We start from the raw sequence: 57,671 nt of genomic DNA, 5'->3' as shown, positions 1-57,671 counted from the left end.
CACTTTTCTTTGATCAAATTGATATCGGTTCCAACAAAAAAAGCTTCTTCATACCCTTATAAGATGAAGAAGCTTTTTTATTTAACCAAATAAACCAAATTAAATTAATCTGAACCGTGCTTGATCATTTGCTCTAGATGCACTTGCCAAGCTTCAGGTCGACCTAACCAAATCGTGCTATCTAAACGCTGGATTTGGCGATTTGCATGACTCAATATAAATGTCGGGAAACCACCGCCACCGATACGGTTAAGTAATGCATGACTCTTGCCAAAGTGCTGCTGGATTGCCAGTCCAGCTTGCACTTGCATTGCTGCCTTGAACAGATGAATGTCTAAACCCATTTCTATGGCGATATCATCCAACACAGAGAAATCGGCAATACGTCGACCTTCCAGATAATGTGCTTGCTGCAAACGATGCAACATGTCTAAACCACGCTCGGCAATCGACTCAGCTGCGAGTATCGCAATCGTCGGTGGTTCTGAGTCCAGTATTGCAGTCATATCATTCAACAAAATTTCATGGTAGGCATCACCAAAAGTTTGTCCACTGAGTTGTGCGATACGGAGATCATTGGGTTTAACATATTCACGCCACGCTGGTGTGATCATTTTACGACGACCATTGGCAGCGGTCATCATGCCTCCACCGTGTAACTCAATTTTCAAACCTGGTACTTGACGTGCCGCTTCGACCAAAGGTGCAACGGCATAACACCAACCACATAAAGGGTCGAAAATATAATGTAATGTCGCAACAGCATCATTGGCTTTGGTTTGGGTATTGATTAAGGCCATTGTAATTCCCCTTTCACCACTTTAGCGCCTAACTCCAAATATGAACGATCTGCCAGATCTGGATAATGCTTCAACATGGCAGCAATCAGTGCATCAGCCGTCTCAGATGTATTCACTTCTTTTTCATAAAGCTCTAAATACGCTTGCATAAAGGCCACAGATTGAATCGTATAAGGTGGCTCACCATCATTACTCAGTTGGTAGTGGCCTGGTATAACCAGCTCAGGGTTTAAAGATTGAATATGTTCTAAGGTTTTCAACCAGTTTTGACGAGAACTTAATGTTGCTGTGTCCGCCATCCACACATGTTGATTCGCTTGTACAGGAATCCCCCCAACAACCGCTTTCAATGAATCGATCCATACCAAACTACGCGCTGGGGTTGCACCATCTAAACCAATAATTTGTAATGTATGACCTTCTAGCTCAAAGCGATCACCGTCGAGCACCTCAGGTACTAGAATCGCTTTCGGTACATTGTCCTTAAGTTGTGGTCCCCAGTATGCAAGTTTGATTTCTTTGGTTGCCTCAATTGCAGCAACTGTAGGGGCAGAAGCAATAATTTTAGCCTCTGGAAAGGCTGTATGCAGTGTATCTAGACCGAAATAATAGTCTGGATCGCTATGACTAATATAGATGGTCGTTAATTTACGTCCACCCGCTTTAATCTTTTCAACCAACGCTTCTGCATCATTTCGCTGGAACTGAGCATCAATCAATACAGCCTCGCGCTCACCAGAAATGAGGACTGAAGATACTGGAAAAATAGATGCAGGGCCCGGATTAAAAACATCGATAGAAAGAGAATGAGTCATGATGAATTACTCCTTTTAAACGTAAAATTGGAATAAAACCAATATATGCTCATTTAATCGCGCTAAAAACCGTTTGAAATGAGCTTATTTGTTGCATAAAATGAACAAATAGGACTTATCTCATGGATCACTCAATGGATCGTGTTACTGCCTGCTTCGTATTTATTGCTATTGTGGAACGTGGCAGTATGACTGCAGCAGCAGAATCATTAGATCTCTCACGTGCCATGGTGACCCGTTATCTCTCCGTAATGGAACAATGGGCAGGTGCGCGTCTGCTCCATCGCACAACCAGACGCTTGAGCCTTACTCCTGCGGGCGAGGCAACCCTGCTGCGCTGTCGTCAATTATTAGACATTGCCAATGAAATCCCTTCAGCAGTGGGTGATTTAAATGAACAGCCAAGCGGTTTATTACGAGTAAGCTGTTCCCAATCTTTGGCACAAGATGTGCTCACTCCTGCGATTACAGACTTTTTGCTTCGTTATCCGAAGACCTCAGTGGATCTACATATCAATGACCGCATCGTTAATTTGGTTCAAGAGCGCATCGACCTTGCCATTCGTGTAACCAACGAGCTTGATCCTAACCTCATTGCACGTCCACTCGGAAAATGTGCCTCAGTGGTATGCGCTGCCCCAGCTTACTTAGCAAAGCATGGGATTCCACGCACACCTGAGGATTTAGCGCTACACAATTGCATGCCCTACACACATTTCAACAAAAGCTTATGGCAATTCAATGGTCCAGAAGGTGTTACAGAAGTTCTGGTCGGTGGCAATCTGAGTGCCAACGAATCTAACGTCCTCTTAAGTGCCACCTTACAAGGCACAGGTATCGCGATGTTACCCGCTTATGCAGCTCGACCCGGGATTGATGATGGACGTCTTGTGCTACTCTTAGCTGAATGGCAACCACAAACACTCGGGATTTATGGTGTCTACAATACACGCCGCCAAATGTCGGCCGCATTACGTGCCTTACTCGACCTCTTGGTTGAGCGCTTTGCAGATCCGCATTATTGGACTTCAACCTAGGCGGCATCCTGACTAAAATAAACGTTTCATGCGAATTTCACAGACCTGTTCAGCCTGTTATCGCCCACAGTCAGAAACGCTTAAAACCAGTAAAAGTCGAAATTTTTCGGTTCTGAGGACTTAGATTTTTATCGATCAGAAGCATAAAAAATTGATTGAAACTTCAATTATAAAAATTTACAACTGTAAAATAATGATTGAATCTGTAATTAGAAATCCGAAATAATAGCAAGACATCATGGCAACAAGGGGGCTTGAACATGAACAATTTGCAAAAACTGATTTCTTTTTTCTTTCTTTTTACCTTAAGTCATTTTGCTTTTGCTCAAGATATTAGCGGGATTTGGCAAAGTGTGGACGATGTAACCGGTGCACCCAAAGGACAAGTTGAAATCACACAAGAAGCGGATGGTTCCTATACAGGTAAAATTATCAAAATTACCCCACGTACTGGCTATACACCCAAAGAACTTTGCACAGGCTGCCCTGCACCTTATACCAACAAACCGATTTTAGGTTTGAATGCCATCACCAAGCTAAAACATAAAAAAGACCTTACCTATACGGGCGGGAAAATCCTTGATCCCAATAGTGGCCGTGTCTATAGCCTGACGGCAAAACTGAGTTCTAATGGACAACGTTTGCACTTACGTGGTTATGTTGGTGTCTCAGTATTGGGCCGCAGTCAAATCTGGATTCGGGTCAACTAAATACAATAAAAATACTCATAAAAAAGCCCTGTATCACACAGGGCTTTTTTATGGCTAGAACACTGCAGCTGTTAACGAGACTGCAACTTCGAGTAATCTAACAAGACATTTGCGGCTTCATTAATGAAGGTCTCTTCTTCAGGCAATGGCGGACGTAAGTGTGCTTTCATTTTGGCACGCGACTCTACCAAGGCATCGATCGAAGCTTGGTAGCTTTCCCAATTTGCATAAGGTGCTAAACCTGTCGCACTACGACGCTGGTTTTCGGCATTTAGGGTTTGTTTCTCAAGATCAATCAACTCGGCACGACGTTGATCAATATCGAGCACCACTTTCTTCTGATCTGAAGTTTTCTTGGCAATTGCTTTACGTGCTTCTAAATATTTAAATTGAGAATCAGCTGCAACACGTTGCTCAGACAACTGGGACAATTTTGCCACATAAGGTTGAACAGAGCCTTCTCGCTTAAATGGTGCAGTTGGAATGGTATCCCACTTCAAGGCATTCTTCGCTTTACGCTCCCCAAACTCTTCATTATAGATATCAACCAACTTGATATCTGGGATCACACCTTTATTTTGGGTACTGCCACCGGTAATACGATAGAACTTACGCTGAGTTAACGTCGCCTGACCATAAGCCAAAGAGTCTAATTGAACCTGTGCTGTTCCTTTACCAGTCGTAGTACTGCCAATGATAATCCCGCGCTCATAATCCTGAATCGCAGCAGAGTAAATCTCACTTGCAGATGCTGAGGCCAAATTCACTAAAACGGCCATTGGACCTGCATAGATCTGCTCCCCCCCATCAGTATCTTCAAATACATTGACGTTACCGTTACCATCACGGATTTGCACCACAGGACCAGACTTAATCACCTGACCGAGCATACGCGCCACTTCTTCTAAAGAACCACCTGGATCATTACGTAAGTCGACAAGAATACCTTCAACTTTTTGTGCTTTGAGTGACTCTAGAGCCTTCGCAGTATCTTCAGAGACTGAACGATATTCAGTACCCGCACGACGAGAGCGATAGTCAAAATAGAACGATGGGATTTCAATCACACCAAAGAGATGCTTTTTACCATCACGGGTAATTTCAACGGTACGTGAACGCACACCCGCATCTTCTTCTTGAATAATGTCACGGGTTAAGGTCACATTACGTGCTTGACTCATCGAAGCACCAGCACCCAGTAAACGTACCACCACTTTGGTACCGCGCTTACCACGAATCAATCCCACGATTTCTGAGCTTGGCCAGCCAATCACATCGACCATTTTCTCGCCATCTTGAGCCACACCAATAATGCGATCACCTGATTTTACCTGACCCGATTTACTGGCTGGACCACCCTCAACGATGGTTTCAATTTTGGTGTAATCTTCATTACCACGTTCAGGACGAATCGAAACCCCAATTCCTTCCAATTGCAAAGTGGTCTGGCGGTTCAGCTCCATCGCATCAATCGGTGGATAGTAGTTACTGTGTGGATCATAGGTTGCTAACATGGCATTTAAGGTTTTATCCAGCACATCATCGCTTTTAACACGGCCAATACGTTCTAACTGACGGGTATAACGTTTCGTCAAGGTTTGAACAGGGGTTAAGTCCTCAGGCCCAGTTAAATCCTGACCATTCGCCAGTGATGGGTCTGCTTTCAGCGCTTTTTGCTTGGCCTGCTCTTCTTCTTTACTAATGGTTAAATTGATCAGCTGTGACACCAACATTCTTTGCCAATGCTGTTGTTGCTCAGCTGTAGTTTTAAAATACGGCGCTTTTTCACGGTCCGTATCGAGATAGACATCTTTTTGATTCAGGTTCTGCGGCTTTTTCAACTCAGCCAACATAAACTCATAGAATTGTTTCAAACGATCACGATATTGCGCATGAATCAGAAAAGGTCCCGTTAAATTACCCGCTTTTAATGAACTACCAAATGTTGACCCATATTTTTTTTGATAGTCTTCTACTTCGCTGCTTAAAAATAATGAATGATCTGGATCAAGACTATCCAAATACATATTCAAAATACGGTTTGAAGTGGTTGCGTCGAGGCGCATATTTAAATAATGCTGACGATCAACCAATGTGGCTAACTGACGTGCAACCAAGGCCTGTTCTTGTGATGGCTTGATTACCGTTGAAACGACAGGTGCCTCAGTCGCCGCAAATGCCTCATTCATGGTATGAGAGAAAAATAAACCACCAGTCGCGATTGCAACTGCACACGCTATCATTTGAAGTTTCATAAAATTTTGGTACTTCCTTGGATATGGCAATTATTACATGTGGACGTGATTAAAATGAACATATTTCATCCAAGCACTTCACAACATGTAAAACTCATCGGTCACCCTAAATAAATGACCAACAAGCACTTATCATCAATATCATGTAGTTTTATCATATTCTGTACTGACAAAATGTAGCAAATCATTGCACAATTTAGCTATCGTTTTTTTCATCAAATTTTTTATCAAAAATCAAACGGAATCCTTATGATCGGCGCGTTGATGCTGGATATTGCTGGCACAGAACTTACTCAAGAAGATATTGAACTATTACGAGCTCCGCAAGTCGGTGGCATGATTTTATTTGCACGAAATATTGAATCCCCTCAACAAGTCCGTGCCTTAACCGACCATATGCGTCAAATCCGTCCAGAGATTTTGATTGCCGTTGATCAGGAAGGTGGTCGCGTCCAACGCTTAAGACAAGGCTTTACGCTACTTCCAGCAATGGGCCGATTGGGTGAGCGCTATCTCAGCAATCCACAACAAGCAATTGAACTGGCTGAACAATGTGGCTGGTTAATGGCGACTGAAGTCCTCGCGGTCGGTATTGATTTTAGCTTCGCCCCTGTTTTGGACCTGAATGACGTGAGTGATGTGATTGGTGATCGTGGTTTTGCCAAAAACATGCAAGACATCGTGCCGCTGGCTGATGCCTTTATGCGCGGTATGAAACAAGCAGGCATGGCCACTACGGGCAAACACTTCCCTGGTCATGGTTCAGTCAAAGCTGACTCGCACGTTGCCGCTGCAATTGACAGTCGCTCATACCAAGAAATCTACGACAAAGACATGCAGAGCTTTATCAAGTTGATGCCTCAACTAGATGCATTGATGCCTGCTCATGTGATCTATGATCAAGTTGATCCAAATCCAGCAGGCTTCTCTCCGTTCTGGCTACAAGAAATCTTACGCCAACAGCTTAAATTCGACGGCGTACTCTTCTCAGATGACTTGAGTATGCAAGCGGCCTGTGTCGCTGGCGGTGCCGATGCTCGTATTCAAGCGGCTTTAAATGCGGGTTGTGATATGGGCTTAGTTTGTAATGACCGTGCGGCTGCATGTACTGCATTGGATGGAATCCAGACGCTGGCGTTACCAAATCAGCAACGTTTAGAGCGTATGCGCGGCAAAATTCCAAATATCCAAATCGGTACGACATTGACCTTAGACGATGAAAACTGGCACAGCGTCAGAAAAGTCATTGAAGAGTTTAAAAATTCATTCTAACTTTACTTAGATTTCTTCATCGTTTTATTAACATAATGGAATCTTGCCGAGTGCTCATCTGATTGAAGGATTTTGCCTTCGGCTCGACTTACTTTTCAGGGATGAAAAGTAAGCAAAAATCCTTTGTTAGGCTGAGGGTACATCCTTGTAACCCCAGCCCAACGGCGGCATCCATGCCGCCCCACGATAGTAAATAACAAACCTAAAATCGGATTTGGTAGAAAAATCTCAACTCAAAAAAGCGATTAATTTTATATATCTCAATTAGGAAAAATAGAGTCTAGGACAGATGACACAACAACTTTCGAAACACCGCCACATTTCATTTACCGCACACTACACTGGCTATATCTGGTATCAAATGGGGATTTCACATCCAGCACTGGCAACCGCCAAAGGAAAAACTTTAGCCGCCTTAGTTCATCCAATTGAAAGTTGGGCTGAAAAATATGTCGGTGGTAGCATGCGCACCACGCTCAAACAACGTCACAGCATGCTCGACAACCAGTTAAAAGAATTGATTGAGCAGCATCCTGAGCTACAAGTGCTTGAAATTGCTTGTGGTCTATCGCCACGTGGTTGGTGGTTTAGACAACATTATCCCAATATCACTTACCGTGAACTAGATTTACCTGACATGGCCGCCACCAAACAGGCAGCACTACAACAAATTGAAAATAATGTAGATGAAGTTCTATCTGTCGACTTATTTACCGAAGCCTTTGCTGCTGCATTTGAGGTATTTGATCCTCAACGTCCATTGGTGATTATCAGTGAAGGGCTGATCAATTACTTTGAAAAACCAATGTTACAGCAGCTCATCCAAGCCATTGCCAACTATGGTCAGGGTTTTAAAGCATTGCACTATTTAACTGACATCTATCCGGAACCAACCCAAAACAAATTAGCAACGATTATCTGGAACAGCAGCCGTTTACTCAAATGGATGTCTCGCAGTGCGTTTAGCTTTCATTTTCAAACCCCTGCCGAAATCGAACAATTTTTCCAAGAAGCAGGCTTTAATCAAGTTGACGTCCTGCAACCAAAGCAATTTTTTGAACACGCAGTCCTCGAAAATACGCAGCAACATTTAGGTGACTTGGTCTGGATGATCCAAGCGACCAATAAATAACTCGACCAAAAAGAAAAGTGGCAAATTGCCACTTTTTTTAATTCTTGAATACCCGTTATTCAGTTGGCTGTTGACGTTGAATAAAACGAGTCAAACGCTCTGCGATATCAAAATTACCATGTTTAAATAAGATGCGCAGTCCTTGCTCAGTTGCATCAAAGATTAAACATTCAATTTTAAACTCACCTTCTTCATCTGCTAAATGCAGTGCTAAATCACGCGGATGTTGATTGATAAAATCAAGCTGTTCAAGATTATGCAGTTTTAAATACACGCCAAAGAAAGTGATATCAACAATCTTCACATCCACTTCTGTCTCAAGATGGCGATGCGACAATTTACTTTCAGGCTGTAATACTGAAATACGTTCTTCACCACGGCGCTCAATCTGCTGCATTTGTTCACGGCTCATTGGGATAATGCCATCTAAATTGTCGATGGATTCTCCTTTTAAGAAGGTGGTAAACAAATTCATGGTTTCTTTACGGCGCTGGAGTTGCGGCACGTGATCTGCGTTGGCAATTAAAGCGAATTGCATATCCTGACACTGCAGTGCAAAATCTGCATTTTCATGCGGTAAAGTAAAGCTGTCATACTGCCCTGCTGCAACCAATGTTTTACATTGGGGTACAGGGACATCACTTAAACGTAATAAACGATTGCAGTTGATTTCATAACGCTCACGTTCAGTTGCACTAAACTCCGCCATCTGTCTAAAAAACAAACGCTTTGCTGTTGGCGACATCCTGGTTTTATCGAGTTTAGCGTGATTCACCAAATAAAGAATCACGGCTTGGCCAAACTCTTCCATGCGGTTTTCACGCATTAAGTGCAGCGACTCTTCTAGCAGCATGCGCCAGCTTTTACGGGTCTTCTGCATCACCCCCATCAACACCATACGATCAATCAATTCAGGGCGTTGATCTGCAAATGACGAGGCCACGACAGAACCCAATGACATGCCCATCACAGAAACTTTATCAATGCCAACAATATCCAGCCATTGACCAAGCATTTTAGATAAATCAGGTAGTTCCAGAATTCCAGCAGACTCACCTGTATCAACATTGCGAATTTGTTGATTCGCTCCCATTGAAGGTAAATCGATTAAAATAACGGGTCCACTCTCAAAGAGTTGCTCAACACAATACTTATAAGAGTTAAAATTTTGAAATGCGCCCCCGACAATTACAATTGGCGTGTTGTAGATCGTTTTCGGATCTGCAATTGCCATATATTCAATTTTCCAACCATCAATCCACGTAGTACGTGCTGGCTGCTTAAAACTGTTTTTATTGTAAATGTCGAAAAAACCAAAGCCTGTGTAGGTATGATTTATATCCGAGTCCATTTGGATAATGGAATTCATGTCCTTCCTCCATCCTTGTTTATTTTTTTGTTGCAAGAATCTCATTTTCAGCGATTTCTACTTGCAAGTTAACAAATTTATAAAATTTGTATTACATTTATCCTATACTTTTTCATTCTATACATATGCACGTTTTATACGCAATCATTTCCTTAACCACTTATCTTGTTTAGAACATTAATCTTTTGCAAAATATGTAATCTCAGCTTTAGATTCAATATCTTCGTCGCACTAAAATAAAAACTTTTGCGCCAATTAACGCTTCATAATTTTTTGAATTGTCAGTTCAGCCTATTCATTGTTCAGCCGTTGACTGTTACTATCTTTATAAATACATGCAAATCTCAAACTGCTATGCAAGATTCTATTCAAAATTATATGCAACAGGTCGGTGCTCAAGCACGTCAAGCCTCTCGTATATTAACGAGCGCGTCGACACATTTGAAAAACCATGCCTTATCTGCAATCTATACGGCTTTAGAAAATAATCAAGCCCAAATTTTAGCAGCCAATCAAATTGATATGGACAATGGTCGTCAGCGTCAACTCGACAGTGCTTTGCTTGATCGTTTAGAACTTACCCCTGCGCGTTTCAAAGGCATGCTGCAAGGCTTAAAAGATGTGATTGCCTTAATTGATCCTATTGGAGAAATTACCGATTTAGCCTATCGCCCTTCAGGCATTCAGCTTGGAAAAATGCGTGTGCCTTTGGGTGTAATTGGTATGATCTATGAATCAAGACCCAATGTGACCCTTGAAGCAGCGTCATTGGCTTTGAAATCTGGCAACGCGATTATTTTACGTGGTGGATCAGAAGCACTTGAATCCAATAAAGCCATTGCAACTGCAATTCAACATGGCCTACAAATCTCGGGTTTACCTGAACATTCCGTACAAGTGATTGACACCCCTGATCGTGCCGCAGTGGGTCATCTGATCACCATGACTGAATTTGTGGATGTGATTGTGCCGCGTGGTGGTAAAAGTCTGATTGAACGTATCAGTAATGAAGCACGTATTCCGGTGATTAAACACTTAGATGGCAACTGCCATGTGTTTGTTGAAGCACAAGCGGACTTACAAAAAGCCTTACCAATCGCCCTGAATGCCAAAACGCATCGTTATGGCGTCTGTAATGCCATGGAAACCTTATTGGTCGATGAAACCATTGCAGAAGAGTTCTTACCACGGATTGCTGAACTTTATGCTGAAAAACAGGTTGAATTACGTGGTTGTGCTGAAACTCAACGTATCTTAGGCGTATCTGTAAAAACAGCCACAGAGGAAGATTGGTATACCGAATATCTTGGTCCTATTCTTGCAATCAAAGTGGTCACTGGTATGGATGAAGCGATTGAGCATATCAATAAGTATGGTTCACACCATACCGATGCGATTATTACTGAAAACTTTAGTCTAGCCCGTGAATTCTTAGCACGTGTGGATTCAAGTTCAGTCATAATCAATGCTTCAACCCGTTTCGCTGATGGTTTTGAATATGGTCTAGGTGCAGAAATCGGCATTTCAACCGATAAAATCCATGCCCGTGGTCCAGTTGGTCTCGAAGGTTTAACCTCACAAAAATGGATCGTTTTTGGTGACGGTCAAATCCGCCAATAACAAAATCGAGTATTTGTACACAGAAACACGATAAAGGCCATTCAATTGATCTTTATCGTGTTTTTATATATTTGCATACAAAAATAATGATAAAACCAACAGATCAATCAAAAGAACCGAGCATTTCCAAACTATACTCAATAGGTTGATTTATAAACGGGTTGTATAGGCTAAAGTCTATCTTCGCCAAGACGACATCCCATGTTAAAACATTGCGCTTGATTCCACTGCCTCATGCGTTGCAGCAAAATCAAGATGTTCATCATAAAATTTAAAATCTGTTAGGTGTTCAAACGTGGCTATATCTGTATTAGTAATTAACTGTGGTTCATCATCAATCAAATACGCACTCATTTCTGAACGTCGTGAAGATCGTATTTATGGTTTGGCAGAAAATCTGGGCGCGGCAGATGCCCGTATCAAAGGCGTCACGCTTGGGGGCGAACCACTGGAACTTTCAATTCCTTATGCAGATCATGCCAAAGCGCTTGAAACCTTATTGGCTCGTTTAGCCAACTATAACCCGCAAGCGATTGGGCATCGTGTGGTTCATGGCGGGAACATCACCAAAGCAGAACTGCTTACACCTGAACTGGTTGAACGCATTGAAGCAGCGACCCCCCTTGCACCGCTTCACAATCCAGCACATCTGATTGGAATTGAAGCCACCATGCGTTTATTCCCACAGTTGCCACAAGTGGCTGTATTCGATACCGCTTTCCACCAAACCATGCCTGAACGCGCCTATCGCTATGCCCTACCGCAATATTTGTATACCGAACATCAAGTGCGTCGCTATGGTTTCCACGGCACCAGCCATGCTTATGTGACTGAACGCGCCAGCGAACTGGCAGGCCATAAAAATGAAGGGGGCTGGCTCAGTGCCCATTTAGGCAATGGTAGTTCGACCTGTGCTGTCTGGAATGGTCATAGTGTCGATACCTCGATGGGTATGACCCCGCTTGAAGGTGTGGTGATGGGTACACGTAGCGGCGATGTTGATCCAAGTTTACATCTGTTCCTTGCCAGCAATTTGGGCTGGGATATCCAAAAAATTGACAGCATGTTGAATAAAGAGAGTGGCTTATTGGGCTTATCTGGTTTATCCAATGATATGCGCACCTTGGTAGAAGCCTCTGAAAATGGTCACGAAGGCGCAACCCTAGCCATTGAAGTGTTCTGCTATCGCTTAGCCAAATCTTTATCGGCTTTAAGTTGCGGCCTGCCGCGTCTAGATGGTCTAGTCTTTACAGGTGGTATTGGTGAAAACTCAGCTTATGTCCGTGAAAAGACTTTAGGCTATTTAGCCCACTTTGGTTTACAGTTTAGTCAAGAGAAAAATAATGCATTACCGCGTGGCACAGAAGGTCGTATCGACAATGGTACAGGTCCACAAATTTGGGTGATTCCGACTGATGAAGAAGGTCGTATTGCCAAAGAAACACGCCAAGTACTTGAACACACGATTTAATCAAAATATTAGACAATTTTAAGGTCACTATGAATACGATTTTACTCATCCCCACAGGTGAAGGTGTTGGCTTAACTTCAGCCTGCTTAGGTATGATCTATGCACTAGATTGTAAAGGGATTAATGCGGGTTTCTTAAAACCTTATTCTCAAATAGCAGACACCACGGTTGACCGTACCACGACACTCTATCGTCATTTATTTCAGCATAAATCTGCCGAGCCAATCACCTATGAAAGACTGACTCAACTGATTGCCTTGGGTGAAACAGATGAATTGCTTGAAGAAGCTGTTGCGCTACACCGTCAAATTTCAGCTGATCATGATGTGATTATCGTTGAAGGTTTAGTGCCGAATGGACAAGATCATTTTGTCAGTGAAATCAATGCCGCACTCGCACAAGCACTGGATGCGCAAGTGGTATTGGTCAGCACCGCAGATTTAGCTGATCCACGTAAAACAGCGGAAAGAGTCGATGCGCACTTACGTCAATTCGGTGGCGCAGCGTCGGCACGCACGACAGGTGTGTTGTTTATGCGGACCAAAGGCTTACCTGAGGGCACGGCCGAAATTCCGGTCACACTTGATCCAAGTCTGCGTCTAGATCAACACATCGATGCTTTTGCCTTAGAGTTACAACGTTATAACCGCTTTATGGGCACCGATGAACTCCCGATTATTGGATTGGTGCCATTCAGCAATACCCTCAGTGTGCCTCGTAGTTTAGATATCGCTTCGATCATCAATGGTACATGGTTGCATCAAGGTGAGGCTAAACAACGTCGTATTCTACATACCAGTTTAATTGCCTCCAATATCGAATCAGAACTGCATAAATTTGTTGCGGGTGAACTGATTATTAGCGCATCACAACGAACTGATGCGATCTTGGCTGCCAGTCTTGCCAGCAGCAATGGTACGCCACTCGCGGGTCTGGTGTTAACCGAGCAAGCTGCGCCTGCAAGCAATGTACTCGAATTTTGCCAAAGTGCGATCAAACAGGGGTTACCAATTTTACATACCCCACTTGATACTTTAGAAACGGCACAACTGCTGCATCGCTTTGGTAATGAGATTCCCATTGATGATACTGAGCGTGCCGAACAGGTGACCCGTTTCGTGTCCAGTCATCTAGATAGTAATTGGCTGGATCAACATACTCAAAACAACTTACACCCTCGCCTGTCACCATCTGCTTTCCGTTACGAGCTGGTACAGAAATCCATTGCTGCGAAAAAATGCATTGTCCTGCCTGAAGGTGATGAGCCACGCACAGTACAAGCGGCTGTCATCTGTCAAACCCGTGGCATTGCGCAGTGTATTTTATTGGCAAAGCCTGAATCGGTTGCCGAAGTAGCTAAAGCACGCGGTATTCAGTTACCCGAAGATTTACAGATCATTGACCCAGATACGATTCGTGATCAATACATCGAACCGATGGTAGAACTGCGTAAAGGTAAGCTCGACGCACTACAAGCCAAAGCACAGCTGCAAGATACCGTGGTGCTTGGCACCATGATGTTGGCACTCGATCAAGTCGATGGTTTGGTGTCTGGCGCGATTCATACCACGGCCAACACCGTACGCCCTGCATTCCAGCTAATTAAGACCGCACCGAATTACTCACTGGTCTCATCCATTTTCTTTATGTTGTTGCCTGATGAAGTCTATGTCTATGGTGACTGTGCGATTAACCCAGATCCGAATGCAGAACAACTTGCTGAGATTGCGATTCAATCAGCAGATTCAGCTAAGGCCTTTGGTCTCGATCCACGCATTGCCATGATCAGCTATTCTACTGGCACATCTGGCACAGGCGCTGATGTTGAGAAAGTGGCTGAGGCAACTAAAATTGCACAGCAACGCCGTCCTGATTTATTGATTGACGGTCCATTGCAATACGACGCCGCTTCGGTTGAAAGTGTTGGTCGCCAAAAAGCACCAGACTCGCAAGTGGCAGGACGTGCCAATGTATTTATTTTCCCTGATCTGAACACAGGTAATACCACCTATAAAGCGGTACAACGTGCTGCCAATGTGGTGAGTGTTGGTCCAATGCTACAAGGTTTAAACAAGCCTGTGAATGACTTGTCTCGTGGCGCATTGGTTGATGATATTGTGTTTACCATTGCTTTAACTGCGATTCAGGCCAAACAACAAGATTAAATTCACGATTCGATTGAAATTGAAAAAGCCCTTTCAATGTAAAGGGCTTTTTTATTAGCGATATTGAGCTAACCAGACCGTATGTCCCGTACATTCAATATCTTCAGCAATCGTTTTAATCAGTGTAAATCCATGATCTTGCAGCAAAGTCTGATATTCCTCCGCTGAAAGACTGGCATGGTACAGTGGCTCTCCACATAACGAACCAATCGCCTCGCCCTGTTCAGGCCCACTGCTAAACATTAAAGCTGTACCTGATTGTGCATATTCGGCAAAACGTTTAAACATGTTTCGTTGATCATCTTGGGTTAAGTGGAAGAAACTATCCCACGCAATAATCCCTTGAAACTTTTGTTCAGGAAGGTACTCCCGAAAATCTTGCTGTACCCAAACATGTTCAGGGAAAGACTGCCGTGCCATTTCAATCATGTATTCCGAAGTATCTACCCCTGTTATATGATGTCCTTGGGCAATAAAATAAGCAGCAATAGGTTGAGCAGAGCCACAACCTAAATCCAAAATACTTGCCGAGCTTGGGAGCAAGGCTAGAAAACGATCGAGCCAAACTTTCTCAGATAGTACCTTGCCTCGTAGTTCGATCCATTCACCAGCATGCTGCTGATAGAGTTCAATAATATGCAGTGCTAGATGTTCCTGTACCATGTCATTGCCTATTATGCGTCATTGCTTTTTTAAAGCCATTGAGCAAAATCTTAACAGGATTCTGGCTTATTTAATGCCTGAACTTTCTTGGTTTGCGGCCCTTTTACAAAGAAAATCGCATTACCACATAAGATCAAAATCACCCCAATCACCGCATTCATTTGCCAGTGATAGCCTTCCCATACAGTCGAAATCACCAATGCGACCAAAGGAAATAACAAGGTACTATAAGCTGCCTTACCTGCACCAATCCGTCCGACCAGATAGAAATAGGCAGTGAAACCAATCACTGAACCAAAGATCGCGAGATACAGTAAAGCACTGATTGCACTGAATTGCATACTCGGGAAAAACTGATCCTGTCTAAACCATGAGATCAAGGCCATTAGCAATGAGCCATACAACATCCCGTAGGCATTGGTGGTAAAAATATCCAAGCCATGTTTTTGATGGCGCGTACTGATCATATTGCCCAAAGAGAAACCATAAGTCCCTAAAATACAGAGTCCAATACCAATCAATGTATTGCGATTTAAAGTGGTGCCCACCACGTCATGCCAGAACAAGGCAATAATCCCCAGCACACCAAGTAAAGCGGCAGGATAAAACCGTGAAGAAACCTGCTGAGAGAAAAATAATCGGGCATTGATGGTATTGAAAATCACCGCCATGGAAAAAATCACGGCCTCTAAACCACTACTGATATATTGCACCGCATAATAAAAACAGACAAAGTTAAAGCCAAAAATACAGCAGGCCTGTAACATACAAAACAGATGATCTTTGCCTGCCAGTTTCTGCAACTTTCGGCTCAAAGCAACGAAAGCAAATAACACCATTGCAGAAATAAAAAAACGCCAGAACACTGCAACACTGGCTGATATCCCACTTTGTTGTTGTAGACTGATCGCAATCCATGTGGTGCCCCAGATCACCACAACCAAAGCATATAACAGCGCATTCATATCATTAGAACCAAACTCAACAATAACTGTTATATTTTGCAGGGTTGGGGCAGTTGATTACTTGCACCATCTTGCGGTGATTGTCATGGATTTGCGTTTTTCTAAATTTTTTGACCAGATGACAAAACTGGCTGAAAGTTCTACACTAAATGGGATCATATTTGGCACTGCGTATAGAAGATGAAATATCAGATTCTAGATCAATTACAGCAATATAAAGCGCAATTGCTCGACTCGGTAGAACTGGGTTCGGGTATGCAGTTGGCCATGTGGCAAAATAACCAAGACCGTGTCAGTGTCTGTAGCAATCACCACACTTTGAGTATGTATATTCAGGGCGGTTATGAAAGCTATCAAAAAACCCAACAAGGCTGGCACAATGGCGGTGGTCCTGACCGTATGTGCCTGATGCCACAAGATTTCGAGTCGACTTGGGACCTACGTGACCCACTCACCTTTGTACATCTTTACTATACTGAACAGCACTTACAACGTGTGGCAGAACAAGTCTGGGATCGTGAACCGAGTCAGATCATTTTAAATCCACAAATTTTTGTGGCTGACCCACAAATTTCGATGATTTATCGGCACTTTTTACTCAATGGCGCATGGCAAGATCGTGAAAACCATTTGCAGATGAGTACCGCAACAACGCTGTTACTCAATCATCTGATCAAAAATTATAGTCATGCACAATGGCAAGCACCTGAAGTCAAAGGGGGGCTGTCTCCTTATCTGCTTAAGCAGCTATTAGAATGGATTGATCAAAATCTCCATTTGAGTTTGACCTTGTCCGATCTGGCTCAGCAAGCGCAACTCAGCGAGTATCATTTTGCGCATATGTTTAAACAATCGATGCAGATGCCACCGCATCAATATGTGATGCAACGCCGTCTTGAGCGTGCTCATCAAGCACTGGAACAGACCACAGCGAATCTGACAGAGATTGCTGTGCAATATGGTTTTAGCTCCAGCAGCCATTTTAGCCATCGCTTTAAGAAACAGTTTGGCTATAGTCCATCTCAACTGAGAAAAAACTAAAATCCACAGCGCATCTTTTGTTGCTGTAATTTGGATCGAAGGATCAGCTTAGACCTTTCGCTAAATCTAAGCTAAAACTCCCACATTCATTGCTTTTTGTCATATAATTTAGCCCGCCAGCTAATCGCCCGCTCAAGAGAAATTTGATATGACAACGATCATCAAACAAGATGACTTGATTACATCAATCAAGGATGCCCTGCAGTTTATTTCTTACTATCACCCACAAGACTTCATCCAAGCGATGAGCCGTGCTTATGATCGTGAAGAAAACAAAGCTGCAAAAGATGCTATTGCCCAAATCCTGATCAACTCACGTATGTGTGCTGAAGGTCACCGACCAATCTGTCAGGATACAGGGATCGTTAACGTTTTCCTTGAAGTCGGCTTAGATGTTAAATTTGATTTAACCATGAGCTTGGATGATGCAGTCAACGAAGGTGTACGCCAAGGTTATCTAGAGAACTCAAACGTACTCCGTGCTTCTGTTTTAGCAGATCCAGCTTTTGGTCGTAAAAATACCAAAGACAATACCCCTGCCGTGATTCACTACAAACTCGTACCGGGTAATAAAGTTGATATTACCGTTGCAGCGAAGGGTGGCGGTTCAGAAAATAAATCTAAACTTGCGATGCTCAATCCATCTGATTCAATCGTGGATTGGGTACTTAAAACTGTTCCAACTATGGGTGCAGGCTGGTGTCCACCGGGTATGCTCGGTATTGGTATCGGTGGTACTGCTGAAAAAGCCATGATGCTTGCAAAAGAAGCACTTATGGAAGAAATCAACATGGACGAATTACTTCGTCGTGGCCCACAAAGCAAAATGGAAGAACTCCGTATCGAGATCTTCGAGAAAGTGAATGCATTGGGTATTGGCGCACAAGGTCTTGGTGGTTTAACCACAGTTCTTGATATTAAAATCAAGGATTACCCATGTCATGCGGCAGGTAAGCCAGTCGGTATGATTCCAAACTGCGCTGCGACTCGTCACGCCCACTTCCAATTAGATGGTACTGGTGTTGCACATATTCAAGCACCAAAACTTGAAGACTACCCTGCTGTAACGTGGGATTCGTCTCAATCGAAGCGTGTCAACCTTGATACCATTACTCAAGAAGAAATGAATGCTTGGAAGCCAGGCGATACATTATTATTAAACGGTACAATTTATACAGGTCGTGATGCTGCACATAAGCGCATGGTCGACATGTTAAATAATGGTGAAGAACTTCCAGTCGATCTAAAAGGTAAATTTATTTACTACGTGGGTCCAGTCGATCCAGTTGGCGATGAAGTGGTTGGTCCTGCTGGCCCAACAACAGCAACCCGTATGGATAAGTTCACTCGTCAAGTGTTAGAAGCAACTGGCTTATTCGGCATGATTGGTAAAGCGGATCGTGGTCCTGCTGCAATTGAAGCGATCAAAGACAATCAAGCAACTTATTTAATGGCTGTTGGTGGTGCTGCTTACCTCGTGTCTAAAGCAGTTCGTGAAGCGGAAGTCGTTGCCTTTGCAGACTTAGGTATGGAAGCAATCTACAAATTCGTGGTTGAAGATATGCCTGTCTCTGTTGCAGTTGATGTGAATGGTACTTCGATTCATGCAACAGCACCAAAAATCTGGCAAGCGAAAATCGGTAAGATTCCAGTGGTAGATGCCGCTGCGTCATAATATTCATACAATTCAAATAGCCGAATCATCGTATTCGGCTATTTTTTTGCCTGTGGCTTCTGCTAAATTAGAAAAAAGATGAGAATAATAAGGCGGTCTATAGATGAATAAATACATGTTCAACATGGTGATTGGACTATGCCTTCTCGGTAGCATACAAAGTACTTGTGCGTCTCCTGCTCAGAGCCAATCGGTCAAGGAGCTGATTAAACTCAGTGATCTTGAACATGTGTTAAATACCTCACTTGATGAGATGCAACCGACACTTGATCTTGAGGCCGAAAATATCCTATTGCGGGTACTCGGAAAAGAAAAATTAACCACGACTCAAGAGCATCTCGCCGTTTTAGAACTGAGCCAACTACTCAAAGAAACCAGCGCCAAAGTATTTGCCCGTCCTGAAACGTTACAGACGATTGAGAAAATTTATGCCGATGCACTGAGTGAAGAAGAAGTACAGGCTTATTTAAGGTTTTTAAAAACACCTGAAGGTCAATCCATCAATCAAAAAACCATGCAGATTAGCACCAATGTTTTTCAATATATGAATAATCTCAGTCAAAAAACCTTAAATGACCCTGAACAAAGTTCGAAACTGCAACAGCAGTTCCTCACCATCATTCAACCTTTAATTCAAGAGGAATAAACTGCTCTTTTTTGATTATCCTTCTTACCAAGTCAAAGGATTCCAGAGTTTAAATGGCTTGACCAAATGCACTTCTGACTTTTCATCATATTTGGCAGGTTTTAATTCTTGAGGTTTTGAACGAACCTTGCCCGATACATCTTGAGCGACAAAGTTATAACTGGAAGATTTTAGCCGTGTGAATGCGATTTCCTGATGCGCCACCTTGTCAGGCGTAATCATAAATGGGCCTGTATGCTCACTACGTGAAATTTTATTTTCTTCATCATATTTAATAAAGTAGGTTTGTGCAGCATCGACGGTAAAATCTAAATATTTAGGTTTCTGGAAGTGTAATCCCGCCAAAGGACGACTCACACTCAGGCGATAGGTACCCGCAGGAAGCTCTAACCAATAATAGTGATTATGCAATAAACTCGGAATACGATGCCCATTGATAAATAAATTGGCCGCCGCAATTTCTTGACGATTCCAACGCGTATCTGGACGATATAAATAGACCACCGCAGCTTGTTCATTTTGCGGTTTAATAGGTGCGTAATATTGGCCTAATTTTTGATTAACCCAACCACCTACGCTAAAGCCACCCACGTGATATTGATCTAATAGACCTGGTTCTTTTGCTGTATCAACTGGGGGTAGTGTTGCAGTCAGTGCGGTTGGTTTTTCTTCAACTGTCTTATGACTTTGACAGCCAGCCAACACCCCTGCACAACATAATGACAATATTAAATAACGCATGACATCCCTCAAGGCGTTTTCTTGGATTTATTTTTAACCGCGCAAAACTATGCACATTTTTTCAATTTTTTAAGATTAACACCTCAACGCCTAATTGCAAATAAAAAAAGCATGAAAAGCCAAGCCTTTCATGCTTTTTTAGATGAATGAGAATTAGGCTGATTTAGAATCAATCACCTTCAAATCCTTCTTTTCTGCTACTTCTGGCGTACCCACTTGCGGTAAACGCTCTGCTTTGAATGTTGGTTTAGCCGTACCATTAATGACAGCTTCATCCACAATCACGGTTCCCACATCCGTACGACTTGGTAAGTCATACATGGTTTCCAGTAACACATTTTCCAGAATAGAACGCAGACCACGCGCGCCGGTATTACGCTCAAGTGCTTTCTTCGCCACGGCACGTAATGCAGATTCATCAAAGACCAGATCTACATTTTCCATGGTGAAGAGATATTGGTATTGGCGTGTTAATGCATTTTTAGGTTCTGTCAGAATCTGCATCAACGCTTCTTCATCCAGCTCTTCTAAAGTTGCAATCACCGGCAAACGGCCGATAAATTCAGGAATTAAACCGAATTTAACCAAGTCCGTTGCTTCGACCTGACGGAACAATTCAGAGACTTTTTTACTGTCGTCTTTATTTTTCACATCTGCAGTGAAACCAATCCCGCCTTTCTCTTGACGCTGTTGGACAATTTTTTCCAGACCAGAGAATGCACCACCACAAATGAACAGGATATTGGCTGTATCAATTTGGATGAACTCTTGCTGCGGGTGCTTACGACCACCTTGTGGTGGGATAGACGCAACCGTACCTTCAATCATTTTCAATAATGCTTGTTGTACGCCTTCGCCTGACACATCACGGGTAATCGATGGATTTTCAGATTTACGCGTAATCTTATCAATCTCATCAATGTAGATAATGCCTTTTTGTGCTTTCTCTACATCATAATCCGCTTTTTGCAATAATTTTTGCACGATGTTTTCAACATCTTCACCCACATAACCTGCTTCGGTTAAAGTGGTTGCATCTGCCATCGCAAAAGGCACATCAAGCAAACGCGCAAGTGTTTGCGCCAATAATGTTTTACCTGAACCTGTCGGTCCAATCAGCAAAATATTACTTTTCGCAATTTCAATCTCTTGATGTCCATGAGTCGACTGACCCACTTTCAAACGTTTATAATGGTTATATACTGCAACCGATAAGGTTTTCTTTGCAACATCTTGCCCAATCACATATTGGTCTAAGGCAGCACGTATTTCATGTGGTTTCGGCAAGGCTTTGGTTGCCCAATCCCCTGCTTCAACTTGTTGACTGGTTTGAACCAAGTCCAAGCAGACATCTACACACTCATTACAAATATATGCGTCCTCACCTGCAATCAGCTTTCCAACTTCAGATTGCGTTTTACCACAAAATGAACAATGTTTTTGTCCTTGAGGATGTTCGGACATATTTACTCCACAACTTAAATCTTAAACTTAGGTCCTAAAAAATCAGGGACGTTTGCTTAGCACTTCATCGACTAAACCATATTCTTTGGCTGCTTGTGCTGTCATGAAATTATCACGATCTGTATCACGTGCAACGGTCTCGTAATCTTGGCCACTATGTTCAGCCATTAAACGATTTAAACGCTCTTTAATGAACAGAATTTCACGTGCGTGAATTTCAATATCAGAGGCCTGACCACGGAAGCCGCCTAAAGGTTGGTGGATCATGACACGTGCATTTTCAAGACAGTAACGTTTGCCTTTTGCACCTGCATTCAATAGGAACGCGCCCATTGATGCCGCTTGCCCCATACAGTAAGTCACAACATCGGGTTTAATAAACTGCATGGTGTCATAAATCGCCATACCTGCAGTGACTGAACCACCCGGTGAGTTAATATAAAGGTGAATATCTTTTTCTGGATTTTCTGCTTCTAAGAATAACATCTGCGCAACGATTAAGTTCGCCATGTTATCTTCAACTTCACCCGTTAAAAAAATAACACGTTCACGTAATAGACGTGAATAAATATCGAATGAACGCTCACCACGAGATGATTGTTCAACGACAACAGGAACTAAAGCATTTTCAATTGTTGGAACATACATACGTTTACTTATTCCTAAATTATTGTGACTCGATCTATGCCAACAATATGAGGGATAATCAATGAAATTGCAAAAGGTTCAATCTGAAATATTCGATTATTTAGACTAAAATCTGGCAATTTCGAATTAAATTAACACTTTCATAACAGAGGCTTTGCAGCACTTTCCGCGATGTTTTGGCTTATCACAAAATGCATCAATAAAAGTAAAGCAAAGCCTAAAAGAAAAAGGCGCATTAAGCGCCTTTTTCTTGAATCAACTTTTCAAAAGATTAGCCACGACGAGCTTGTTGTTCTTTTAATAAGTCTTCATAGCTGATCGCTACATCACTTACTTTAGCCGCAGCTAAGATGTGATCAACCACTTGGTCTTCCAACACAACTGCTTCGATTTGAGCACGTTGCTGCTTGTCATTTTTGAAGTATTCAACCACTTCTGTTGGATCTTCATAAGAAGAAGCCATGTCATCGATGTAAGCATCAACACGTGCTTGGTCAACTTCAAGTTTAGCATCAGCCAATACTTTACTTACCAATACGCCAAGCTTCACTGATTTTTCAGCTTGTTCTTTGAACAATTCATCTGGAAGCATGCTGCTGTCAAATGCGCCTGCACCTTGAGCACCAAACTGTTGAGTGAACTGTTGGATCATTTGTTGACGTTGACGGTCAATTTCTTGAGCAACCATTGAAGCAGGAACTTCGATTTCGTTTGCAGCAACAAGTGCATCAAATGCAGCTTGTTTAACTTGGTTACGAAGACCGTTACGAACTTCACGTTCCATATTTTTACGAACGTCAGCTTTTAACTTATCTAAGCCTTCTTCTTCAGTTAAACCAAAGATTTTTAAGAATTCAGCATCGATTTCTGGGAGTTTTGCTTTTTCAACTTGCTTCACAGTGATTTTGAATTGAGCCGCTTTACCCGCTAAGTTTTCAGCTTGGTAATCTTCAGGGAAAGTCACATCAATCACTTTCTCTTCGCCAGCTTTCATACCAACGATACCATCTTCAAAACCTGGGATCATACGACCTGAACCAAGTACGAGTTTAAAGTCTTCAGCAGCGCCGCCTTCAAACTTCTCACCATCAACAGTCCCTTCGAAGTCGAAAGTCACTTGCATGTCTTTCTTCGCCATGCCTTTGGTCACAGCCCAAGTTTGACGTTGTTTTTGTAAGTTTTCGATCATAACATCAACGTCTTTGTCGTTGATTTCTGATGATTTACGCTCAACTTCCAAGTCAGCAAAAGCTTTCACTTCTACTTCTGGATAAACTTCTACAGTTGCTTCAAAAACTAAAGCATCATCTTTGTTTTCAACTTTCTCAATGTTCGGCATACCGACCGCATTGATTTTTTCTTGTTGAATTGCTTCAAATACGCTGTCACGAATGATGTCATTCACAACTTCTTGATAAATGCCCGCACCATATTCACGGCGAACAACATTCAAAGGCACTTTACCTGGACGGAAGCCGTTGATCTTCACAGTTTTGGCAGTGCGTTGTAAGCGAGCTTCAAACTGCTCGTTAACACGGCTCGTCGGTACAGAAACATTTAAACGACGGGCAACGCCCGAAACCGCTTCAGTCGTTACTTGCATGGCTTCCTCGATATTAGTTAGTAATAACAATTTTTAAAGTGCCACATTATATGACAACTTTCTGGATATACAAAATCGGATGCTAAAAAAGCAAATATATTTCTCATTTTAGCCAAAAACATAGATTTCTTAAAATAACCTTAAATCAAATGTTATCTTTTGTTGTTAATGATAAGTATTATCACTATACTTTACGCTGTTTTTGCGCATTTATTGTTTTTTCTCGTCCAGCTTTGGAACTCTAGTTATGAGTAAATTTAATTTGCATCCCCTCTCATTTGCACTCCTTGGGGCAATGACCACATCCGCTTTCGCAGATACAACGGCAGCATCTGAAAATACCAATACCCACCAACTTGCTACCATTGTGGTATCTGCTGCTGGCTTTGAGCAAGACATTAAAAATGCACCCGCTTCGATTAGCGTGGTGACAAAAGAAGATATTGAAAAGAAAAATGCAACCAGCATTGCTGATCTACTTGCAGATGTTCCAGGCATTGATATCCGAGACGGTATTGGGAAAACCTCTGGTTTGAATATTAAAATGCGTGGCTTAGGCAGTGAATATAGCCTGATTCTGATTGATGGCCGTCGCCAAACCACCTCTTCAGATGTCACCCCAAATGGTTTTGGTGAATCTGCAAATGGTTTCTTACCTCCACTCGCGTCAATCGAAAGAATTGAAGTGATTCGTGGACCAATGGCAACGCGCTATGGTTCAGAAGCGATGGGGGGTGTAATTAACATTATTACCAAGAAAATCAGCAACGAATGGAATGGCAATGTCACCGTCAGTGGCAATGTCATGGAACATGGCGGTGAAGCGGATTCATGGAAAACCAGTGTCGTGGTCAATGGTCCGATTATTCAAGACAAGCTAGGCGTACAGCTACGTGGTTCTTACTTAGATCGTCAAAAATCTGAACGAATTCCCGGTACCTCTGGTCGTGATCCACGCCCAAGCGAAGCTGATATCTACGATGTCGGTGGAAAACTATCCTTTAAATTAAATGAGCAAAATAATTTCTGGGTGGATGGTTTTCACTCCAGCCAAACCTATAAAAATGACGATAACCGCTTAGGAACATTGGATACGCCTGCACGTGCCAATGGCTATAAAGATGAATTAGAGTTTAAACGCGATCAAATCGCCGTCGGTCATAATGGTGATTATAGCTTTGGTCAATGGAACTCTTATGTCAGCCAAACTAAAACAGAGACTGTTGGGCGTACTATTCCGCGTAATACATTCCCGGGTAATGCTTCAGCTGGTCAGGATCGTACTTTAAAAAATACGGATTTCGTCGCCGACTCACATGTGGTGATGCCAATTGCAGATCATAAACTCACAGTTGGTGCTGAATATAAAGAAGCAAAAATTGCAGATGATATTGCAGGCATTGGCGCGACATTCAAAAAAGATTCTTTTTCTATCTATGCGGAAGATGAATGGCGCATTCTCGACAGCCTCGGCTTTACCCTTGGTGGTCGCTATGAAGATCACTCGGGTTTCGGTAGTCAGTTTAGCCCACGTGCATACCTCGTTTGGAATGCAAATGACGAACTTACATTTAAAGGTGGCGTGAGCACAGGTTATAAAGCGCCTTCAGCCAAAGCACTGCATAATGGTATTGTTAGTATTAGTGGACAAGGTACCACCTTTGGTATTGGCTCTCCTGACTTAAAACCTGAAGAATCAACCAACTATGAACTTGGCTTCAATTATAACAATGGCAATTTAGACCTGACCACCACAGCATTTTTTAATAAAATTAAGAACCTAATTATCAGTGATGGACCAGAATTACCCAACTGTTCTTCAGCAACTAATCCAAATCAGCCAGGTTGTGTGAGTTATGGTTCACATATTACTCAAGATACTTTTTCACAAAGTATCAATGCAGATGAAGCTGAAACCAAAGGTGTTGAACTCAGTTTGAAATATAGCATTCTTCCTGAATGGGATATCAAAGCTGCATATACTTATATGGAAACCGAAATTACCAAAGGTAAGAATAAAGGTTCATATCTAAGTAATGTCCCTAAAAATGCCTTTAATATGACCTCAACTTGGCATATCAATGATGCCTTTGATCTATGGTTGCAACATGAATATAAATCAGAGCGTAAACGCTACGATACAGAACAAACCACAGGTGATGCCGCGCTGATTTATAATGCGACCAACAACAAATTAAAGGGTTATAACTTATTCAACCTAGGTGCAAGCTATAGTGTCAATGATCAACTGCGCTTCAATGGTGCAGTGAATAACCTACTCGACAAAGATTTCACCAGCAATGGTTCTTATATTGATGCCAATGGAAACCCAGCTTCTTATTATGACTATATGGTGATTGGCTCTGGAATGTCAGGCACTTACCTTGCAGGTCGTAACTTCTGGTTATCTGTGTCATATGACTTCTAAGTGTTAACCAACAACCAACCTAACAAGTATAAAAAACCTGCCTTAATGCAGGTTTTTTATTCACCCCAATCACGCTATTCTTAGCAGTAAACACTTTGGTAATTATCTAGTACCCTAAAAATTTAATCTAGCTCTCCAAAGCATCCGAGCGTCAAGAATAGAAATTTTGGGTAATATTCTCCTTATTTTCTCTAGCAATACTTTTTTCTCTTTACCTATTCAAAATAACGAACTGATATTCAAAAGTTAAATGAAGAAACTGCAACATCTAAATTAAAAGTCAAACCTTAAAAAACAATCGTTTTTTTAGATTAAATAAAAAAATCAACAAATTAACAACATTATTGAACAATTAAGGATGAAAAATTATTTAAGTTTCCATTGTAATAATTAGAAACAATTGAAAAAAACAATCCCAAACAAATGAATATAGAAATGACAATGATTATCCTTTGCATAAATTTTTACACTGTTAGGCGTGCCCCATGTCTTTTATTAAATCACGGAAGAAACTCGTTTCTTCTGCAATTGCATCTTCACTCTCAGTAATTGCAGTACCAGCGATTGCACAAGATCAGGCAGTTCAGCTTCCAACAATTCATGCTCAAGCTGAAAAAGAACAAAGTTTGAAAGTCGATAAATCTGCAAATACTAAATTTGTTGCTCCTCTACTTGATACTCCAAAATCAGTTTCTGTGATTTCTAAACAACTGATTGAAGACACTCAGGTTACGACCTTAAGTGATGCATTACGTACCATTCCAGGTATTACACTCGGTGCAGGTGAAGGCGGTAACCCAAACGGTGACCGCCCATTTATTCGTGGTTATAACTCTGAAAGCTCAATGTATGTTGACGGTGTTCGTAGTTCAACATCTCAAAACCGCGAAATGTTTGCAGTTGAACAAGTAGAAGTAACCAAAGGTTCTGCGTCTGCCTTAGGTGGTGCAGGTACATCAGGCGGTAGCATCAACATGATTTCTAAAGTCGCTAAAAAAGGTGATGCTTTAGAAGGTTCGATTTCTGGTGGTACAGACAACTATGCCCGAATTACTTTAGACGGGAATAAAGATTTTGGTAATGGTGTTGCAGGCCGTGTTGTAGTCATGGGCCACCAAAATGAAAAAGCTGGGCAACATGAGGGTGCCGAGTATAAGCGTGCGGGTATTGCTCCAAGTATCAGCTTTGGTCTAGATTCTGCGACACGTGGTACCTTAAGTTATTACTACTTAAAAACTAATGATGAACCAGATTCTGGTGTTCCATATCAATATGATACGACCAAAAAAGCAACTGCTAGTAAACCTGTAGATGTTAAGCAAGGTATCTATTACGGTTGGAAAGATCGTGACTTCCAAAAACAAGAAAATCAGATCGGTACCATCAAGTTAGAACATGATTTAACCGAAAATTTAACCCTAAGTAATACAGCCGTCTATAGCAAATCTAAAAATGATTATTTATGGACTCAACCAGATGATAGTCAAGGTAATATTGTAAATGGTCAAGTTTGGCGCCGAGTCAATACCAATTTAACCAATACAGATACCTTTACAGATCAGTTGGCATTAACGGGTAAGTTCAACACAGGTTCACTTAAGCACAGCTTTAATACGGGTGTTGAATATTCTAAACAAGATTCAGATCGTGGAACCAACATTGTTACCGATCCAAACACTGCAAAAATTGGGGGAAGCGGTGCAAATAATGCTTGTTCGTTAAGCAGTTCCAATGGTTGGTGTACCGATCTAAACAACCCTCATGCAGGTGATGCATGGTTAGGTAATATCAAAGCAAATCCTAATGTCACAAATATCACCTCAAAAACGCAATCAGTGTATGTTCTAGACAATATCACCCTTACCCCACAATGGTTACTTGACCTTGGGGTACGTTGGGACAAATTTGAAACTGATATGAAGTACAACAAGGATTCAGGTTCAATCAAAGCTGGAACAAAGTACGATTCAAGTCATGATTTCTTCAATTATCAAGCTGGCCTTACATTCAAACCAGCTGAAAACGGTGCGATTTATATCAGCTATGCAACCTCTGCAAACCCTGTCGGTGTTGATGCGGGTGACGGTTCAGAAGGTATTAGCGTACCTGGCCGAAACACAACGGATGAACAGTCTCGTGCGATCAACAACCTAAAACCTGAAGAAGTTAAAACATATGAAATCGGCACTAAATGGGATTTATTGAATGATAAATTGAATTTAACTGCTGCTATTTTCCGTACTGAAAAAGAGAATACACGTGCCTTAGATACGGATGGTTTCACCAGAAACATTGGTGAAACACGTGTTGATGGTATTGAGCTTGGTGCGAATGGTTATATCACAGATAAATGGGCGGTATCGGCTGGTTATACCTATTTAGATAGTGAAATCGTAGATGCTGGCTTCGTTAAGGACAGCAGTGGTAAATATGTAGCAAGTCCAAATAATGGTAACCAAGTTCAAAACGTTGCGAAAAACTCAGCAACGCTTTGGACAACCTATAAAGTTTTACCACAGCTGACTTTAGGCGCTGGTGCAGTAGCGATGGATAAAGTCTATGGTGATGCAGCGAATACCAAATGGGTTCCAGGCTATGTTCGTTACGATGCAATGGCTCGTTATAACGTTGATAAAAATGTTGACCTACAACTAAACATTAATAATTTATCGGATAAACGTTATTTCACGAAAGCCTATGCATCGCACTATGCAACTGAAGCGGAAGGACGCAGTGCAGTATTGTCTGTCAACTTCAAATACTAACCCTCAATAAAACCCATAGTTTAATTATGGATTTTATTGCAAAAATAGCCTCATAATGAGGCTATTTTTTATCATTCATTGTTTCCACAAAGGTAGCTATCGTGATCCACCATATTCCAAATGTATTAAGCAAAGAACAAGTTCAGTACTTTCGCGAAGAAATGGATAAAATCGAATGGACCAACGGCAAAGTTACGGCAGGTACCCTCTCCGCTACAGTGAAAAATAATCAGCAACTGCCTGAAGATCACCCTTTAACCCACCATCTCAGTAACATCATTTTAGAAGAACTGGGTAAGCATCCCCTGTTTCTCTCAGCCGCTTTACCGCTGGATATTATCCCCCCACTTTTCAATCGTTATGAAAATCAGGAATCTTTTGGATTTCATGTTGATAATTCAATCCGTCGAATTCGTGGCACGAAAGAACGCTTACGTACCGATTTATCTTGCACTTTGTTTTTATCAGAACCTGATGAATATGAAGGCGGTGAGTTGGTCATTGAAGATACTTACGGCTATCATGAAGCCAAATTACCTGCGGGCGATATGGTGCTCTACCCTTCATCTAGTCTGCATGAAGTGACTGCAATTAGTAGCGGGTGTCGAACGGCCTCATTCTTTTGGTTACAAAGCATGATCCGTGATGATGCAGAACGTAATATGTTATTTACACTGGATCAGACGATCCAAAATTTGCGTGTACAGCTTGGTGACACTCATCAAGAAGTGATTAAAATGACCAATCTTTATCACAACCTCATGCGAAAGTGGGCTGAGCTATAATTCGTACACATTTCATATCAAAGAGATAAAATTAATTTTTTTATCTCTAATTGACAAAATTATGGGAATTTTTTCTCACCAAACACAAAATAGCGCAAAAATTAGGAAAATATTTTCCATTCATTCAAATTAAAATGTTTTATAGACCTTTGCAGTCGTCTGTATTTTCGCCTAGACTGAATATCGTTAGATGATTAATATAACTGCAAAATTAAATACCCCATATGAATGGTAGATGATGAAAACAAATCGCGGCTTTACCCACCCGTCTCATACAACACATCTCGCTGCACTTCTCCTGATGCTGCGCCTCGCGCGCGTATAAATTTTTTCGCCTACTTTTTTAGGCACTCGATCCCCGAATTCGCTTTAAATTAATTCTTATAGACACCATATATATCTGTAGCACGTTGCCTTTTATTTGACTCAGCAACCATGCTACGACAAGGAGTTTTCTCATGATGTTGGCTGACCCAAGCAAAAAATACCGCCGTATGTACCAGCGAGTGGATTTACCAGATCGCCAATGGCCGAATAATGAAATCAATCAAGCGCCGATTTGGATGAGTACCGACCTTCGTGACGGTAACCAAGCGATTTTTGAGCCGATGGATATGGATCAAAAATTAAAAATGTTCCACATGTTGGTTAAAATCGGCTTCAAACATATTGAAATTGGTTTCCCTTCTGCATCTCAAATTGACTTCGACTTTACCCGTAAGTTGATCGAAGAAGATTTGATTCCTGAAGATGTTTATATCGAGGTTTTGGTTCAAGCACGTGATCATTTGATTGAACGTACTTTTGAAGCATTAATCGGTGCAGAACGTGCCATTGTGCATATCTATAATTCAAACTCACCGACTTTCCGCCAGAAGGTCTTAAATGTCGATGCCAATGGCTCAAAACAACTTGCCATTAATGCGGCAAGCAAAGTCAAAGAATATGCAGCGCAATACCCTGCAACAGACTGGATTTTCCAGTATAGCCCAGAATGTTTCTCTGCAACTGAATTAGACGTTGCCAAAGATGTCTGTGATGCTGTGACTGAAATTTGGGAAGCTTCACCAACCAATAAAGTCATCTTGAACTTGCCTGCAACAGTTGAAGTGTCTACACCAAATGTCTATGCCGATCAAATCGAATGGATGCACCGTAACTTGGCACGTCGTGATGGCGTGATTATCTCTGTGCATTGTCATAATGACCGTGGTTGTGGTATCGCAGCCTCTGAATTGGCGATTATGGCAGGTGCTGACCGTGTAGAAGGTTGTGTGTTTGGTAATGGTGAACGTACGGGTAATGTGGACGTTGCTGCGATCGCCTTGAACATGTATACCCAAGGTGTTGCACCAAACTTAGACTTCTCAAATATCAATGAAATCATTGCAACAGTTGAAGAATGTACAGGTTTACCTGTGCACCCTCGTCATCCATATGCAGGTGATTTAGTCTTTACCGCGTTCTCTGGTTCACACCAAGATGCGATTAAAAAAGGCTTCGAATTCCAGAAAAATGAAGAAATCTGGGATATGCCATACTTGCCAATCGATCCAAAAGACTTGGGTCGTGACTACGATGCAGTGATTCGCGTCAACAGCCAATCAGGTAAAGGCGGTATCGCTTACTTATTGGAATCGAACTACAACGTTGCCTTGCCACGACGTGTTCAAATCGAATTCAGTCAGATCGTACAGCAGCATACCGATGAAAATGGTACAGAAATCAGTGCACATGAAATCTGGACCTTATTTGAAAATACTTATGTGGATGTGAAGAATAGCCATTATCAAACCAAACATTATCAATTGTCGGATATCAATGGTACACAAATCATTGAATTAGACGTTGAAATTGACGGTGAAATTCAGCGTCTCCGTGGAGAAGGTAATGGCCCGATCTCAGCCATGTTGAATGCCTTACAGTTACCAATTGATGTTGTGAACTATGAAGAGCGCAGTATCAGTTCAGGTGCCAATGCCAAAGCACTTGCCTTGATTGAGCTTCAAGTGAAAGGCACAGGTAAGAGCGCATTTGGTGCGGGTGTCCATGACAACATCGTGACTTCATCAATCGAAGCCATCATTGCATGTACCAACCGTTTGATTGAACAAGGGGTATTAACCACCGATCAAGTGGCTGCTGCAGCCGTTTAGAAAGGTGAAATATCACATAATCGTCAGTAAAGCTGAGTTGTAATATCAGAAAAAATGACTTTTGAAAGGATACCTGAATTGGTATCCTTTTATTATTAATGATTTATTATAGGGCGAATCATTCCAGTGTCTTTTCCATCGGATTCAGTGGGCGTAGTCACACCACAAAAGTTTCAGTTTGAACAACCGTTAGAACTTGAATGTGGCCGCGTATTGCCACGTTTCGATTTAATGGTTGAAACCTATGGAACACTCAATGCAGACCAATCCAATGCCATTCTGATTTGCCATGCGCTATCAGGGCATCACCATGCGGCAGGCTATCATCATGAAGATGACAAAAAAGCAGGCTGGTGGGACAGCTGTATTGGTCCTGGAAAAGCCATTGATACCAATCACTTCTTTGTTGTTTCCTTAAATAATATCGGTGGATGCAATGGTTCAACTGGCCCTACTTCACCGAATCCAGAAAATGAAAATCGCCCCTATGGTCCTGACTTTCCATTGGTCACGGTGCGTGACTGGGTCAAAACCCAAGCCATGTTGTCTGACCGTTTAGGCGTTAAAGTTTGGTATTCTGTCATTGGTGGCTCACTGGGCGGCATGCAAGCCCTGCAATGGTCACTGGATTATCCTGACCGCTTAAAAAAATGTGCCATTATCGCCAGCGCACCAAAATTATCGGCACAGAATATTGCCTTCAACGAAGTTGCACGCCAATCGATTCTATCTGATCCTGATTTCCATCATGGTCGCTATCTGGAAAATGACAGTTATCCAAAACGTGGCTTGATTTTGGCACGCATGGTCGGCCATATCACCTACTTGTCTGAAGAAGCCATGAAACAGAAATTTGGTCGCGATTTAAAATCAGGCAAATTTATGTATGGTTTTGATGTCGAATTCCAAGTGGAAAGCTATTTGCGTTACCAAGGCGAACAATTTAGCCGCAATTTCGATGCAAATACTTACTTGATTATGACCAAGGCCTTGGATTATTTTGACCCTTCGCGTGAATATGAACATTCTTTGACGAAGGCAATGAGTCAACCGAAGTGCCAATTTTTGGTGATTTCATTTACCACAGACTGGCGTTTTAGTCCAAGTCGTTCTCAGGAACTGGTGGATGCTTTGATTGATAATCATAAGCCTGTCAGCTACTTAGATATTGATGCTGAACAAGGCCATGACTCGTTCTTATTCCCTATTCCACTGTATGTGAAAACGCTACGCGCATTTTTAGGTGGAGAACAACAGTTGCAATCGACATCGCAGGAGCAGTACTAATGCGTATAGATCAACAACTCGCCGAAAGATGGATTAACCCGAACTCTAGCGTGTTAGACTTAGGTTGTGGTGATGGTGAATTGCTGGCTCATATGAGCAAACAGCACAATATTCGTGCCTATGGGCTAGAAATTGATCAAGAAAAGATTGCAATTGCCATCAGTCGGGGGTTAAATATTATCCAACAGGACTTAAACCTTGGTTTAAGCCGTTTTGCCGACCAGTCTTTTGACTCTGTGGTCATGGCACAAGCTTTGCAAGCTGTAGATGCACCCGATGTATTACTTCGTGATATGGTGCGTGTCGGCAAACAGGCCATTATTACTTTTCCAAACTTTGCGCATTGGAAGACACGTTCTTTTCTTGCCTTGAAAGGGAAAATGCCTGTTTCGGAAGCTTTACCCTATATGTGGTATAACACCCCGAATATTCATTTATGTACTTTCCGTGACTTTGAAGCCTTATGTGCTGAGAATCGGATTAAAATTATTAATCGACTTGCCGTTAATGGTGACCAACAAGGTAGTATGCTCAGTAAGCATATGCCGAACCTATTTGGTGAAGTCGCAATTTATCGAGTGAGCGCTCTATGAAAAAGACATTAATCAGCACATTTTTATTTGGTCTGATCAGTATACAAGCGCACGCTGACTATGTTGCTCAACCTCAATCGGTTGCAACACAGGCAGCGCGATATTCAGTGATGGGTATCAATGAATTGCAAAGCGCAGCAAAATCTGGTCAAGCTGGGGCACAGTTTTACTTAGCAACCCGTTACCAGTTTGGTAAAGAAGTAGCTAAAGATGAAAAACAAGCTTTCACTTTATTCAAGGCAGCAGCAGATCAAGGTTTATCTGCAGCACAATTGAATGTTGGCCGCATGTATGCAGATGGCATTGGTGTAAAGAAAGACGAAGCTTTAGCACGTAAATATTTCGAGAAAGCAGCAAGCAATGGTGACAACCGTGCCAGCTTCAATCTTGCTATGATGGAAGAGCAGAAAAAGAACTTTGTCGGTGCTTATCAATGGTATGAGCTTTCAACCCGCGATGGTATGTTGGACACTAAAGTAATCAGTCTTTCTGAAGGTAAGAAAACCGCGTTGGCTGCAAACTTGACTCAAGATCAGATTCGTACTGCACGTGACCGTGCTGATAAATGGATTCAAGCGCAATAATCTTGCTTAGAGCTATTGAGTAATAAAAAACCGACTATCACAAGTCGGTTTTTTATTGGTTTTATTCTCAATTGATTTAAATGTAGTCTAATTTCTACTTTTACAAAAAGAACTTAAACTGCTATTTATATTAAATTCTTCATTCTTTAGCACTCATGCCCCAGATATTTGCTGAACTCACCCAAGATCAGCCCCATCGTCCGATCTTGGAATATGCACTCCAGTATGTTGACGAGACTCTCCCTCGTGTTGTGATCGATTGTGGATGCGGTGCGGGCAATGAGGCTGCCTTCTTACTCAAACATGATTATCAGGTTCACGCCTTTGATCCATCCGAAGCAGCACAACAGGTGTGTCAGCATCGATTTAAAAATCATCCTAAATTCTTTTTCTCAAATCATATTTTTGAAGACTATCCATTTCCTTCAGCCAGCATTATCGTTGCTCTATTCAGTCTGTTCTTTTGTGCCCCCAGCCAAATTGATCATGTACTCGCAAAGATGAAACATGCCTTGCCCCAAGGCGGAATTTTATTAATACAACTTTTAGGTCAAGATGACCCTTGGTTATTACAACAGCCTCAGACTATGCAAGGATTTGATCGCAAGCAAATTGAACAACTGTTCATTGATGATTATGAAATTTTAATGAATGAAGAAACTAGAACAGAACATCCAAATGCTCACGGAAAAATGAAATTCTGGAATTTCCATACACTGATCTTGAAAAAAATTTAGCATGAAATTTTCTTTTACAGTTACGCCCTATTCAGATGGAATTTATACAGGTCTTAACATGCAAATCATTCCTTATGATTTGCAACGAAATCCAAATTGTGATCATTCAATTGTCATTGATGAAATCGCATTTTCATTAGTCGAGCACTTATTTTTAGGGAATGAAAGCCCTTGGTCACATTGGGAAAATACGTATCTTGATGCAGAAGAAATAGTACAAATTATTGCAAAACTTAATACCTATAAAATTTACTTAGAGGCTAAAAAATATTTACGCTATCACGATAATGTTCATCTTTTATTTAAACAGGAAACTAAACTTTTTAAGAAAAAATATCCGAGATATAAAGCGGATGTAATCAAAATGATGGATGATCTTATACGTTTCTTAAACAAGCTATTAGAACAAGGTATTGATGGACTTACCCTTCTTGGCGTTTAATCATAAAGACATACAACCAACTTAGACCACCAAATCGAGTACAATTCATCTGATTTAAAATATTGAGATTTTTCAGCATGTCTACCCAACCATGGCTCAACCAAGGCAGCCTTGTCCTTGCAAGTAATAACAAAGGCAAAGTAGTCGAATTTGAACATCTCTTTCAACAACTTGATCTTCCTGTCGAGATTATTCCTCAAGGTAAACTTGATATTGAAGATGCGATTGAAGACGGCCTCAGCTTTGTTGAAAATGCCATTATCAAAGCACGCCATGCGTCTAAACTTTCAGGTAAACCAGCGCTTGCAGATGACTCAGGACTTTGTGTGCCTATTTTAGGCGGTGCGCCTGGGATTTACTCGGCACGCTATGCGGGCGAACATGGTAATGATGCTGCCAATAACCAAAAATTACTGGCGGATCTTGCGCCTTTGCGTAAAGACGGCGAAGCCATTGAAGGGATGTTTGTCTGCGTATTGGCACTGGTCACTCATGCAGAAGACCCACTTCCACAAATTTTCCAAGGCATCTGGAAAGGTGAGATTTTAGCAGCAGCACGTGGTGAAAACGGTTTCGGTTATGACCCTTTATTCTGGTTACCAGAATTAAATATTTCCAGTGCTGAACTGAGCAAAGCTGAGAAAAATAAAATCAGCCATCGTGGTCAAGCCATGCAGCTGTTTAAAGCCAGTTTGGTTTAAAACCCTAAAGTGCTCTCCTATATGAGGGCACTTTTTATATGCAGCAATAGACCATAGATCACAATCACCACACAGCTTACGATGGTTCCCGCAGCAATATAGCGGGCTGAGATGCCCGTACCTTGATAATGGGTTTCCAACGCAACGATATTGGCGGCGGGTGGTAAACAAAATAGGAAAAACAAAACTGGGAGCAATGATTCAATCTGCGGAATCGCAATAAAATAATAGGTCAACGTACAGATCACGACGCCAGACAATAGCTTAAACATTAAGGTTCGAGTACTCAGCCACAAATCAGCCATATGTACGCGGGTATGTCTCAGCCACATGCCTAAAATACACATGCCCGCAAAGCTCATCCCAAATTTGGCAATATCATACAGTCCCTCTAGAACAAAATTACCCTGTAAACGATGAATCCCCAAGAGCCATAGAATTAAGGCTGCAAACAAGGCCAATACCGGTGGTGACTTCAGAACTTTTTGCAGTGTTGCAAGGTAATCAGTGGGCCCTTCTGAAACCGCAGCAACTGCCCAAATATTGCCAAACAATGAACCCCCAATATACAGCGCGATCATGGCACCACTGACCTGCTCTCCAAATAAGGCGATGGCAAATGGAAAACCTAACCAACCAATATTGCTATAACTCATACAGAGCGCTTGTAAGAGATCCTTTGAAAAATGGAAAAAACCATAAAATAAAAGAATCGATGTAATAAAACTAAATCCCATCAGTGCAAAGCTACCTGCCTGATAAAACACCATGTTGTAGATGATTACCACAGGAATAAATAAGCGTGCCAATAAGGAAGATAAGATTTTCTTCGCCTGTTCCGCGACTTTGAATTGAGCAAGCAACAGCCCAAAAATAAAGGCACTGATGGGGAGAATAAAGGTCATGTCGATCTGTTTTTATCATGTCTTGATATGTTGCTTATGCTAGCACTATTTAGCATTGGGTAAATGTGTTGTCTTAAAACTGCAATATAAGTGTCACATCTTTGTCATGGCAAGCTGTTGAGATATATCCAAAGTTTTATAGGAATAGAATGATGGCTGGTTTATCAATTTGGCACGTACTGATTTTTGCAATTGTAGTGATTCTACTGTTCGGTACATCAAAGCTAAAAAACCTCGGTAAAGACGTTGGCGGCGCTGTCAAAGATTTCAAAAAGTCAATGAAAGAAGAAGAAGCTGCGACACCTTTAAATGAACCTCGCACCATTGATGCTCAAGTTAAAAATACTGAAAGCTCAGTAAAAAGCTAAGCGAGCACGATTATGCTGAATTTGGGAATGACCGAAATCTTTTGCTTTGCCGTGATTGCATTGCTAGTGCTCGGTCCTGATAAATTGCCAGAAGCTGCACGGTTCGTAGCGAAATGGTATGGAAAAATTAAAAAGTTTATCAACAACATTCAGAACGAAATTGATCGAGAATTACGCCTTTCTGAGTTCCGCGAAGAAATGCAAAAAGAAATTGATAAAATCACTGAACTTGAACGCAGGATGCAACAACAGCTGGACGCGCTTAAAAATACACAAACGCCTTCTGAAGCTGAAGAAGTAAAAACTGAGACGAAAGCCCCGATCATCTATACGCTTTTTTCTCAGCAAGCGATCATCCCTTTCAGTCTTGAATATCAAAAGAAGTTACCTTTCAAACTAGCGCCGAATCTATCGACTCAACAGTTTGATCCAGAATTAAAGATTGCCGTATGAGCCAATTACCATCGACTTCAGTCAGTCCTGAGGAATCCTTACAACAAATGCCTGTCATGCAGCATTTGATTGTGCTGCGACAATATCTATTTAAGATTGTTGGGGTCACGATTTTTCTTTTCTTCTGCTTATTGCCCTTTAGAAATACGACCTATCAATGGCTTTCTGAGCCTTTGAGACAACAGCTGCCTGCAACCTCCACCATGATTGCAACCGATGTCACTGCAACATTTATGGCACCGTTTAAGCTGAATCTATTTGTCGCATTCATGTTGGCCATGCCGTATATCATTTATCAGATCTGGTCATTCATCAAACCTGCACTGTATGAAAAAGAACGTCATTTGGCTATTCCACTCTTATTAGGCAGTATTGTGCTGTTCTATTTAGGTGTGGCATTTGCTTATTTCATTACCTTACCAGCGATTTTACATTTCTTTATTAGTGTTTCCCCAGAAACAGTTGCACCAATGACAGACATCAACAGCTATCTCAGCTTCTGTCTAAAATTATTCTTGGTGTTTGGTTTTACCTTTGAAATCCCAATTATTACTTTAGTACTGATTTTAATTGGCGTGGTCAGTACCCAAACGCTCATTGAAAAGCGTCGCTTCATCGTAGTCGGGTGTTTTTTTGTCGCAATGTTTGTGACGCCACCCGATGCCTTATCCATGATCATGCTGGCAGTTCCGATGTGGATGCTATTTGAATTGGGTTTATTATTTGGAAAAATACTGGAAAAAAGAAAAGCCGCTGCTTAATTCAAATAGGTGAATAATCCCTGAAAATAGTTCAGGGATTATTTTTCTAATTCCATATTTATTAATTATTTACAAAATAAAAATTGTCTTCAAACTGCCTTCAAACTGTCAGAAAACTGTCATCTCCGCTTCATAGAATCGATCAGGATTTATTTACCATATATTACAGATACGGATTTACTATGACAGCCAATACCAATCAGCCAAGTCGTCGTGATATTTTAAAATGGTTCGCGGGTGTTCCGTTTTTACCACTAGGGGCAATGGGCACAGCAGCAGCTTTAACGGGTTGTAATGATGACAACGATAATAACGTTGTTACACCACCAGCAAAGTTGGTTAAATTTAAAAATGCCAAATTTACGCCAATGGCTGCACCATCAACCACAGCAGAAATGGCAACAACTTCTGTTAAATCAAGTTTAACAGTGACTTGGGAAGACAATACCAGCACTGAATATAAATTAGGTTATCAAGAATTTTTCCGTACCGGTATGGAAGTTGACAATATCAACGGCGGCAAAATTATCGCAGGTAGCTATTACGACATTAATAACCAACCAATCCGAGATACATCGGTTGTAGGTCAAGAGCGTCAATTCTTCTCTGACTGTCCAGATGGCTCTTCAATGATTCATCTCAAAGATGCAAAAGTTGACGGCGTCAACAATCCAGTGTTCCATGTGGTGCAGTTTGAATACACCACACAAAACTTGGCCAAACAAAGTATGTATGGTCAGTTGCCGTCGCCAATTGCCGTATTGACCTTAGATCAAGATCAAAAAACCGGACATCTTGCATTGAAAAAATACTTCAATGTCGATATGTCTAAAGTTCATGGTCTATGGATTACTTGTGGCGCTAGCCTTTCACCCTGGAATACACACCTTTCAAGTGAAGAATATGAACCAGATGCTTTTGATCAAATCGGTAGTACCTTAGCCACATTAAGAGCCTACAGTAAAAATCTATATGGCAATGAAAATACAGCTAATGCCTATAACTATGGTCATTTACCAGAAATCATTCTGGATGGTAAAGGACGTGGTACAGCGGTTAAACACTATTGTTTAGGCCGTATTTCACATGAATTGATTCAAGTAATGCCAGACAACCGTACCGTGATCATGGGTGATGACTATACCAACGGCGGTTTCTTTATGTTTGTTGCAGATAAGGAAAAAGATTTATCTGCGGGGACGCTATACGTTGCAAAATACACTGCTGAGCTGAATGAAACCTCTACAGCACCAATTAAATGGATCAAACTGGGTCATACTGACAGTAAAACCATTGAAGACTTGGTCAATGTTCGCGGCATTAAAGCTGAACACATTATGGAGAGCTTAACCACGGCACCTGCAGACTTAACGGGTTATACGCAGATTGTCCTAGATAAGAAGACACTTTGGATCAAGTTAAAAGAAGCCAATAACGGTTTCAGCAAAGCAGAAATCGAATTAGCTGCTGCCTTCCTCGAAACGCACCGTTATGCAGCCCTCAAAGGCGGTAGTATGGCATTTACCAAGATGGAAGGAACCACCGTGAATATCAAGGACAAGGTGGCTTATTCTGCACTTGCCAATATTCAAGACTCGATGATTGAGGGTAAATCGAGCTGGGTTGCTGCACATAATGTCAAATTCAAGAATACATTGAAAGCAGGCGGTGTACTTGCGCATGACCTGAAAGGCAGCCAAGTTGACCACCTAAACAATGTGATCAATAGTGAATGGACACCTTACCAAAGCCATATGGTTCTGATGGGCAAAGATATTCCAGTAGATAGCTTGGGTAATACGGCTGATCCCAATAACATTGCAAGCCCAGACAACCTAAAATTCTCTGAAACTTTACGTACTTTGTTCATCGGTGAAGATAGTGGTAACCATACCAATAACTTCCTTTGGGCTTATAACGTTGAGACCAAGTCTTTAGACCGAATTCTGTCTACACCAGCAGGTGCAGAGTCGACTGGTCTACATGCAGTTGATTCGGTCAATGGCTGGACCTATATCATGAGCAACTTCCAACATGCGGGTGATAGCTCAAGCCTTCCTGCTGAATTAAAAGCAAAAGTATTAGCCAACTACAATGGTGGTTATAGTGCAAGTGTCGGCTATATCACTGCTGACCCAGTCGGACCATCGATTGAGAAGAAAGCTTAAATTTCAGCGTTCATCTTAAAAAGTAAATGCCGACATCATGTCGGCATTTACTAATCTCAATCCATCACAATCCAACCATTCGGCTAGCGCTGGTGTTGATATAAAATGAATCGAACAGTAGGCTCATTTTATTCAAGTATTCAAATGAGCGTATTCGCTTAGCCAATCTATTTTTATGATAAAAAAAGCCCCTTTAAAAAGGAGCTCAATTCAGTCAATCCAGCTTTATGCAATTAATCACCAAAGTCTGAATAATCTTTGCTGGTAAATTTACTGTAGCTTTTCCAAGGTTCTGCAATATTGACCTGTTGGATATTGGCTTTCAGAATGTCATAGCGCAAACCATCTAGACTGCGCACTTCAACTCGTTTGGCAATGTTATTGCGATTATCCCATTCAATATTCATTTTATTTTTCTTATTCTGGCTTTCATACCAAGTGCTGTTGCTGTCTTTTTTCTTGACGGTCATTCCCTTTAAACTTTTAGGGTCAATCAAAAAATACACACAGTTCCAACAGTTGCTGAGTCCTAACATATCGACATCCGCATCTTGCAAATGGACCACAGTTTTATCTTCCATCAGCACCAAATTGAGTTTGGGCTGTTTTTTCTGATCAATAAAATAATGTTGGGCTGCTTCCGCTAAATCTAAATGTTTATGCCCACCCTTTTCATGTCCATGTTGATGATGTTTAGGCAGTACACGTTCAATCCAGATATTCTGAGTATTACGATACATGCGCTCCTGAAACACACTGGTACGTGTCACTCCATCATTGCCAATGGTTTGGGTCTCACGGGTAATATTGGCACTTAATACTGGAGCTGCATGTAAAGATGTCATTCCCAGGCTCAGTAATACTGCACTCATCACTAGACGCATGTTATTTCCTACATAAAAAAACCTCAGTCATAGTGACTGAGGTTGTTTGCAATATGATGAAAATCTTCAATAAAGTGTTGAGGGTCGGTTAACATTTCAACCATGCCTTGCGTTATTGGCTAAAACAACAGAAACAAGGCATGAAACGCAGACAATGGCTATCCCCCTTGTCAAGTTTCATAACGCAGTTTATGGAAGTTTTAGCCATAACCCTACGGGACAGGGGTGTTTTTTGCCGCTACTTTGTTAGGTCTTGCTTATTTAGAATGACTAAGTTTCACAAAACCTGCCTTGTATCGTCTAAAAACATCCTCTGTCGCAATGAGAGCTATCGCTCGTAAAGTGAAATGTTAGCAGACCCTATTTAAAACCAAAGGCTTCTTTTAACTTGCTGAATACCCATGCATTTTCACGTGTACCTTTAAATACTTGTGAACCCGCGCCTTCTGCAAATAACAGTACATCACCACCCCCATGGGTTTCGGAACCAGGATTGCCGAGTTTTACACCAACTTCTTGTAAATAATCATCTGCAGCTGCGTCATTGTCAGTAATGTCGATGCGCGATGTTGGACGCGGGCCACCACCATTACCAAATACCAAGGTGGTTGAGGTTTTACCATTGACATCCAGATTCGGTGCATGCTTCTTGCCGTCAGCCAATACACGCGTACGGGCGTCTGTTGCTTTGGCTTCTTGATAGCTATAGCTCAAACCCAAAATACCCGGGTTGGTGGTTGTTGTTTTCCCCGTACGCGCGGTATAACCGTTAAAGGTCATGGTATGGTCATGGTCAGCGGTCACAACGATCAGGGTATTCTTTAATTCAGGGTCAGTTTTCTTGATTTTATCCAATGCCGTCTTAATTGCATTATCAAAAGCAATGGTGTCTTGCAATGCGCGTTTGGCATTGGTTCCATGCAGGGCATGGTCAATACGCCCGCCTTCCACCATCAAGAAAAAGCCTTTGCCTGCAGTATCTTGAGCTTGTAGTAAATCAATCGATTTTGCGGTCATTTCAGCCAAACTTGGTTGGTTTGGCGCTGTTCGTGCTCGGTCTAAATCGTATTCCAGATGTGAGGTTGCAGAATAAAGACCAATATATTTTTTATTCAGTGGCGCTGCATCCATCTCTGCTTTGGTTGCACCTACGGTGTAGTTTTTAGCTTTTAATTCATTCAGTAAGTTACGCCCATCAACACGACCCTTTTTATTGTCAGTCGCATTATAAGGGGTGAAATGATTGCGCCCTCCACCCATCAATACATCAACGCCATCTAACAGTTTTGTATTATAACCTGCACCACCAGGAATCACCTGACGCGCAATCTCAAACTGCGCATTACGATTACACACATGAGCAAAGGTCGCCGCTGGAGTTGCATGGGTCAATTCTGTGGTGGTAATGGCACCGACTTTCTTGCCACTGGCTTTAGCCAATTCCAAAATCGTTTCCGCAGGACTTCCTGCCGCTACACTCGAACCTGGGGTTGGGCAATTATTAATGGCATTCGATACTTTGGTACCATCTGGTGCTGTACCCGCACTTGGTTCAACCGCGATCGTTCCAGGCGTCATCCCAATCACTTCATTACGAGTTTTCTTGCCCGTCATATAAGCAGCCATTGATGGTGCACTGTCGGTGGTTTGACCATCTTCTGAATAGGTCTTGATACGTACAGTACGACGTAAGGTGTCCATGGTTAATTTGCCAGATTCACCATAACCATAAATACGGCTTGCTGTGACGGTGGTTGGGCCCATGCCATCACCCAAGAAGAAAATGATATTCTTGGCTTCACCCGCAGCTTGTGCACCAGTGCTTGCAGCAACTAATGTAGCAGTTAAAACAGATGCTTTCATACCGAACTGACCTAATTTAAATTGTTTTAACATCATCGTTCTCCAGTCTGTTGTTATTTATCTAGGCCAATGGCTTTGCGAACTAAGTTAAAGACTTCGATGTTTTCAAGGCTACCGTGGAAGTTGTCTGAACCAACACCAATCGCACCCAGGAACACATCGGTACCCCCATGTGTTTCACTGTCTGCAAACCCAGTTTGCACCACAGCCTCTTGCTGGAAGTCATCTGCAGCAGTACCCGTGCACCACCCTTCTTTGTCGATATCCGTACCACGACTATCAGTAAATTTACCCGCTGGGCCCGTCACTGGATTACAGCTGTCGTTATCGGCCAATGCCCCACGCGCTTCGATACGATCATTGTCTAAACGCTTTTTACCTGTACCAAAGCCGATAATTGGATATGGGTTACCATTCACATCGGTTGAGAAACCTGCTTTGTTATAGTTTTTGACTAAACCGAGCACACTAGTCTCTGCTCCTTTCACATATTTACCGGTACGTTTTGCATAACCATTCAAGACCATGGTGTGGTCATGGTCAGCCGTGACCACGATCAAGGTATTCTTGAGCTCAGGATCGGTTTGTTTAACTTTATCAATCGCAGCTTTGATTGCATTATCAAACGCAACCGTATCTTGTAAGGCGCGCTTGGCATTGGTGTCATGCAGAGCATGGTCAATACGTCCACCCTCAACCATCAAGAAGAAGCTTTTGTTTTTTGCTTGGAGGACATCAATGGCCTTGGTGGTCATATCAGCAAGACTTGGCTCATCAATTTTCTTATTGGTACGATCCAAGTCATAGTTCATATGGCTGGCATTGAATAAGCCCAATAATTTCTTGGTTTTACTCGGATCAATTTTGGTTAAATCACTTCCGCTTGAAACAAAGCTATAGCCCTGATCTTGCATTTCTTTGATCAGATCACGGCCATCAGCCCGTTTACCGCCCGATACTGTCGTTGGTTTAAACTGGCGTAAGCCACCACCCAAGACCACATCCACACCATCGTTTAATTTAGTGTTATACGCGCCCCATCCTGTTCCCTTACCCGCAGGAACCAATTGTGCTGCGATATCATTTTCAGCATCACGATGGCACACATGCGCATAAGTGGTGGCTGGTGTTGCATGCGTCACACGGGTTGTGGTGACAAGCCCAGTCCCCATGCCTTGTGCCTTAGCAAGTTCCAGCAATGTTTCTGCTGGCTTCTTGCCTTTATTGGCTGCAACATCGTCACAGGTACTGGTACCGTCTGCTTTCGGTGGTGATGCGATGGTACCTGACTGCATGGAAATGACTTCATTGTTCATTTTCACACCAGTCATATACGCTGCCATAGATGGTGCACTGTCTGTCACCTGACCATCTTCTGAAAAGGTACGCACAAATGCAGTTTCTGGGAGCGTATCAATGGTCAAATCTCCATCTTCCCCAACGGAATAAATACGCGATGCGGTTAAGGTGGTAATCCCCATCCCATCGCCCAAGAAGAAAATTACATTTTTTGCGGTTGGTGTTTTTGGTACTTCTGTTTCGTCATTATTATCACTATTGTTACAAGCAGTCATTCCAGCTGACAAAACTGCCATTAAACTGACCGCCAATAGCTTTTTGGAAAAGCCCGTCTTTGATAAGAACATAGAATATCCCCAGATGTATTGTTTGGACGTAACTTGATTGACTAGACCATAACAATGCTGGGTGACCCTTTTATGTCACCTTGATGACAGTATTATTTCATCTTGTTGTTTTATATAGACAATTATGTTATAACATATCAACCTAAAGATTCAAATCGATGTGCAGATCAACCACCTGCCCCTGCTGTTCTCCTTGTTGAGATTTCTCCAACCATTGCCATTCAGTGTCCGTCAATCTTAAAAAATTAGAACATCGTGTCCCATAAATTGGACTTTGAATAAAGGTGGACGACAATAAGGCCTCCATCTCTGGATTAATTCCCGTATCGGGTAGCAGATTGGCGATAACTTTACGCTCATCTTCCAAAATATCCCAAGCGGCGGCATCAATTGCGGATTCAGCAATTTGTGGTTGCTGCAACATCGGTAAAAATTCTTGAGTAAAGCGTTTACGCAAATGTCGAGTCTTGGCCCAATCTTCTGACATGAGACCATTGGACACCACATACACCCCATTGGCGAGCACTTGAGGGGCTTCACCACGGTTACTCATATATACTGCTTGGGTTTGATCTCCGACAAACAAATTAAAACCTGCATAATCCTGTTGCTGTTGTTCCAATTGCTGCGCAAAACGGATCGGGGCTAAATTACTTTCTAAAAAAGATTGAATCAGATGCCCGCGAGAAGTCGTATAACTTTTTTGATCGCGACCATTACGGAAATTGGTGACAATCGCCCAACGCCCCAATGCTGTCACCCCCATCCAGGTTCCACCTGATTGTAAATCCTGTCCGGCTACAATGCTGCTATTTTGCCATGCATGCAAGGCAGCACTGGGCCGATGATAAAATTCATCCCGATTTGAGATTAAACACAGCGGCATCTCATCTAGCACCTGCCATGCAAAAGCGACAATACACATAATTCCTTTTTCTCCCACGTTTTGGGACATCGATCTTTCACATTGAATGTACAACATTTTTCACATCATTCCGCTACAATCTGCTCAAAATATAAAATTGAGGAGCAGCGATGCTGACCTATCCAAATATTGATCCAGTTGCGCTGAGCTTAGGACCCGTCAAAGTGCACTGGTACGGGCTGATGTATCTTCTGGCTTTTCTATGTGCATGGGGTTTAGCATCGTATCGCGCTAAACAACGTGATGGCTGGACAGGCGACATGGTGTCAGACCTGGTCTTCTACGGCGCATTAGGTGTTGTGCTCGGTGGCCGTGTCGGCTATGTGCTGTTCTACGAATTTGGTAAATTTTTAGAAAATCCATTGTGGTTATTCCAAGTCTGGACTGGTGGCATGAGCTTCCACGGCGGCTTCCTCGGTGTGATGATTGCGATGCTGTTTTGGTGTAAAAAATACCAAAAAACATGGTTCCAAACCTTGGATTTTATTGCGCCATGTGTGCCAACAGGCTTAATGTTCGGGCGTTTTGGTAACTTTATTGGCGGTGAACTGTATGGTCGCCCAGTACAAGACCCAAGCTATCCCTTTGGAATGATTTTCCCAACAGATCCACTCGGTTTGGTGCGCCATCCCTCACAAATCTATCAAGCACTGTGTGAAGGTTTGATCCTCTTTATCGTATTGTGGTGGTTTAGCTCTAAACCTCGTCCGCGTATGGCCGTTTCAGCTCTATTCCTTGTCGGCTATGGTATTGCTCGCTTCTTTATGGAATTCTTCCGCGAACCCGATGCAGACCAAGGCTACATTTTATTTGGCTGGATGACCAAAGGCCAGATTCTCAGCTTCCCAATGATTATTATTGGTCTGTGGATGATCTGGTACGCTTACCGTAAAAACATCTATGACTGGCAGTTAAAGAAATAATAAAAATGGGAGCGAATGCTCCCTTTTTTAGCCCAATAATTTAAGCTATTTATCAATCTTTTTATCAATCTTTCAAAAACAGCGTATATTGATTCTATTCCTTTCAGGAGAGAGTCGATGCAGCAACAACGTCAGCATCTCGCCCACTTTAAAGTGCATGAGCTGGTTCTTAGCCTCTCTCCCCTACAGTTCAATCCGCAGCTGGTCTGCCAAATCGAAAAATCACTTGAACTCAGTTTCATCAACGACAATGAGCCGCATCGGGTATGTTTCGCCAACCAAAACACCGAATTACAAGATGCCTATAAACAGGTGTTTAGCGCAGTTGATCTACTCGATTATCTCTATGCAAGTTTAATCTCAGACCAGCAACATGCAGAAAAAATACAACTACAGAATCCTGCCTTAGCCCCGATTCCCTACCCAACTGACAATCTTACTTTCTGGAGAATGGTCGCAACTGGGCGGCAATATCGACTTTCGCTGAGTTAAAATTTTCCAGCCAACGCTTTTACTACTTCACCTAAACGCTTACCTTGCGCTTCACACAAGATTTTCTCATCTTGACTTAAGCTCTGATCATGACGTGGCCCGCTAACATGACTGGCACCATACGGTGTTCCACCAGTTTTGGTATTGGACAAGGCTGGAATCGAATTGGGTAGTCCCATAATCATCATTCCATGATGAAACAACGGCGGTAACATGCTCAACAAGGTACTTTCCTGACCGCCATGCATTGAACCTGATGAGGTAAACACACAAGCAGGCTTATTATGCAAAGCACCATTCAGCCATAGGCTGGTGGTTTGATCCCAAAAGTACTTCATCTCACTGGCCATATTGCCAAAACGCGTTGGCGAACCCAAGGCCAAACCCGAACAATGGCTGAGATCTTCTAAAGTGCAATAAATGTCGCCATCTGCCGGAATACTCGGTGCCGCTTCAGTCACAACGGTGGCTAAATTCGGCACGGTACGAATGCGCGCCGTCACCCCTGCAGCTTCAATTCCATCGGCAATCAGATGCGCCATTTGCTTGGTTGAACCATATTTACTGTAATAAAGAACAAGAACGTAAGGTTGCATCACTTTCAAGAATTTTGTTAAAAAGGACACTATACGACATTTTTTACTTTTTGAGCTGTAGTAAATCCTGTGATTACACAGGATTTTTATTAAAAATAACTAGGATAGAACCCATGATCTTAAATCGTTATCTAAAAAAACTGCCTTTTTTAGAAAAAACATGGTTTCAATTTATTGTGTTTGTGTTACGACGCTTTGAAGCAGATCGCTGTCGGGAACAGGCAGGTGGTTTAACCTATACCACCCTGTTTGCAGTGGTACCGATGCTGACGGTTTTTTTAGTGATTATCTCCTCGATTAAAGCTTTAGAACCCGCCAGACAGCAACTACAACAGTTGATCTACAGTAACTTTCTACCAAAAAGCACCATTGCTTTTGACAAGGCCCTCAATGCCTTTACCGAAAAATCCAGTAACCTGACCATCATTGGTGTGCTGTTCCTGTTTGTCACCACCGTGCTGATGCTGACCTCGATTGAGAATGTATTTAACCGGATTTGGCGAGTGAAGGAGACTCGAACGGGTTTGGTCGGTTTTATGCGTTACTGGACCATCATTTCATTAGGACCCATTGTTTTGGGCAGTGCCTTTGTGCTGTCTTCGACCGTAGCATCAATCAATGTACTCAGTAATAATTTTGCGGGTTATCAACTCGATGGTGCTTTTATTCTGTGGTTGATTTCATTTTTATTAACCATTATCGGTTTCTTTATTTTATATTGGACCATTCCCAACCGTATTGTTCCTGCCCTTTCAGCACTGATCGCAGCCTGCTTTAGTGCGACCATCTTCGAAATTTTGAAGCGCTTTTTTGGTTGGGTGATGAGTAACTTTACCAGCTATGAAATCGTGTATGGTGCTTTTGCAGCGGTACCGATTTTCCTGCTATGGATTTATTTATCTTGGAACATTATCTTATTAGGCGTGGAAATCAGTTATGCGCTCACCGCCTTTCACTCAGGTAAAGAACAAAAGCGTCATCCAATATTAATGATGTTGGATATTCTGGAATTATTTTATAAAAAACAGCAAATCGGACAAAGTGTCAGTGAAAAAGAGCTGTTAAATATTATTGGTCGGGGTGAACTCGGCCGCTTACCATCTTTTATCTTGCAACTGGAAGCCCAGAACCTGATTATGCGCACGGATAAAGACGAATATGTGTTGGTCCGTAATCTGGCTCAGGTGGATTTCTGGAGCTTCTTCACCGCATTGCCTTATCCACTACCGTTACGTCCCGATGTTGAGCATATTCATCAGGACGATGAATGGATGGAGCGACTTGGCCCTTCCTTGGTTGAAACTAATGATTATTTAGCAGCCAAGCTGTCCATTCCACTGTCCACCCTATTTGAACAGAAATAAGTAAAAAGACCTCGCAAGAGGTCTTTTTTATTTCCTTAACCAGCCCTGTAAACTCACCACCACAATGCCAACCAAGACCAACGCAGAACCAATCACAAAGTTCAGCTCAATTTTTTCGCCCAATAACCAGACGCCAAAAGCCATCCCAAATAAGGGAGTCAGGAAGGAAAAGACGCCAAGGCGGGAAGCTAAATAATTTCGTAGCAACCAAAACCATGCCAAGAAACTGGCAAAAGAAACCACCAAAGTATGGAAAGCCAGACTGCCCATCACCAATGGAGTAAAGTGAATCGTCGCTTGTCCCAAAACAATCGCAGCGCCAAACAATAATACAAAACTACCGGCCAATTGATAAAACAGCGTTTGAGTCACCGCCGCTTGTGCAAGTGAGGATAAACGTACGGTAATGGTGGTTGCTGCCCAAGCAATACTGCCAGCCAAAGCCAGTAAGTCCCCCCACAACATTTGACGATCCGCAATTGATGCGCCTGAGTTAGTACGTAAGAACGTCACCACGATCCCTAAAAAAGCAATCCCGATGCCTGTCCATTGCAACAGACTCAAGCGCTCGGAAGGAAGCTTCCAATGTAGTCCCAAGGCGACAAAAATCGGTGCGGTATACAGCAGTACCACAGCATGTGAAGCCGAGGTTAATTGTAGAGCTTGTGCCAATAAAAAGAATTCTAAAGAAAATAAAAAGGCGACCAATGCGCCCGCTTTCAAATTCTGGCGATTAAAAAGCTGACTGGTTTTATCGAGGTAAAGTAAGGGTAAAAGTAGTATAGCGGCAAGGCCAGAACGTAGCGCGATTTGCATTAAGGGCGAAATATCAGGCGCTGCCATTTTTAAAATGACTTGTTGTAGTCCCCAAATCATACACAGTACGATCATCAGACTTGATGCGGTTGCATCTAATACTTTGCGCTCATCCATTTCGCATTCCTGATTTTATGGCTTGAGCCTCAATATAAGACTGTCGTATTTTCATGATATAGTGAAAATACGACAATAGATGCGTGTTTTCAGGCAATTCTCATGTTATGAAAAAATCAGCACAACGGATTCAAGATTTTCAGGCCATCCCGACCTACAATGAGATTCCAGCACCCTTGTGGCTACAGATCCGTGATGCACCTGCGGAGACTTTTTATCCCAAACATGCCCATGCTTGGGGGGAGTTTATCTATGCCTTCGACGGCGTTTTAGAAGTCAATATTGAGCAAATTCATTATTTAACCCCACCACCTTACGGGATCTGGTTGCCACCGCATGTACAGCATAGTGGTATCAATCGTAACGAGGTGACGCATTGCACCTTATACGTGCATGAATCCCTCTGCCGCAATATGCCTCAACAGGCGGGTATCTTATTGTCTGCACCTTTAGTCTCTGCGCTGCTCGAACATATTCGTAAACACCCCTTTGCTGAACAAGATCCAGAATATTTACGCTTGCTGCAAGTTTTGCTCGATTCACTGACTCATGCAGAGTTGGTGGGCAGTTATCTGCCAACCACGGAGCATCCCGCGCTGGCGAAAATATTGATGCACTTACATGAATTTCCTGCTGATAACAGCACTCTGGAACAGCTGGCACAGATGATCAATATGACTGAACGCACCCTTGCCCGTTATAGCCAAAAAGAGTTAGGAATGTCATTGCATGAATGGCGGCAACGTTTAAAAGTGATGAAAGCGATGTCGATGTTAAATCAGGGCAAGACTATTGAAAATATTGCGCTAGATTTAGGTTATGCCAGCTCATCAGCTTTTATTTATATGTTTAAACGCTGGATGCATTTCACCCCAGACCAGTTTCGTAAGCTGTATCAAGGCAGTTAAGTTGCTATCAACGCCTTAACGAAGATTGGACTCAACGGAAAATCATACTTTCAGATATAAAAAATGGCGCTGCTCTTCAGAACAGCACCATCCTTTTATTTCAACTTAGGCTTTGACAAAGGTATCCCAGTCATATTCGCCAGACTGGGTAATCAATTTCATGGTCAATTGATCATTGGCACGTAATGCCCCCACGCCTGCGGGTGTTCCTGTCATAATCACATCGCCTGCTTCCAGACTAAATGATTTGTTAATCTCAACAAGTAGAGTCCCAATATCAAAGATCATATCTTTAGTAAAACCATGCTGACGGTCTACCCCATTGATATTCAAAATTAGCTCTAGCTCTTGCAAGTCACCAATTTCATCTGCTTCAATCCAGTCCGCCAAAATACAGGCGCCATCAAAGGCTTTGGCACGTTCCCACGGTTCGCCCTTGGATTTTAAATCGCTCTGTAAATCACGCAGGGTCAAATCCAGACCTAAAGTGATTGCACCAATGGCTTCTAGGGCTTTGGCTGGATCGGTTTCTTGCGATAATGGATGTGCGATTTGCAAACAAATTTCGCATTCATAATGACATTCACCCAAAGCCTGATTCCAGCTCACACCTTGAGCTAAAGAGCCAATACTGCTTGGTGGCTTAATAAATAGCAAGGCACGGTCAGGAATGGCATTGCCCAATTCCTTGGCATGTTCCGCATAATTTCGACCGACACACACAATTTTTGAAGGACGTGTACTCATGAAAACTCCTTGTTCTTTCAACCGTCGATAAATTTACTTTTTAAAACTATTTTCAAATTTTGTTTGATCTGCTGAATCACTAAATGCACGTTTAGGCACGATCACCACAGTATGACTTTTCAGCTCCAACATGTAGGTCAACTTACCCACCGCAAATGATTGGACTTCAGCATATTGTGCACTTTGTTTTTTGCCTGCGGCATATAGTTCAAAATGATCTTGATAAAGATCAATGCCCTGCTCGCTTTTACCAAACTGATAACGTACAAATTGGCGCTTAAACAACATCGGTAATAACCAGTAGCGCATGACTGCTTGCATCACCAGGAAAAAAGCACCCAGTGCAACGTAATAACGCCCAACGCCAGAAAAACCTAAATAGACTCCCCACAAAATAATCGCAATACTGATCACTGGGGTTAAAAAGCGGCTAAAGGTTTTTTTGCCAAAAGTGACCAAAGCAAAACCATCTTGTGATTCTTCTAAATTCAAATAATAGCGCACCGATACACTTGGACGTTGTTCAGACATTTTTGATTTCTAACATTTGAAAAAAAACTGATCTATTAGAACATAAATGATTTAATGGGAAATCACATTTATCGCGATTTAATACAAAATTTAAGTGTGATGTTTTCTCTCTTTTGGGCTCGCCCTTTTATATCAATTTAGTTTTATCGATGAATTTAACAGTATGAAAATGATGAAGATGCCACAACAGTTTAGATCTTTGCTGCTTCTTTTAGGTCTTTTGATCACACTCAGCGCCTGTAACCAACAATCCTTTCTCGAAAAGATTGTACCGCCCCAAGAAAAGGCTTTTGCCGAGGATATGTTTAATCAACTCAGCAACAAAAACTATGCCGCAGTTGAGAAATATCTCAGTCCAGAACTGCAAGATGAATCCACCCATAGCACCTTGATCCAAATGGCGGGCTTATTTCCGGATGAACCCGTTAAAAATATCAAGTTAATTGCAGCCAATAAAAGCTTATTTAAAGATGTCGTCACTTATCAATTAAGCTTTGAATATGAATTTGCGGATCATTGGCTGATGAATAAAATCGTACTCAGTAAACAGGCAGATCAAATCCGTATTATTGGCATTCATGTTGAACCGATTGACCATTCAGTCCAAGCCATGCATGGCTTTACATTTGCAGGAAAAAGTCTACTGCATTATGTCGTGTTCATCCTTGCCATTGCGATTCCGCTGTTTTGTATATATGCCTTTATCCTATGCATAAGAACCCCCATGCAAAAACGGAAATGGGCGTGGTTAATTTTTATTTGCTTTGGCTTTATGCAATTTTCACTAAATTGGACCGATGGCAGTTACGCTTTTCAAATGCTGAGCTTCTTAGTCTTAGGTGCAGGTTACTTCCAGCAAACGGTCTATAGTCCAATTATCTTGCAAATTGCATTGCCACTGGGTGCCATCTTGTTTGTCTATCGTCGTAAAAGCTTAATGGCTGAACAATAAACTTTTCCCAGCCCCGCTCCAGACAGCCACTTGAGCGGGTTTTACACAACATGACTATTTTTCATGCATAAAAAATTTTATTAATAAGCAGTATTGATCGCTCTAGTGAGAGGGATCTGGTCATTGGATGAAATCACGGATAAAAATCAAAGGAATGTGATGGCTTATTTGAATCGTCTAATCTTGCCCTGTGTTTTATTCGGGCTCACACAAAGCTGTTTTGCACAAATCTTGCCTTGGACAGACAATATTCCGAGTGCCCTACAACCATTTCAAAACAATCCGCAACTGTTGGCCAGTTATACCCAAAACAATATTTTTATTTACGGTCATCCTGCAACCAAAACAGCGGTTCCGACACTGAAAAGCAATCCTCAGCCCAATGTCAGTTTTAACTCAGCCGCGATCATTGTTCCCGTTAATGCACAACAAGTGGCCAAAACACTGACCGATTTCAGCCATTATGTCGGATTATTCCCAACGCTCAAATCGGCGAAGACATTAGAACAGTCTGGCAATATTGTTCAAATGAAATATCGAGTCTCGATTCCGACCCCAATTCCTGTACTCAATTTTAATGAAGACGTCACCCTACAACATCAGATTAAGTCGAATAGTATTGCCAGTCTGGTGATTGATGCGCCGATTCCCTACGGCGTCGGTAAATTTGAATGGTTTGCACTGGACGAGAACCGCACCTTAATCACCTTGACCCAATGGGGTGATTTGAATCAACCCAAAGGATTTATTTTTAAGAAAATTCTAAATGCCATTCCTGAGGTCAAACTCGGAATTCCAAGTAGTAGTAATGCCTTTATTTTAGAATCCTTAAGAGCCCGTTTTATTCAATCCAATCTTAAACCACTCAATGCAGGACAAATGCCGAATCCGCAGTTGAATGCAGCACAACTGAATAAAGTCACACAATTGATTCAATCCGCTCAGCAACCTGTCAGTGTCATTCATGCACCGACCAGTATGCTGTATACCCATGGCCGAGAATCCATGCGTTTTACCACCACCTATGAATTTTATAAACAACCGACTCAACCCTTGCAGAAATGGCTGAGCCCATCGGCCTATCAGGAACTGTTCCCTCGGCAAATTAAAAAAGTGGTGACCACTCCCATCCAAAATCAGGCACAGGATGCGGATATTCAAGTCAATGTTGGTCTAGGTGTCATCAATATTCCCTTTGCCTTTAAGTTACGCTTTAACTATCCGCAAGCGGCTGAAAATAATTTTTATGCCAATGGTGGAGATTTGCGTTTTATTAAAGGAAAAATGCAGTTGAGTTCACTTAATCAAGGCAGCTTATTCAGCATAACCAGCGCGATGAAAATCGATGAAAAAGCCCCATTCTTGTTAAGGGCCATGCGCAGTCTGCCTTATCATGATGTACTTCCCGCCGTTGGGGGTAATGCCGTGTTTGTACAAAAAATTAAAGCAAAAACATAAGACGTAAAAAAACCGCATTTAAGCGGTTTTCTTTATTCAAATTGGTGCGCTCAGAGAGATTCGAACTCCCGACCCCTTAGTTCGTAGCCAAGTGCTCTATCCAGCTGAGCTATGAGCGCATATTTGATGAAGCGCATTATACGCACTTCCCCCCAAATGATAAGCCTTTTTTCACAAGATTGCACTCAACTGGCTATAGATTCGGCACTCTGTTGTTGTTTGAACAAAATACACCCATAATCACCTTAAAATTCTGCCGTACGCTCTCATTTCATTAAAATCACTCAAGCTATCCCTTTATAACATTCCTCTGATTGGTAAGTTTTTTTTAACAACATCCCCAAAACATGCTAAATACTACGACTTTAGATTTATGTTAATTTAAAAAAAATGAATTAAGAAAAAATTTAAAATATTGATCTTTATTAATTAAATATCATTAAAAATTTATTAGAAATATTTTTTTGCAAAGCAGTAACAAATCTTAAAAATTTCTTATTTCGATACCAACTTCAAACCTAAATATGACTTTAATTATCTGATAAAACAGACTAAATGAACTAAGTAAAAAACACTATCCTTTTTTAAATAAAATACAAATGTAAATTTAATAAAATTTATCAAGCCATAAATATATTAAAATTCAGTATCTTAAACTCATATTTAACAATCCATTTTTAAACCGTTACAGATTGACAAAATAATTGCCACATATAACACTAAATACGATTAATGTGACTTTAATCACAAAACCAAAACCATTTAATAATTACTCAAAACAACACAACTTTAAAAATATAGGTATCGTTATGCTTTTCAAAAGTCTTTTATCACCCATTAAAAGTATTACTTCAAGTTTAGTTGATAGTAGTATCTCGACATCACACGTTGGCGGTTCAATCCTTGCTCCATTATCCCTATCTACAATTACAAATATCGTTTCAACAAATACTGTAACGCATACGGTTAGTAATCTTACAGACGGAGCAGCAAGCAATCCAGTCAGCGCAATTACAGGTATTTTAGGAGGTGTAACAGGCGGTTCTAGCCCTCTTTCAACAGTGACAAATATTCTTGGTGGAGTTACTGGCGGTGCAGGCGGGAATCCTCTTGGTGCAGTAACAGGAATTATTGGCGGCATTACGGGTGGGACTGAAGGTGGTCCTCTCGGTGCTGTCACTGGAATTATTGGTGGCATTACAGGTGGGGCTGAAGGTGGCCCGCTAGGTGCTGTCACTGGAATCATCGGTGGCATTACGGGTGGAACTGAAGGTGGCCCTCTCGGTGCTGTCACTGGAATCATTGGTGGCATTACAGGTGGGGCTGAAGGTGGCCCGCTAGGTGCTGTCACTGGAATCATCGGTGGCATTACGGGTGGAACTGAAGGTGGCCCTCTCGGTGCTGTCACTGGAATCATTGGTGGCATTACAGGTGGGGCTGAAGGTGGCCCGCTAGGTGCTGTCACTGGAATCATCGGTGGCATTACGGGTGGAACTGAAGGTGGCCCTCTCGGTGCTGTCACTGGAATCATTGGTGGCATTACAGGTGGGGCTGAAGGTGGTCCTCTCGGTGCTGTCACTGGAATCATTGGCGGCATCACGGGTGGTGATTTAGCGAATAATCCAGTAACAGGTGTGATTCAAAGCGGTATTGATGTCCTTCAAGGGCTAGAGAGTTTAAAAACCGACATCATCAATACGGGCATTGATACTGTTGCAGGTACGATTATTAGCGCTGTTCACCAGTCCGAACATCCTATTGGAGACTTAGCAAATCTAGGTACCCTCACTTTTGAAACTTCTCGTGATACAGTTAATGGTACCCTCGAAGCAGTATCTCATCTTGCTGGTGCTGATCTTGGTGGCGCGACAGGTTCATTGACTGGTGTTGTGGGTACGCTTGTAAATAATAGTTCAATTGCATCAAATACAGTGCAACATATCATTGGTGATATCACCAACATTGGTAGTACAGGTCCATTAGGTACAATTACTGGCATTATTGGTGGCATCACTGGCGGAATTGGCGGCGGTGAAGGTGGTCCTCTGGGCGCAATCACGGGCATTATCGGTGGCATTACGGGCGGTATTGGTGGCGGTGAAGGCGGTCCTTTAGGTGCGATCACTGATATCATCGGCGGTATTACAGGTGGTGACTTAGGCAACAATCCTGTTACTGGTGTGATCCAGTCTGGTATTGATGTGCTTCAAGGTGTTGAAAGTCT

Annotated in this window: 49 protein-coding genes, 1 tRNA gene and 1 pseudogene; 31 read left to right on the top strand and 20 right to left on the bottom strand. The window is 42.0% G+C overall.

The genetic code is table 11. The features are described from left to right. Positions 1-104: 104 nt before the first annotated feature. On the bottom strand, positions 105-800 hold the full coding sequence (locus tag F993_RS00080; RefSeq protein WP_004657856.1) for a DsbA family protein: 696 nt from the start codon (positions 798-800) through the stop codon (positions 105-107). Then, positions 791-1,615: an MBL fold metallo-hydrolase gene (locus tag F993_RS00085; protein WP_004657854.1), complete on the bottom strand. Its 825-nt coding sequence runs from the start codon at positions 1,613-1,615 to the stop codon at positions 791-793. The genes F993_RS00080 and F993_RS00085 overlap by 10 nt, the downstream gene beginning before the upstream one ends. A gap of 122 nt (positions 1,616-1,737) precedes the next feature. Here F993_RS00085 and F993_RS00090 point away from each other — a divergent pair, with 122 nt between their 5' ends. Both F993_RS00090 and F993_RS00095 read left to right on the top strand, forming a co-directional pair. Continuing rightward, a complete protein-coding gene (locus F993_RS00090) occupies positions 1,738-2,652 on the top strand; it encodes a LysR family transcriptional regulator (protein ID WP_004657852.1) in 915 nt (304 codons plus the stop codon). Positions 2,653-2,912: 260 nt separating this feature from the next. Continuing rightward, the gene (locus F993_RS00095; protein ID WP_004657849.1) at positions 2,913-3,362 is read left to right on the top strand and encodes a DUF2147 domain-containing protein; all 450 of its coding nucleotides are present in this window, start codon (positions 2,913-2,915) and stop codon (positions 3,360-3,362) included. Positions 3,363-3,433: 71 nt separating this feature from the next. Here the strand turns inward: F993_RS00095 and F993_RS00100 are convergent, their stop codons facing one another. Further along, positions 3,434-5,617, bottom strand: coding sequence for a carboxy terminal-processing peptidase (locus F993_RS00100; RefSeq protein ID WP_004657845.1), 2,184 nt, complete (start codon positions 5,615-5,617; stop codon positions 3,434-3,436). Between the two features lie 249 nt (positions 5,618-5,866). Between F993_RS00100 and nagZ the strand changes: the two genes are divergently transcribed. Both nagZ and F993_RS00110 read left to right on the top strand, forming a co-directional pair. After that, a complete protein-coding gene (nagZ, locus tag F993_RS00105; RefSeq protein WP_004657843.1) occupies positions 5,867-6,889 on the top strand; it encodes a beta-N-acetylhexosaminidase in 1,023 nt (340 codons plus the stop codon). A 289-nt stretch (positions 6,890-7,178) separates the two neighbouring features. Beyond that, positions 7,179-8,021, top strand: coding sequence for a class I SAM-dependent methyltransferase (locus F993_RS00110; protein ID WP_004657842.1), 843 nt, complete (start codon positions 7,179-7,181; stop codon positions 8,019-8,021). A gap of 55 nt (positions 8,022-8,076) precedes the next feature. On the opposite strand, the gene F993_RS00115 is transcribed toward F993_RS00110, so the two are convergent. Then, the gene (locus tag F993_RS00115; protein ID WP_004657840.1) at positions 8,077-9,390 is read right to left on the bottom strand and encodes an alpha/beta fold hydrolase; all 1,314 of its coding nucleotides are present in this window, start codon (positions 9,388-9,390) and stop codon (positions 8,077-8,079) included. Positions 9,391-9,744: 354 nt separating this feature from the next. Between F993_RS00115 and F993_RS00120 the strand changes: the two genes are divergently transcribed. The 3 genes from F993_RS00120 (at position 9,745) to pta (ending at position 14,646) form a co-directional block, all read left to right on the top strand. Beyond that, the gene (locus F993_RS00120; RefSeq protein WP_004657838.1) at positions 9,745-11,010 is read left to right on the top strand and encodes a glutamate-5-semialdehyde dehydrogenase; all 1,266 of its coding nucleotides are present in this window, start codon (positions 9,745-9,747) and stop codon (positions 11,008-11,010) included. A gap of 295 nt (positions 11,011-11,305) precedes the next feature. Then, the gene (locus F993_RS00125; protein WP_004657836.1) at positions 11,306-12,481 is read left to right on the top strand and encodes an acetate/propionate family kinase; all 1,176 of its coding nucleotides are present in this window, start codon (positions 11,306-11,308) and stop codon (positions 12,479-12,481) included. A 29-nt stretch (positions 12,482-12,510) separates the two neighbouring features. Further along, a complete protein-coding gene (gene pta / locus F993_RS00130) occupies positions 12,511-14,646 on the top strand; it encodes a phosphate acetyltransferase (protein ID WP_004657834.1) in 2,136 nt (711 codons plus the stop codon). A 54-nt stretch (positions 14,647-14,700) separates the two neighbouring features. Here pta and F993_RS00135 read toward each other — a convergent pair whose 3' ends face one another. Both F993_RS00135 and F993_RS00140 read right to left on the bottom strand, forming a co-directional pair. Continuing rightward, the gene (locus F993_RS00135) at positions 14,701-15,309 is read right to left on the bottom strand and encodes a class I SAM-dependent DNA methyltransferase (RefSeq protein WP_004657832.1); all 609 of its coding nucleotides are present in this window, start codon (positions 15,307-15,309) and stop codon (positions 14,701-14,703) included. 50 nt (positions 15,310-15,359) lie between these two features. After that, a complete protein-coding gene (locus F993_RS00140; RefSeq protein WP_004657830.1) occupies positions 15,360-16,274 on the bottom strand; it encodes a DMT family transporter in 915 nt (304 codons plus the stop codon). A 180-nt stretch (positions 16,275-16,454) separates the two neighbouring features. Here F993_RS00140 and F993_RS00145 point away from each other — a divergent pair, with 180 nt between their 5' ends. The 3 genes from F993_RS00145 to F993_RS00155 all read left to right on the top strand — a co-directional run bounded on the left by F993_RS00145 (position 16,455) and on the right by F993_RS00155 (position 19,636). Beyond that, a complete protein-coding gene (locus F993_RS00145) occupies positions 16,455-17,315 on the top strand; it encodes an AraC family transcriptional regulator (RefSeq protein WP_004657829.1) in 861 nt (286 codons plus the stop codon). Between the two features lie 148 nt (positions 17,316-17,463). Further along, on the top strand, positions 17,464-18,990 hold the full coding sequence (locus tag F993_RS00150; protein ID WP_004657827.1) for a fumarate hydratase: 1,527 nt from the start codon (positions 17,464-17,466) through the stop codon (positions 18,988-18,990). 103 nt (positions 18,991-19,093) lie between these two features. After that, entirely contained in the window at positions 19,094-19,636 is a 543-nt protein-coding gene (locus F993_RS00155; protein WP_004657825.1) for a DUF2059 domain-containing protein, read from the top strand. Between the two features lie 24 nt (positions 19,637-19,660). On the opposite strand, the gene F993_RS00160 is transcribed toward F993_RS00155, so the two are convergent. The 4 genes from F993_RS00160 to tig form a co-directional block, all read right to left on the bottom strand. Further along, the gene (locus F993_RS00160; RefSeq protein WP_004657823.1) at positions 19,661-20,377 is read right to left on the bottom strand and encodes a DUF2846 domain-containing protein; all 717 of its coding nucleotides are present in this window, start codon (positions 20,375-20,377) and stop codon (positions 19,661-19,663) included. Between the two features lie 153 nt (positions 20,378-20,530). Further along, positions 20,531-21,841, bottom strand: coding sequence for an ATP-dependent Clp protease ATP-binding subunit ClpX (gene clpX / locus F993_RS00165; protein WP_004657821.1), 1,311 nt, complete (start codon positions 21,839-21,841; stop codon positions 20,531-20,533). A gap of 42 nt (positions 21,842-21,883) precedes the next feature. Beyond that, positions 21,884-22,489 (bottom strand): ATP-dependent Clp endopeptidase proteolytic subunit ClpP, encoded by a 606-nt coding sequence (clpP, locus tag F993_RS00170; RefSeq protein ID WP_004657819.1) that lies wholly within the window; start codon positions 22,487-22,489, stop codon positions 21,884-21,886. 271 nt (positions 22,490-22,760) lie between these two features. Further along, positions 22,761-24,092 carry a trigger factor gene (tig, locus tag F993_RS00175; RefSeq protein ID WP_004657817.1) on the bottom strand — a complete coding sequence of 444 codons (1,332 nt, stop codon included), beginning with the start codon at positions 24,090-24,092 and terminating at the stop codon, positions 22,761-22,763. Between the two features lie 247 nt (positions 24,093-24,339). On the opposite strand from tig, the gene F993_RS00180 reads away from it, so the two are divergent. From F993_RS00180 to rdgB, 10 genes are all read left to right on the top strand, one after another. Then, positions 24,340-26,520 (top strand): TonB-dependent receptor domain-containing protein, encoded by a 2,181-nt coding sequence (locus tag F993_RS00180; protein WP_004657815.1) that lies wholly within the window; start codon positions 24,340-24,342, stop codon positions 26,518-26,520. A gap of 485 nt (positions 26,521-27,005) precedes the next feature. After that, positions 27,006-29,285 (top strand): TonB-dependent receptor, encoded by a 2,280-nt coding sequence (locus F993_RS00185; protein ID WP_004657814.1) that lies wholly within the window; start codon positions 27,006-27,008, stop codon positions 29,283-29,285. A gap of 101 nt (positions 29,286-29,386) precedes the next feature. Further along, on the top strand, positions 29,387-30,070 hold the full coding sequence (locus tag F993_RS00190; protein ID WP_004657813.1) for a Fe2+-dependent dioxygenase: 684 nt from the start codon (positions 29,387-29,389) through the stop codon (positions 30,068-30,070). A gap of 458 nt (positions 30,071-30,528) precedes the next feature. Further along, on the top strand, positions 30,529-32,226 hold the full coding sequence (gene leuA / locus F993_RS00195; protein WP_004657812.1) for a 2-isopropylmalate synthase: 1,698 nt from the start codon (positions 30,529-30,531) through the stop codon (positions 32,224-32,226). 126 nt (positions 32,227-32,352) lie between these two features. Next, entirely contained in the window at positions 32,353-33,513 is a 1,161-nt protein-coding gene (gene metX / locus F993_RS00200) for a homoserine O-succinyltransferase MetX (protein WP_004657810.1), read from the top strand. Next, entirely contained in the window at positions 33,513-34,106 is a 594-nt protein-coding gene (gene metW / locus F993_RS00205) for a methionine biosynthesis protein MetW (RefSeq protein ID WP_004657809.1), read from the top strand. The genes metX and metW overlap by 1 nt, the downstream gene beginning before the upstream one ends. Continuing rightward, entirely contained in the window at positions 34,103-34,690 is a 588-nt protein-coding gene (locus F993_RS00210; RefSeq protein ID WP_004657807.1) for a tetratricopeptide repeat protein, read from the top strand. The genes metW and F993_RS00210 overlap by 4 nt, the downstream gene beginning before the upstream one ends. Positions 34,691-34,845: 155 nt before the next feature. Then, on the top strand, positions 34,846-35,427 hold the full coding sequence (locus F993_RS00215; protein ID WP_004657805.1) for a class I SAM-dependent methyltransferase: 582 nt from the start codon (positions 34,846-34,848) through the stop codon (positions 35,425-35,427). Position 35,428: 1 nt separating this feature from the next. Beyond that, complete coding sequence (locus tag F993_RS00220) at positions 35,429-35,869, top strand: hypothetical protein (RefSeq protein WP_032812634.1); 441 nt, start codon at positions 35,429-35,431, stop codon at positions 35,867-35,869. A gap of 77 nt (positions 35,870-35,946) precedes the next feature. Continuing rightward, the gene (gene rdgB / locus F993_RS00225; RefSeq protein WP_004657801.1) at positions 35,947-36,570 is read left to right on the top strand and encodes an RdgB/HAM1 family non-canonical purine NTP pyrophosphatase; all 624 of its coding nucleotides are present in this window, start codon (positions 35,947-35,949) and stop codon (positions 36,568-36,570) included. 17 nt (positions 36,571-36,587) lie between these two features. Here rdgB and F993_RS00230 read toward each other — a convergent pair whose 3' ends face one another. Further along, entirely contained in the window at positions 36,588-37,475 is an 888-nt protein-coding gene (locus tag F993_RS00230; protein WP_004657800.1) for an AEC family transporter, read from the bottom strand. A 152-nt stretch (positions 37,476-37,627) separates the two neighbouring features. Between F993_RS00230 and tatA the strand changes: the two genes are divergently transcribed. From tatA to F993_RS00250, 4 genes are all read left to right on the top strand, one after another. Further along, on the top strand, positions 37,628-37,843 hold the full coding sequence (tatA, locus tag F993_RS00235) for a Sec-independent protein translocase subunit TatA (protein WP_004678519.1): 216 nt from the start codon (positions 37,628-37,630) through the stop codon (positions 37,841-37,843). 12 nt (positions 37,844-37,855) lie between these two features. Next, the gene (gene tatB, locus F993_RS00240; protein WP_004657798.1) at positions 37,856-38,296 is read left to right on the top strand and encodes a Sec-independent protein translocase protein TatB; all 441 of its coding nucleotides are present in this window, start codon (positions 37,856-37,858) and stop codon (positions 38,294-38,296) included. Next, positions 38,293-39,057 carry a twin-arginine translocase subunit TatC gene (gene tatC / locus F993_RS00245; RefSeq protein WP_004657796.1) on the top strand — a complete coding sequence of 255 codons (765 nt, stop codon included), beginning with the start codon at positions 38,293-38,295 and terminating at the stop codon, positions 39,055-39,057. Before tatB ends, tatC begins: the two co-directional genes overlap by 4 nt. Positions 39,058-39,239: 182 nt before the next feature. Beyond that, positions 39,240-41,225 carry a PhoX family protein gene (locus tag F993_RS00250; RefSeq protein WP_004657794.1) on the top strand — a complete coding sequence of 662 codons (1,986 nt, stop codon included), beginning with the start codon at positions 39,240-39,242 and terminating at the stop codon, positions 41,223-41,225. 233 nt (positions 41,226-41,458) lie between these two features. Here F993_RS00250 and F993_RS00255 read toward each other — a convergent pair whose 3' ends face one another. From F993_RS00255 to F993_RS00270, 4 genes are all read right to left on the bottom strand, one after another. Continuing rightward, positions 41,459-42,109, bottom strand: a complete 651-nt coding sequence (locus F993_RS00255) for a hypothetical protein (protein WP_004657793.1) — start codon at positions 42,107-42,109, stop codon at positions 41,459-41,461. Positions 42,110-42,469: 360 nt separating this feature from the next. Beyond that, positions 42,470-44,005 carry an alkaline phosphatase gene (locus tag F993_RS00260; RefSeq protein ID WP_004657791.1) on the bottom strand — a complete coding sequence of 512 codons (1,536 nt, stop codon included), beginning with the start codon at positions 44,003-44,005 and terminating at the stop codon, positions 42,470-42,472. Positions 44,006-44,025: 20 nt separating this feature from the next. Continuing rightward, a complete protein-coding gene (locus F993_RS00265) occupies positions 44,026-45,618 on the bottom strand; it encodes an alkaline phosphatase (protein ID WP_004657790.1) in 1,593 nt (530 codons plus the stop codon). 142 nt (positions 45,619-45,760) lie between these two features. Continuing rightward, the gene (locus F993_RS00270; protein ID WP_032812632.1) at positions 45,761-46,543 is read right to left on the bottom strand and encodes an NRDE family protein; all 783 of its coding nucleotides are present in this window, start codon (positions 46,541-46,543) and stop codon (positions 45,761-45,763) included. Positions 46,544-46,653: 110 nt separating this feature from the next. Between F993_RS00270 and lgt the strand changes: the two genes are divergently transcribed. Next, complete coding sequence (gene lgt / locus F993_RS00275) at positions 46,654-47,466, top strand: prolipoprotein diacylglyceryl transferase (RefSeq protein ID WP_004657788.1); 813 nt, start codon at positions 46,654-46,656, stop codon at positions 47,464-47,466. Between the two features lie 117 nt (positions 47,467-47,583). After that, on the top strand, positions 47,584-47,958 hold the full coding sequence (locus F993_RS00280; protein WP_004657787.1) for a hypothetical protein: 375 nt from the start codon (positions 47,584-47,586) through the stop codon (positions 47,956-47,958). Here F993_RS00280 and wrbA read toward each other — a convergent pair. Then, positions 47,955-48,554, bottom strand: a complete 600-nt coding sequence (wrbA, locus tag F993_RS00285; RefSeq protein ID WP_004657786.1) for an NAD(P)H:quinone oxidoreductase — start codon at positions 48,552-48,554, stop codon at positions 47,955-47,957. The two genes, F993_RS00280 and wrbA, sit on opposite strands and share 4 nt — an antisense overlap. 113 nt (positions 48,555-48,667) lie before the next feature. Here wrbA and F993_RS00290 point away from each other — a divergent pair, with 113 nt between their 5' ends. Then, entirely contained in the window at positions 48,668-49,918 is a 1,251-nt protein-coding gene (locus tag F993_RS00290; protein WP_004657784.1) for a YihY family inner membrane protein, read from the top strand. A 27-nt stretch (positions 49,919-49,945) separates the two neighbouring features. On the opposite strand, the gene F993_RS00295 is transcribed toward F993_RS00290, so the two are convergent. Further along, complete coding sequence (locus tag F993_RS00295; RefSeq protein WP_004657783.1) at positions 49,946-50,851, bottom strand: DMT family transporter; 906 nt, start codon at positions 50,849-50,851, stop codon at positions 49,946-49,948. A gap of 107 nt (positions 50,852-50,958) precedes the next feature. Between F993_RS00295 and F993_RS00300 the strand changes: the two genes are divergently transcribed. Then, positions 50,959-51,759, top strand: coding sequence for an AraC family transcriptional regulator (locus tag F993_RS00300; protein WP_004657781.1), 801 nt, complete (start codon positions 50,959-50,961; stop codon positions 51,757-51,759). A gap of 105 nt (positions 51,760-51,864) precedes the next feature. On the opposite strand, the gene F993_RS00305 is transcribed toward F993_RS00300, so the two are convergent. Next, positions 51,865-52,506 carry a fumarylacetoacetate hydrolase family protein gene (locus F993_RS00305; RefSeq protein WP_004657780.1) on the bottom strand — a complete coding sequence of 214 codons (642 nt, stop codon included), beginning with the start codon at positions 52,504-52,506 and terminating at the stop codon, positions 51,865-51,867. Between the two features lie 33 nt (positions 52,507-52,539). After that, positions 52,540-53,037, bottom strand: coding sequence for a YcxB family protein (locus F993_RS00310; protein WP_004657779.1), 498 nt, complete (start codon positions 53,035-53,037; stop codon positions 52,540-52,542). A 163-nt stretch (positions 53,038-53,200) separates the two neighbouring features. Between F993_RS00310 and F993_RS00315 the strand changes: the two genes are divergently transcribed. Together F993_RS00315 and F993_RS00320 are read left to right on the top strand one after the other, a co-directional pair. After that, positions 53,201-53,989: a hypothetical protein gene (locus F993_RS00315; protein WP_228254121.1), complete on the top strand. Its 789-nt coding sequence runs from the start codon at positions 53,201-53,203 to the stop codon at positions 53,987-53,989. A 159-nt stretch (positions 53,990-54,148) separates the two neighbouring features. Then, on the top strand, positions 54,149-55,447 hold the full coding sequence (locus tag F993_RS00320; RefSeq protein ID WP_032812630.1) for an SRPBCC family protein: 1,299 nt from the start codon (positions 54,149-54,151) through the stop codon (positions 55,445-55,447). A gap of 42 nt (positions 55,448-55,489) precedes the next feature. Here F993_RS00320 and F993_RS00325 read toward each other — a convergent pair. Next, positions 55,490-55,566: transfer RNA gene (locus tag F993_RS00325), tRNA-Arg, on the bottom strand. A gap of 690 nt (positions 55,567-56,256) precedes the next feature. Here F993_RS00325 and F993_RS20580 point away from each other — a divergent pair. Beyond that, positions 56,257-57,671: pseudogene (locus F993_RS20580) on the top strand (beta strand repeat-containing protein); the annotation flags it as partial.

It is taken from the genome of Acinetobacter proteolyticus, from assembly GCF_000367945.1.
GTDB classification, from domain to species: Bacteria; Pseudomonadota; Gammaproteobacteria; order Pseudomonadales; family Moraxellaceae; genus Acinetobacter; species Acinetobacter proteolyticus.
The sequence above is the reverse complement of the archived record's forward strand: the minus strand, read 5'-3'. Positions and strand labels throughout refer to the sequence as shown.

Excerpts from the sequence above, each read along its gene's own strand:
- F993_RS00080 (WP_004657856.1), bottom strand. The coding sequence starts at position 800 with ATGGCCTTAATCAATACCCAAACCAAAGCCAATGATGCTGTTGCGACA.
- F993_RS00085 (WP_004657854.1), bottom strand. The coding sequence starts at position 1,615 with ATGACTCATTCTCTTTCTATCGATGTTTTTAATCCGGGCCCTGCATCT.
- F993_RS00090 (WP_004657852.1), top strand. The coding sequence starts at position 1,738 with ATGGATCACTCAATGGATCGTGTTACTGCCTGCTTCGTATTTATTGCT.
- F993_RS00095 (WP_004657849.1), top strand. The coding sequence starts at position 2,913 with ATGAACAATTTGCAAAAACTGATTTCTTTTTTCTTTCTTTTTACCTTA.
- F993_RS00100 (WP_004657845.1), bottom strand. The coding sequence starts at position 5,617 with ATGAAACTTCAAATGATAGCGTGTGCAGTTGCAATCGCGACTGGTGGT.
- nagZ (WP_004657843.1), top strand. The coding sequence starts at position 5,867 with ATGATCGGCGCGTTGATGCTGGATATTGCTGGCACAGAACTTACTCAA.
- F993_RS00110 (WP_004657842.1), top strand. The coding sequence starts at position 7,179 with ATGACACAACAACTTTCGAAACACCGCCACATTTCATTTACCGCACAC.
- F993_RS00115 (WP_004657840.1), bottom strand. The coding sequence starts at position 9,390 with ATGAATTCCATTATCCAAATGGACTCGGATATAAATCATACCTACACA.
- F993_RS00120 (WP_004657838.1), top strand. The coding sequence starts at position 9,745 with ATGCAAGATTCTATTCAAAATTATATGCAACAGGTCGGTGCTCAAGCA.
- pta (WP_004657834.1), top strand. The coding sequence starts at position 12,511 with ATGAATACGATTTTACTCATCCCCACAGGTGAAGGTGTTGGCTTAACT.
- F993_RS00135 (WP_004657832.1), bottom strand. The coding sequence starts at position 15,309 with ATGGTACAGGAACATCTAGCACTGCATATTATTGAACTCTATCAGCAG.
- F993_RS00140 (WP_004657830.1), bottom strand. The coding sequence starts at position 16,274 with ATGAATGCGCTGTTATATGCTTTGGTTGTGGTGATCTGGGGCACCACA.
- F993_RS00145 (WP_004657829.1), top strand. The coding sequence starts at position 16,455 with ATGAAATATCAGATTCTAGATCAATTACAGCAATATAAAGCGCAATTG.
- F993_RS00150 (WP_004657827.1), top strand. The coding sequence starts at position 17,464 with ATGACAACGATCATCAAACAAGATGACTTGATTACATCAATCAAGGAT.
- F993_RS00155 (WP_004657825.1), top strand. The coding sequence starts at position 19,094 with ATGAATAAATACATGTTCAACATGGTGATTGGACTATGCCTTCTCGGT.
- F993_RS00160 (WP_004657823.1), bottom strand. The coding sequence starts at position 20,377 with ATGCGTTATTTAATATTGTCATTATGTTGTGCAGGGGTGTTGGCTGGC.
- clpX (WP_004657821.1), bottom strand. The coding sequence starts at position 21,841 with ATGTCCGAACATCCTCAAGGACAAAAACATTGTTCATTTTGTGGTAAA.
- clpP (WP_004657819.1), bottom strand. The coding sequence starts at position 22,489 with ATGTATGTTCCAACAATTGAAAATGCTTTAGTTCCTGTTGTCGTTGAA.
- tig (WP_004657817.1), bottom strand. The coding sequence starts at position 24,092 with ATGCAAGTAACGACTGAAGCGGTTTCGGGCGTTGCCCGTCGTTTAAAT.
- F993_RS00180 (WP_004657815.1), top strand. The coding sequence starts at position 24,340 with ATGAGTAAATTTAATTTGCATCCCCTCTCATTTGCACTCCTTGGGGCA.
- F993_RS00185 (WP_004657814.1), top strand. The coding sequence starts at position 27,006 with ATGTCTTTTATTAAATCACGGAAGAAACTCGTTTCTTCTGCAATTGCA.
- leuA (WP_004657812.1), top strand. The coding sequence starts at position 30,529 with ATGATGTTGGCTGACCCAAGCAAAAAATACCGCCGTATGTACCAGCGA.
- metW (WP_004657809.1), top strand. The coding sequence starts at position 33,513 with ATGCGTATAGATCAACAACTCGCCGAAAGATGGATTAACCCGAACTCT.
- F993_RS00210 (WP_004657807.1), top strand. The coding sequence starts at position 34,103 with ATGAAAAAGACATTAATCAGCACATTTTTATTTGGTCTGATCAGTATA.
- F993_RS00215 (WP_004657805.1), top strand. The coding sequence starts at position 34,846 with ATGCCCCAGATATTTGCTGAACTCACCCAAGATCAGCCCCATCGTCCG.
- F993_RS00220 (WP_032812634.1), top strand. The coding sequence starts at position 35,429 with ATGAAATTTTCTTTTACAGTTACGCCCTATTCAGATGGAATTTATACA.
- rdgB (WP_004657801.1), top strand. The coding sequence starts at position 35,947 with ATGTCTACCCAACCATGGCTCAACCAAGGCAGCCTTGTCCTTGCAAGT.
- F993_RS00230 (WP_004657800.1), bottom strand. The coding sequence starts at position 37,475 with ATGACCTTTATTCTCCCCATCAGTGCCTTTATTTTTGGGCTGTTGCTT.
- tatA (WP_004678519.1), top strand. The coding sequence starts at position 37,628 with ATGGCTGGTTTATCAATTTGGCACGTACTGATTTTTGCAATTGTAGTG.
- tatB (WP_004657798.1), top strand. The coding sequence starts at position 37,856 with ATGCTGAATTTGGGAATGACCGAAATCTTTTGCTTTGCCGTGATTGCA.
- tatC (WP_004657796.1), top strand. The coding sequence starts at position 38,293 with ATGAGCCAATTACCATCGACTTCAGTCAGTCCTGAGGAATCCTTACAA.
- F993_RS00250 (WP_004657794.1), top strand. The coding sequence starts at position 39,240 with ATGACAGCCAATACCAATCAGCCAAGTCGTCGTGATATTTTAAAATGG.
- F993_RS00255 (WP_004657793.1), bottom strand. The coding sequence starts at position 42,109 with ATGCGTCTAGTGATGAGTGCAGTATTACTGAGCCTGGGAATGACATCT.
- F993_RS00260 (WP_004657791.1), bottom strand. The coding sequence starts at position 44,005 with ATGTTAAAACAATTTAAATTAGGTCAGTTCGGTATGAAAGCATCTGTT.
- F993_RS00265 (WP_004657790.1), bottom strand. The coding sequence starts at position 45,618 with ATGTTCTTATCAAAGACGGGCTTTTCCAAAAAGCTATTGGCGGTCAGT.
- F993_RS00270 (WP_032812632.1), bottom strand. The coding sequence starts at position 46,543 with ATGTGTATTGTCGCTTTTGCATGGCAGGTGCTAGATGAGATGCCGCTG.
- lgt (WP_004657788.1), top strand. The coding sequence starts at position 46,654 with ATGCTGACCTATCCAAATATTGATCCAGTTGCGCTGAGCTTAGGACCC.
- F993_RS00280 (WP_004657787.1), top strand. The coding sequence starts at position 47,584 with ATGCAGCAACAACGTCAGCATCTCGCCCACTTTAAAGTGCATGAGCTG.
- wrbA (WP_004657786.1), bottom strand. The coding sequence starts at position 48,554 with ATGCAACCTTACGTTCTTGTTCTTTATTACAGTAAATATGGTTCAACC.
- F993_RS00290 (WP_004657784.1), top strand. The coding sequence starts at position 48,668 with ATGATCTTAAATCGTTATCTAAAAAAACTGCCTTTTTTAGAAAAAACA.
- F993_RS00295 (WP_004657783.1), bottom strand. The coding sequence starts at position 50,851 with ATGGATGAGCGCAAAGTATTAGATGCAACCGCATCAAGTCTGATGATC.
- F993_RS00300 (WP_004657781.1), top strand. The coding sequence starts at position 50,959 with ATGAAAAAATCAGCACAACGGATTCAAGATTTTCAGGCCATCCCGACC.
- F993_RS00305 (WP_004657780.1), bottom strand. The coding sequence starts at position 52,506 with ATGAGTACACGTCCTTCAAAAATTGTGTGTGTCGGTCGAAATTATGCG.
- F993_RS00310 (WP_004657779.1), bottom strand. The coding sequence starts at position 53,037 with ATGTCTGAACAACGTCCAAGTGTATCGGTGCGCTATTATTTGAATTTA.
- F993_RS00315 (WP_228254121.1), top strand. The coding sequence starts at position 53,201 with ATGAAAATGATGAAGATGCCACAACAGTTTAGATCTTTGCTGCTTCTT.
- F993_RS00320 (WP_032812630.1), top strand. The coding sequence starts at position 54,149 with ATGGCTTATTTGAATCGTCTAATCTTGCCCTGTGTTTTATTCGGGCTC.